This is a genomic window from Thalassospira indica, from assembly GCF_003403095.1.
GTDB lineage: Bacteria > Pseudomonadota > Alphaproteobacteria > Rhodospirillales > Thalassospiraceae > Thalassospira > Thalassospira indica.
In genome coordinates this window covers 1,494,026-1,551,696 of record NZ_CP031555.1, presented here as the reverse complement: position 1 = coordinate 1,551,696, position 57,671 = coordinate 1,494,026, and the positions used below count along the sequence as shown (strand labels likewise).

At 54.9% G+C, this 57,671-nt stretch carries 49 protein-coding genes (2 of these 49 running past the window's edge); 23 read left to right on the top strand and 26 right to left on the bottom strand.

Annotation, left to right across the window (positions count from 1 at the left end; all coding sequences use genetic code 11):
• Together DY252_RS07260 and DY252_RS07255 are read right to left on the bottom strand one after the other, a co-directional pair.
• On the bottom strand, positions 1-1,355 hold the 5' portion of the coding sequence (locus tag DY252_RS07260) for an ABC1 kinase family protein (RefSeq protein ID WP_064789315.1). The gene continues 25 nt to the left of window position 1, outside the view; the window shows 1,355 of its 1,380 coding nt (coding positions 1-1,355); it begins with the start codon at positions 1,353-1,355; the stop codon falls past the left edge of the window.
• Position 1,356: 1 nt separating this feature from the next.
• Positions 1,357-3,132 (bottom strand): M3 family oligoendopeptidase, encoded by a 1,776-nt coding sequence (locus DY252_RS07255; RefSeq protein ID WP_064789316.1) that lies wholly within the window; start codon positions 3,130-3,132, stop codon positions 1,357-1,359.
• A gap of 473 nt (positions 3,133-3,605) precedes the next feature.
• Between DY252_RS07255 and DY252_RS07250 the strand changes: the two genes are divergently transcribed.
• Entirely contained in the window at positions 3,606-5,453 is a 1,848-nt protein-coding gene (locus DY252_RS07250) for an AMP-dependent synthetase/ligase (RefSeq protein WP_064789317.1), read from the top strand.
• Between the two features lie 11 nt (positions 5,454-5,464).
• Entirely contained in the window at positions 5,465-5,887 is a 423-nt protein-coding gene (locus DY252_RS07245) for an ATP-binding protein (RefSeq protein ID WP_064789318.1), read from the top strand.
• Positions 5,888-5,896: 9 nt separating this feature from the next.
• On the opposite strand, the gene DY252_RS07240 is transcribed toward DY252_RS07245, so the two are convergent.
• Positions 5,897-6,697, bottom strand: a complete 801-nt coding sequence (locus tag DY252_RS07240; protein ID WP_231959739.1) for a DUF4197 domain-containing protein — start codon at positions 6,695-6,697, stop codon at positions 5,897-5,899.
• 125 nt (positions 6,698-6,822) lie between these two features.
• Entirely contained in the window at positions 6,823-9,414 is a 2,592-nt protein-coding gene (clpB, locus tag DY252_RS07235) for an ATP-dependent chaperone ClpB (RefSeq protein WP_064789320.1), read from the bottom strand.
• A 373-nt stretch (positions 9,415-9,787) separates the two neighbouring features.
• Here clpB and DY252_RS07230 point away from each other — a divergent pair, with 373 nt between their 5' ends.
• Positions 9,788-10,558: an MOSC domain-containing protein gene (locus DY252_RS07230; RefSeq protein ID WP_064789321.1), complete on the top strand. Its 771-nt coding sequence runs from the start codon at positions 9,788-9,790 to the stop codon at positions 10,556-10,558.
• A 9-nt stretch (positions 10,559-10,567) separates the two neighbouring features.
• Here DY252_RS07230 and DY252_RS07225 read toward each other — a convergent pair whose 3' ends face one another.
• From DY252_RS07225 to DY252_RS07175, 11 genes are all read right to left on the bottom strand, one after another.
• Positions 10,568-12,160 carry a type IV secretory system conjugative DNA transfer family protein gene (locus tag DY252_RS07225; protein WP_064789322.1) on the bottom strand — a complete coding sequence of 531 codons (1,593 nt, stop codon included), beginning with the start codon at positions 12,158-12,160 and terminating at the stop codon, positions 10,568-10,570.
• 283 nt (positions 12,161-12,443) lie between these two features.
• Positions 12,444-13,220, bottom strand: coding sequence for a DUF4167 domain-containing protein (locus tag DY252_RS07220; RefSeq protein ID WP_064789323.1), 777 nt, complete (start codon positions 13,218-13,220; stop codon positions 12,444-12,446).
• Between the two features lie 292 nt (positions 13,221-13,512).
• Positions 13,513-14,415, bottom strand: coding sequence for a peptide chain release factor N(5)-glutamine methyltransferase (gene prmC / locus DY252_RS07215; RefSeq protein WP_064789324.1), 903 nt, complete (start codon positions 14,413-14,415; stop codon positions 13,513-13,515).
• 2 nt (positions 14,416-14,417) lie between these two features.
• The gene (gene prfA / locus DY252_RS07210) at positions 14,418-15,500 is read right to left on the bottom strand and encodes a peptide chain release factor 1 (protein ID WP_064789325.1); all 1,083 of its coding nucleotides are present in this window, start codon (positions 15,498-15,500) and stop codon (positions 14,418-14,420) included.
• Entirely contained in the window at positions 15,497-16,849 is a 1,353-nt protein-coding gene (gene hemA, locus DY252_RS07205) for a glutamyl-tRNA reductase (RefSeq protein ID WP_245960875.1), read from the bottom strand. The genes prfA and hemA overlap by 4 nt, the downstream gene beginning before the upstream one ends.
• A gap of 8 nt (positions 16,850-16,857) precedes the next feature.
• Entirely contained in the window at positions 16,858-18,270 is a 1,413-nt protein-coding gene (gene hisS / locus DY252_RS07200) for a histidine--tRNA ligase (RefSeq protein WP_231959740.1), read from the bottom strand.
• A 128-nt stretch (positions 18,271-18,398) separates the two neighbouring features.
• Complete coding sequence (gene ispG / locus DY252_RS07195) at positions 18,399-19,523, bottom strand: flavodoxin-dependent (E)-4-hydroxy-3-methylbut-2-enyl-diphosphate synthase (protein WP_064789326.1); 1,125 nt, start codon at positions 19,521-19,523, stop codon at positions 18,399-18,401.
• Positions 19,524-19,703: 180 nt separating this feature from the next.
• A complete protein-coding gene (locus DY252_RS07190; protein WP_231959741.1) occupies positions 19,704-20,864 on the bottom strand; it encodes a helix-turn-helix domain-containing protein in 1,161 nt (386 codons plus the stop codon).
• A gap of 168 nt (positions 20,865-21,032) precedes the next feature.
• Entirely contained in the window at positions 21,033-23,315 is a 2,283-nt protein-coding gene (ptsP, locus tag DY252_RS07185) for a phosphoenolpyruvate--protein phosphotransferase (RefSeq protein ID WP_008891697.1), read from the bottom strand.
• A 5-nt stretch (positions 23,316-23,320) separates the two neighbouring features.
• The gene (locus tag DY252_RS07180) at positions 23,321-24,349 is read right to left on the bottom strand and encodes an NAD(P)H-dependent flavin oxidoreductase (RefSeq protein WP_064789327.1); all 1,029 of its coding nucleotides are present in this window, start codon (positions 24,347-24,349) and stop codon (positions 23,321-23,323) included.
• Between the two features lie 139 nt (positions 24,350-24,488).
• The gene (locus DY252_RS07175) at positions 24,489-25,709 is read right to left on the bottom strand and encodes an aspartate kinase (protein WP_064789328.1); all 1,221 of its coding nucleotides are present in this window, start codon (positions 25,707-25,709) and stop codon (positions 24,489-24,491) included.
• A gap of 423 nt (positions 25,710-26,132) precedes the next feature.
• Here DY252_RS07175 and ubiG point away from each other — a divergent pair, with 423 nt between their 5' ends.
• On the top strand, positions 26,133-26,891 hold the full coding sequence (ubiG, locus tag DY252_RS07170) for a bifunctional 2-polyprenyl-6-hydroxyphenol methylase/3-demethylubiquinol 3-O-methyltransferase UbiG (protein ID WP_064789329.1): 759 nt from the start codon (positions 26,133-26,135) through the stop codon (positions 26,889-26,891).
• Positions 26,892-26,906: 15 nt separating this feature from the next.
• Here the strand turns inward: ubiG and DY252_RS07165 are convergent, their stop codons facing one another.
• Complete coding sequence (locus DY252_RS07165; RefSeq protein ID WP_063088954.1) at positions 26,907-27,341, bottom strand: DUF1178 family protein; 435 nt, start codon at positions 27,339-27,341, stop codon at positions 26,907-26,909.
• Positions 27,342-27,466: 125 nt separating this feature from the next.
• Between DY252_RS07165 and DY252_RS07160 the strand changes: the two genes are divergently transcribed.
• Positions 27,467-27,997 (top strand): class I SAM-dependent methyltransferase, encoded by a 531-nt coding sequence (locus tag DY252_RS07160; RefSeq protein WP_064789330.1) that lies wholly within the window; start codon positions 27,467-27,469, stop codon positions 27,995-27,997.
• Positions 27,998-28,140: 143 nt separating this feature from the next.
• Entirely contained in the window at positions 28,141-30,054 is a 1,914-nt protein-coding gene (locus DY252_RS07155; RefSeq protein ID WP_064789331.1) for a PhoX family protein, read from the top strand.
• 81 nt (positions 30,055-30,135) lie between these two features.
• On the opposite strand, the gene DY252_RS07150 is transcribed toward DY252_RS07155, so the two are convergent.
• Entirely contained in the window at positions 30,136-30,678 is a 543-nt protein-coding gene (locus DY252_RS07150) for a YHS domain-containing (seleno)protein (RefSeq protein ID WP_064789332.1), read from the bottom strand.
• Between the two features lie 224 nt (positions 30,679-30,902).
• Between DY252_RS07150 and DY252_RS07145 the strand changes: the two genes are divergently transcribed.
• The gene (locus DY252_RS07145; RefSeq protein WP_064789333.1) at positions 30,903-31,286 is read left to right on the top strand and encodes a VOC family protein; all 384 of its coding nucleotides are present in this window, start codon (positions 30,903-30,905) and stop codon (positions 31,284-31,286) included.
• A 20-nt stretch (positions 31,287-31,306) separates the two neighbouring features.
• Here DY252_RS07145 and DY252_RS07140 read toward each other — a convergent pair whose 3' ends face one another.
• Positions 31,307-32,131, bottom strand: a complete 825-nt coding sequence (locus DY252_RS07140; RefSeq protein ID WP_064789334.1) for a carbon-nitrogen hydrolase family protein — start codon at positions 32,129-32,131, stop codon at positions 31,307-31,309.
• A gap of 217 nt (positions 32,132-32,348) precedes the next feature.
• Here DY252_RS07140 and DY252_RS07135 point away from each other — a divergent pair, with 217 nt between their 5' ends.
• Together DY252_RS07135 and DY252_RS07130 are read left to right on the top strand one after the other, a co-directional pair.
• Positions 32,349-33,008, top strand: a complete 660-nt coding sequence (locus tag DY252_RS07135) for a GntR family transcriptional regulator (RefSeq protein ID WP_064789335.1) — start codon at positions 32,349-32,351, stop codon at positions 33,006-33,008.
• Between the two features lie 152 nt (positions 33,009-33,160).
• Positions 33,161-34,498, top strand: coding sequence for an NAD(P)H-dependent oxidoreductase (locus DY252_RS07130; protein ID WP_064789336.1), 1,338 nt, complete (start codon positions 33,161-33,163; stop codon positions 34,496-34,498).
• Positions 34,499-34,583: 85 nt separating this feature from the next.
• Here the strand turns inward: DY252_RS07130 and grxC are convergent, their stop codons facing one another.
• The 3 genes from grxC to DY252_RS07115 all read right to left on the bottom strand — a co-directional run bounded on the left by grxC (position 34,584) and on the right by DY252_RS07115 (position 36,706).
• On the bottom strand, positions 34,584-34,841 hold the full coding sequence (gene grxC, locus DY252_RS07125) for a glutaredoxin 3 (RefSeq protein ID WP_064789337.1): 258 nt from the start codon (positions 34,839-34,841) through the stop codon (positions 34,584-34,586).
• A gap of 125 nt (positions 34,842-34,966) precedes the next feature.
• A complete protein-coding gene (locus DY252_RS07120) occupies positions 34,967-35,734 on the bottom strand; it encodes a ComF family protein (protein ID WP_064789338.1) in 768 nt (255 codons plus the stop codon).
• A 60-nt stretch (positions 35,735-35,794) separates the two neighbouring features.
• Positions 35,795-36,706 carry a LysR family transcriptional regulator gene (locus DY252_RS07115; RefSeq protein WP_064789339.1) on the bottom strand — a complete coding sequence of 304 codons (912 nt, stop codon included), beginning with the start codon at positions 36,704-36,706 and terminating at the stop codon, positions 35,795-35,797.
• A 131-nt stretch (positions 36,707-36,837) separates the two neighbouring features.
• Here DY252_RS07115 and DY252_RS07110 point away from each other — a divergent pair, with 131 nt between their 5' ends.
• The 3 genes from DY252_RS07110 (at position 36,838) to DY252_RS07100 (ending at position 40,678) form a co-directional block, all read left to right on the top strand.
• Positions 36,838-37,455, top strand: coding sequence for a glutathione S-transferase family protein (locus DY252_RS07110; RefSeq protein WP_064789340.1), 618 nt, complete (start codon positions 36,838-36,840; stop codon positions 37,453-37,455).
• Positions 37,456-37,575: 120 nt separating this feature from the next.
• Positions 37,576-39,681, top strand: a complete 2,106-nt coding sequence (locus DY252_RS07105; RefSeq protein WP_064789341.1) for a 2Fe-2S iron-sulfur cluster-binding protein — start codon at positions 37,576-37,578, stop codon at positions 39,679-39,681.
• 97 nt (positions 39,682-39,778) lie between these two features.
• Positions 39,779-40,678 (top strand): methyltransferase domain-containing protein, encoded by a 900-nt coding sequence (locus tag DY252_RS07100; RefSeq protein ID WP_064789342.1) that lies wholly within the window; start codon positions 39,779-39,781, stop codon positions 40,676-40,678.
• Between the two features lie 19 nt (positions 40,679-40,697).
• Here the strand turns inward: DY252_RS07100 and DY252_RS07095 are convergent, their stop codons facing one another.
• Positions 40,698-40,916, bottom strand: coding sequence for a DUF6500 family protein (locus DY252_RS07095; RefSeq protein WP_064789343.1), 219 nt, complete (start codon positions 40,914-40,916; stop codon positions 40,698-40,700).
• A gap of 115 nt (positions 40,917-41,031) precedes the next feature.
• Here DY252_RS07095 and sfsA point away from each other — a divergent pair, with 115 nt between their 5' ends.
• From sfsA to DY252_RS07075, 4 genes are all read left to right on the top strand, one after another.
• The gene (gene sfsA / locus DY252_RS07090; RefSeq protein ID WP_064789344.1) at positions 41,032-41,745 is read left to right on the top strand and encodes a DNA/RNA nuclease SfsA; all 714 of its coding nucleotides are present in this window, start codon (positions 41,032-41,034) and stop codon (positions 41,743-41,745) included.
• Between the two features lie 116 nt (positions 41,746-41,861).
• Positions 41,862-42,668 (top strand): type I methionyl aminopeptidase, encoded by an 807-nt coding sequence (gene map / locus DY252_RS07085; RefSeq protein ID WP_064789345.1) that lies wholly within the window; start codon positions 41,862-41,864, stop codon positions 42,666-42,668.
• Positions 42,669-42,694: 26 nt separating this feature from the next.
• Entirely contained in the window at positions 42,695-43,537 is an 843-nt protein-coding gene (gene radC, locus DY252_RS07080; protein WP_174713874.1) for a RadC family protein, read from the top strand.
• Between the two features lie 37 nt (positions 43,538-43,574).
• Positions 43,575-43,952: a VOC family protein gene (locus tag DY252_RS07075; RefSeq protein WP_064789346.1), complete on the top strand. Its 378-nt coding sequence runs from the start codon at positions 43,575-43,577 to the stop codon at positions 43,950-43,952.
• Positions 43,953-44,137: 185 nt separating this feature from the next.
• Here DY252_RS07075 and DY252_RS07070 read toward each other — a convergent pair whose 3' ends face one another.
• Entirely contained in the window at positions 44,138-45,016 is an 879-nt protein-coding gene (locus DY252_RS07070; RefSeq protein ID WP_231959742.1) for a MipA/OmpV family protein, read from the bottom strand.
• Positions 45,017-45,145: 129 nt separating this feature from the next.
• Positions 45,146-46,360 carry an AraC family transcriptional regulator gene (locus tag DY252_RS07065; protein ID WP_064789348.1) on the bottom strand — a complete coding sequence of 405 codons (1,215 nt, stop codon included), beginning with the start codon at positions 46,358-46,360 and terminating at the stop codon, positions 45,146-45,148.
• Between the two features lie 689 nt (positions 46,361-47,049).
• On the opposite strand from DY252_RS07065, the gene DY252_RS07060 reads away from it, so the two are divergent.
• The 5 genes from DY252_RS07060 to DY252_RS07040 all read left to right on the top strand — a co-directional run bounded on the left by DY252_RS07060 (position 47,050) and on the right by DY252_RS07040 (position 52,596).
• Positions 47,050-48,684, top strand: a complete 1,635-nt coding sequence (locus DY252_RS07060) for a peptide ABC transporter substrate-binding protein (protein ID WP_063088938.1) — start codon at positions 47,050-47,052, stop codon at positions 48,682-48,684.
• Positions 48,685-48,762: 78 nt separating this feature from the next.
• On the top strand, positions 48,763-49,686 hold the full coding sequence (gene oppB / locus DY252_RS07055) for an oligopeptide ABC transporter permease OppB (RefSeq protein WP_063088937.1): 924 nt from the start codon (positions 48,763-48,765) through the stop codon (positions 49,684-49,686).
• Between the two features lie 2 nt (positions 49,687-49,688).
• A complete protein-coding gene (gene oppC, locus DY252_RS07050) occupies positions 49,689-50,594 on the top strand; it encodes an oligopeptide ABC transporter permease OppC (RefSeq protein WP_129542694.1) in 906 nt (301 codons plus the stop codon).
• Positions 50,595-50,611: 17 nt separating this feature from the next.
• Positions 50,612-51,586 carry an ABC transporter ATP-binding protein gene (locus DY252_RS07045; protein ID WP_064779508.1) on the top strand — a complete coding sequence of 325 codons (975 nt, stop codon included), beginning with the start codon at positions 50,612-50,614 and terminating at the stop codon, positions 51,584-51,586.
• Entirely contained in the window at positions 51,583-52,596 is a 1,014-nt protein-coding gene (locus DY252_RS07040; RefSeq protein ID WP_269451525.1) for an ABC transporter ATP-binding protein, read from the top strand. Before DY252_RS07045 ends, DY252_RS07040 begins: the two co-directional genes overlap by 4 nt.
• A gap of 89 nt (positions 52,597-52,685) precedes the next feature.
• Here DY252_RS07040 and DY252_RS07035 read toward each other — a convergent pair whose 3' ends face one another.
• Positions 52,686-54,446, bottom strand: a complete 1,761-nt coding sequence (locus tag DY252_RS07035) for an HD family phosphohydrolase (RefSeq protein WP_064789349.1) — start codon at positions 54,444-54,446, stop codon at positions 52,686-52,688.
• Between the two features lie 291 nt (positions 54,447-54,737).
• On the opposite strand from DY252_RS07035, the gene purB reads away from it, so the two are divergent.
• A complete protein-coding gene (purB, locus tag DY252_RS07030) occupies positions 54,738-56,048 on the top strand; it encodes an adenylosuccinate lyase (protein ID WP_064789350.1) in 1,311 nt (436 codons plus the stop codon).
• Positions 56,049-56,213: 165 nt separating this feature from the next.
• A complete protein-coding gene (locus DY252_RS07025; protein ID WP_064789351.1) occupies positions 56,214-56,834 on the top strand; it encodes a YbhB/YbcL family Raf kinase inhibitor-like protein in 621 nt (206 codons plus the stop codon).
• Positions 56,835-56,851: 17 nt separating this feature from the next.
• Here DY252_RS07025 and DY252_RS07020 read toward each other — a convergent pair whose 3' ends face one another.
• Positions 56,852-57,671 carry the 3' portion of a LysR substrate-binding domain-containing protein gene (locus DY252_RS07020; RefSeq protein ID WP_064789352.1) on the bottom strand. 116 nt of this gene lie beyond the right edge of the window, so 820 of the gene's 936 nt are visible here — the last part of the coding sequence; its start codon lies beyond the right edge, outside the window — the gene reads right to left on this strand; it ends in the stop codon at positions 56,852-56,854.

Below are 57,671 nucleotides of genomic sequence, written 5' to 3'. Positions count from 1 at the left end.
ATCTGATCAAGGGCCTCTTTCTGACGGGCTTCGAGTTTTGCCACGTCAAAGTCCCCGACAAGATCGTTGAACAGACGATACCAGTTCACCTGCGCATCCAGACGCAGGAACACCGCACCCAGCCCGACAGCCGCACGGTCGACCAGAACAAACTCACGCGGCGGCTTGACACCGCCAACACGCCGAAGCTCCTGATGCACCTTGCCCGCGACCTCCGCGCCATAGGCAACCGAATTGGTTTCACCCATCTTGCGTTCCCGGTCATCCAAGATCGGGCCATACACAAAACTGGCCCAGATGTTGAGCACATCAATCAGTTCGCGTGACGGATTTTCAAAGCCCCAGCTTTCATAGGCCGAAACAGCCTTTTCCTCGTCCTCGTCGCGTAGCGCTTCATAAAGCGTGATCACCGCCTGAACGAAGTCGGGTTTGAAAATGCGGATACAGCCGAAATCCAGAAGATTGACCGACCGATCATCACGTAGCGTGTAATTGCCCAGATGCGGATCGCCATGGATCACGCCATAGCGATAAAACGGCACATACCACGCGCGGAACATATTAAGGGCGACCTGATTGCGCGCGTCCTGATCGGGGTCGCTTTCAAGGAAGTGTTTGAACTTCTGCCCCTTTTGCCAGGTCATGGTCAAAAGCCGGCTGGTGGTCAGATCATCAACCGGTTCAGGCACATGTACGCAATCCTCCTCGGCCAGCATGTGGCGATACAGGCGCATGTGTTTGGCTTCGCGCTCATAGTCGAGTTCTTCGCGCAAACGGGCCGTCAGTTCTTCCTGAATGTTCTGGGCATCAATCGCGCTGTCATAGCGCTTATAAATCGCAAAGGCCGCGCGCAGCTGCTTGAGATCGGCCTCAACTGTTGCCGACATATCGGGATATTGCAGCTTGCACGCTACATCACGCCCATCAGGCAGGGTTGCCTTATGCACCTGACCAAGTGACGCGGCGGCCACCGCATCGTGGCTGAATTCAGTGAATTTCGATTGCCATCCTGCACCCAATTCACTGCGCATGCGGCGTTTGACAAACAGCCAGCCCATGCTCGGCGCATCGGCCTGAAGCTCCGCCAGGGCCTGGGTATACTCCTTGGGCAGGGCATCGGGGATGGTTGAAAGGATCTGGGCGACCTTCATGAGCGGGCCCTTAAGCCCGCCCAGGGCAGAGGTCAGTTCGGCGGCGTATTTGGCGTGATCAACCTCGCCGCCGAACATTTTTCCCGTGGCAAGGCGCGCGGCCAGCTTGCTGGCCGAGGCACCCACCCGTGCATAACGACGAACCCGCCCGCCAAACCTGTTTTCCTCGTTCGCGGCGGTATAATCATCGTCGTCATCACTCATCTCAGGAAAGCTCCTCCAGCTCGTCGATCATGCGCTTTATCATGTTAAGGCCACGCTGCCAGAAGGCCGGGTCCGATGCATCAAGTCCGAACGGTGCCAGAAGTTCCTTGTGCCGTTTGGTGCCGCCAGCTTTCAGCATATCAAGATACTTCTGCTGGAAGCCGTCTTCAGCGCCCTGATAAACATCATACAGCGAGTTCACCAGGCAATCGCCAAAGGCATAGGCATAGACATAGAACGGCGAATGGATGAAGTGCGGAATATAAGACCAGTAGTACTTGTATTCGTCTTCATAGCGGATGGCGTCGCCCAGACTTTCATGCTGTACGGCCAACCAGATGTCGCAGATCTCATCAACGGTCAATTCACCTTCGCGGCGCTTGTCATGCACGCGTTTTTCGAACTCGAAGAACGCGATCTGACGCACGACGGTGTTGAGCATATCTTCAACCTTGCCGGCCAGCATGATGCGCTTCATCTTCGGATCGGTCTCCGCCCGCAACATCGACTGGAAGGTCAGCATTTCACCAAATACCGATGCGGTTTCCGCGAGTGTAAGCGGCGTATCAGACAGGAAATAGCCCTGCTCACCGGCCAGCACCTGATGCACGCCATGGCCCAGCTCATGGGCAAGCGTCATCACATCACGCGTCTTGCCGTGATAGTTCAAAAGCAAGTAAGGATGCGCCGACGGCACAGTCGGATGGGCAAAGGCGCCCGATGACTTGCCGGCACGCGGCGGCACATCGATCCAGGGATTATCGAAGAACTTCTGACCGACTTCTGCCAGTTCCGGCGAAAACTCGCCATACGCCTTAAGCACGGTCGAGCGCGCGGTATCCCAATCGATCTGACGATCATCATCATCGGGCAGCGGCGCGTTACGATCCCAGTAATCAAGCTGATCAACACCAAACCATTTCGCTTTCAGGCGATAATAGCGGTGCGACAGATCGGCATGGCTGTCTTTGACAGCGGTATTAAGCGCATCAACAACTTCATCCTCGACCTGGTTGGACAGGTTACGTGACGATACCGGGGTTGCAAAGTTGCGCAGACGATCATCAATTTCCTTGTCCTTGGCAAGGGTATTGGTGATGTGCGCCAGGAGCTTGATGTTCTTGCCCAGAACATCACCGATGGATTTGGCGGCCTTCTTGCGGTCCTCAACCTTGTTCGAGGACAGCATGTTGGCGGCATCTGACATGGTCAGGTCTTCGCCATCAATCGGGAAGCGGAGCTCCGCCATGGTCTGATCAAACAGGCGCACCCACGCCGCCGATCCAGCCACACGGCGCTCATGCAGGACCTGCTCGACCTCGTCAGAGAGCTGATGCGGGCGGAAGGCACGGTTTTCATCAAGCCACGGGCGATAGCGACGCAGCGCTTCGCTTTGTTCATACTTCGCATCAAGCGACGCGTCTTCGATGCGGTTGATTTCAAGACCAAAGAACAGCGACAGGCTGGAAATGCCGGTCATTTCTTCCTGAACGAACTGATAGAACTGACCAATGGCCGCGTCCGAGCTGTCACCGGCATATTTCAGCTGCGCAAACGATCCGATCTTGCCGCAGATTTCGCTGATCGCTTCGTATTCGGCAATGGCCGCTGCCAGTTCATCACCGGACAGGTCATTGAGTTTGCCCTGATAGCTTTGCTGGAATGCCTGAGAGCGGCTTTTGGCATCATCAAGATCGCGCCGGATATTCGGGTCTTTCAGATCGTTATAGAGATCGGTCAGATCCCAGGTCGGCAAATTCTTGTTGATCGCGTTCATTTGTCCTCCAGACAGTCTCGTTGGTCGCGTGCGTCCGATCCGCACAGCAAAGGGATGTACCTTTGCTTTTTTAATCGTCCTGATCCGATATATAGCCCGTCAAAGCCATATCACCAGACCCGTTTACAGATACGGTTTCAAATTGCTGGGTCGATCATATCGTTCCCTGTGCCATGGACAACAGCAAAGCCGCATCCAACCCCAAACAAACCGCATTTTACCGGGCTTTTGACCGGAACAAGGTATCCGGGACCGCGTTTGTGTGACATGGGCGACAATTCGGTCTTTAAAATGTCATTTTCAGGCTGCGCAATTGTGCAATCCCTGATAACAAATTCATCGTGGAACGTTCGTTTATTCCGATCTGCAGCACATCCGCGCGGGTATAAGGAAAAAGGAAATGACAGCGTTACCATCAGGGCAGCGCAAAGATTGCCCGTTTGCGGGAACCAAGAGTGAGGCAAGGAAACGTCATGACAAGTTTGCAGGATTATGCCAATTGGCAAAACTTGCCGACCATGTTTTTTGAAAAGGCCAAGAAACATGGCGACACGCCGTTTCTTTGGACCAAGGATTCAGAGGGCAAGGAATTTGTCCCGACCAGCTGGCAAGAAGCCGCCGATCAGGTCCGCGCCCTTGCGCGCGCCCTTTATGACATAGGGGTCCGCCCCGGCGACCGGGTTCTGCTGGTTTCGGAAAACCGCACCGAATGGGGCATTGCCGATCTTGCCATCATGTGCGTTGGCGCCATGACCGTCCCGGCCTACACCACCAATACCGAGCGCGATCATCTGCACGCGATCGAAGACAGTGGTGCAGCGATTGCCATTATCTCGACCAAGAAACTTGCCCAGCCCTTCCTGCATGCTGCCCTTGATAGCGGGCGCTGCCGCCATGCGATCATGATGGAAGAATGGGGACAAAGCTTTGTCGGTGACATCACCATTTCGCGCTGGGATGACCTGATTGCCAAGGGGCGCGGTCTGAGCCATGATGTCGATGACTGGATTTCCAAGATCAATCGTGATGACTTGGCTTGCCTGATATACACATCCGGCACGGGCGGCTCCCCCAAGGGCGTGATGCTCAGCCACGGGGCGATCATTTCAAACTGCATGGGTGCGTTTGACATCATCGAAACCCTTGGCATCGATAAGGAAATCTTCCTGTCCTTCCTGCCGCTGTCGCATTCCTATGAACATACTGCGGGCCTTTATTTCCCGATCAGTATCGATGCCCAGATCTATTACGCCGAGGGGCTTGATAAGCTGGCCGCCAACCTGGCGGAAGTCAAACCGACCATCATGACCGCTGTACCGCGCCTTTATGAGATGCTCTATCAGCGCATGAGCCGCATGGTCGAAAAGGAAGGCGGGCTGAAGCAAAAGCTGTTTGACCTGACACTGCGTTTGGGCCGCAAGAATTATGAAGGCGAACGGCTTGGCCTGATCGAAAAGCTTCAGAACCTTGCCTGTGAACTGTTGCTGCGCCGCAAGCTGCGCCAACGCTTCGGCGGGCGGATCAAGGCGATGGTCTCGGGTGGTGGTCCGCTGAATTACGAACTGGGTGTCCTGTTCGTTTCATGTGGCATTCGCATTCTCCAGGGTTACGGTCAGACCGAATTCGCCCCCGTGGTTTCATGTAACCGTGCAGAAAACAACAAACTGCGCACCGTTGGCCCACCGATGGTCGGCGCCAAGGTCAAAATCGCCGAGGATGGCGAGATCCTGCTTAGCGGCGAAAGCATGATGAAGGGCTACTGGAACCTGCCGGAAGTCACCGCAGCGACCATCATTGATGGCTGGCTGCATACCGGTGATATCGGCAAGTTCGATGAACAGGGCAGCCTGATGATCACGGATCGCAAGAAGGACATCATCGTCAATTCCGGTGGTGACAATATCTCGCCGCAGCGGATCGAAGGCCTGATGACGCTTGAAACCGAGATTTCCCAGGCGATGGTCTATGGCGACGACAAACCTTATCTGGTTGCCGTCCTGTGGCCGGAAGAAGACTTCATGCGCGAATTCGCCCGCGAGAACGGCATTTCGAACTCCATCGAGGAACTCGCCAAGAATGACGACTTCCGCAAAACCATCCGTACCGCGATTGACCATGTCAATCAGCGCCTGTCGACGATTGAAAAGGTGCGCAGCTTCATGTTTGCCGAGGCGCCCTTTACCATTGATAACGAAATGCTGACACCGTCGATGAAGATCCGCCGCCACAAGATCCGCGAAGCCTATGGCAAGCAGCTTGACGGCCTTTATCAGCGCAAGCGCGGCGGCAGCAAAAACGCCCAAGAAAAGCCCAAAGACTGACCATAAAGACGATGACGCGCCCCAAAGAAATCAAACAAACACTTACCCTGGTCCGGGGTCTTCCAGGATCGGGTAAATCAACACTCGCCAAAAACCTGTGCCAGGCCACCGGTGCGGTCCATCTCGAAGCGGACATGTTCATGGTCGACCATGAAGGGTTTTACGAGTTTGACGGCACCCGCCTGTCGCAAACCCACGCCCGCTGCGAGGCCGAATGCCACAACGCCCTGTCAGAGGGGTATGACGTTGTTGTCTCCAACACCTTCACCCGTTTCTGGGAAATGAAGGCCTATATCGACATGGCCGACAAGCATGACATTCTGCTGCAGATTGTCGAATGCCATGGCCGTTTTGGCAGCATCCATATGGTGCCCGACGAAACCCTTGCCGATATGCGCGATCGCTGGGAACCGTTGCCTGAAAAGTACCGCTAGGGCGCGTCCCTAGTTTACAGTTGAAAAGACCTTTTTGAGAGTATCGGTGGTCCACCGCGTCGGATCGCGTCGAATATCGGCTTCCTGCACGGCGATATAATGGAACAAACCATCCATCGCCTTGGCAGTTGCGTGATCGGTCAGCGATGCCTTTAGATCCGGCACAAACGGCAGTTGGTCATATTGACCAAGCATCTGATCATAGAGCGATAACGCCCCGGTGTCGGACAACGCATCGGTGATCATTGGCCGCAAACGTCCTTCGATATCAGTGCCCGATACGCGGCGCAGATACTGGGTCGCGGCATCATCCGGGCCCTGCAAAATGCCCTTGGCATCCGCGACCGTCATCTGGCGCACCGCATTAACCAGAATACCGCCGGCATCCTGCATGGTCTGTTCGGCCGCGCGGTTCATACGCAACTCGATTTCATCGGCGTAGCTGCCAAGCCCCGCCGCGCTTAACAATTTCTGCGCGGTCTGAACTTCGTCGGGCAGTGGAATATGTGCAACCGGATCGGCATTAAAACCATCAACCGCGCCTAGTTGGTCGGTGACCAGTTCAACACCCATATCAAGCGCCTGTTTCAATCCCTGCTCGACCGTATCGGATGAAAGTGCGGAAACGCCAGAACCGCTGCTTGACGTGCTTCCCGATCCCGATGAGTTCATCGCATCGCCAAGGGCTTCTTTGGCCTTGTCAAAGAACGACTGGGCATTTGCGGGAACGATTGCCCCCACAGCCATAACACCCATGACAAGTGCAACAGCACCGGTTTTGAAAAAGTAATCGGAATTGTGTTTGCGCATCTGCGACCCTGCGGTTTTTGATTGTTGTGTATAAGCAAACAAGACAATGGCCAAAAAACATGGCCCGAAAAAGACAAAACCCCGGTTAACCAACCGGGGTTTTGCATGTGAGGTATCAGGCGACCTTATTCAACAACCTCGACCTTTTTACCATTGAGCAAAAGGTCATTGGCCTCGGTCGAGACCGGAACGGTGTCACCATCCTTGATCCCACCTTCGAGGATCTGCATCGCCAGCGGGTTCTGCAGATAACGCTGGATCACGCGTTTGAGCGGACGGGCCCCGTAAACCGGGTCATAGCCTTTTTCAGCCAACCAATCCTTGGCGGCATCATCAAGTTTCAGGGTGATCTTCCGATCAACCAGCAACTTATCAAGGCGACCAAGCTGGATATCGACAATTTTGCTCATCTGATCGCGATGCAAACGATGGAACAGGATGGTTTCATCCAGACGGTTGAGGAATTCCGGACGGAACGATGCCCGAACGATTTCCATGACCTGGGCCCGGACTTCGCCGCTGTCATGACCTGGTTCCTGATTGGCAAGGATTTCCCCGCCCAGGTTCGAGGTCAGAATAATCAGCGTGTTGCGGAAATCCACAACCCGGCCCTGCCCATCGGTCAGGCGGCCTTCGTCAAGAACCTGCAGAAGGACGTTGAACACATCGGGATGTGCCTTTTCGACCTCGTCAAACAGGACAACCTGATAGGGACGACGACGTACCGCCTCGGTCAGTGAACCACCTTCCTCATAGCCAACATAGCCCGGGGGCGCACCGATCAGGCGGGCCACCGCATGCTTTTCCATGAATTCGGACATATCAATCCGCACCATGGCCTGTTCATCATCAAACAGGAACTGGGCAAGGGCCTTGGTCAGCTCGGTTTTACCGACACCCGTCGGTCCAAGGAACAGGAACGAACCGATCGGTCGGTTTGGATCCTGCAAGCCGGCACGCGCACGGCGCACCGCATTCGAGATTGATCGAACGGCATCATCCTGACCGACAACCCGTTTGCGCAGCGTGTCTTCCATTTCAAGAAGCTTTTCACGCTCACCCTCGAGCATCTTGTCGACCGGAATACCGGTCCAGCGCGAAACCACGGACGCGATGTGTTTTTCGGTAACCGCTTCTTCCTTGATGCCACGCGACGGATCGTTTTCCGCCTTTTCAAGCAGCGCCTGAAGGGCCGGGATTTCTTCGTATTGAAGCTGCCCGGCGCGATCAAGCTTGCCATCGCGCATCGCACGTTCAAGTTCACCACGCGCCTGGTCAAGCTGTTCCTTGATGTGGGTCGATGCTGCAAGTTCCTTCTTCTGGGCTTCCCACTTCGCGGTCAGCTCAGCCGATTTGCCTTCCAGCTCGGCCAGTTCCTTTTCCAGACGGCCAAGACGATCCTTGGATGCACTGTCCTGTTCTTTCTTGAGCGCTTCACGCTCGATCTTGAGCTGGATGATCCGGCGATCCAGTTCGTCGATTTCCTCTGGCTTGGAATCAAGCTCCATACGCAGACGCGACGATGCTTCGTCCATCAAATCGATCGCCTTGTCAGGCAGGAACCGATCCGTGATGTAACGGTTCGAAAGCGTTGCTGCTGCGACCAGTGCGGCATCGGCAATACGGACCCCGTGATGAAGCTCGTACTTGTCCTTGATCCCGCGCAGGATCGATACCGTATCGGAAACCGACGGCTCGCTGACAAATACCGGCTGGAAACGACGGGCGAGCGCCGCGTCCTTCTCGATATGTTTACGGTATTCATCCAAAGTCGTCGCACCCACACAGTGCAACTCGCCACGGGCCAAAGCCGGTTTCAAAAGGTTCGATGCATCCATCGATCCTTCGGCCTTGCCAGCCCCGACAAGCGTATGCAGTTCGTCGATGAACAGGACGACCTGACCGGCCTCTGATTCAATCTCGCTCAGGACCGCTTTCAGGCGTTCTTCAAATTCACCGCGGAATTTTGCACCGGCAATCAACGCACCAAGGTCAAGCGACAGAAGTTTCTTGTCCTTGAGCGTTTCGGGAACGTCACCCTTGACGATACGCAGTGCCAGACCTTCGGCAATTGCGGTTTTACCAACCCCGGGCTCACCAATCAGAACCGGGTTGTTCTTGGTCCGGCGTGACAGAACCTGCACCGCACGACGGATTTCCTCATCACGGCCAATGACCGGATCAAGTTTACCTTCGCGCGCCGCCTCGGTCAGGTCACGGGCATATTTCTTAAGCGCGTCATACTGGTTTTCGGCCCCCGCACTATCGGCCGTGCGACCCTTGCGGATGTCATTGATCGCACCGTTCAGCGCCTGTGCCGTAACACCGGCATCGGCCAGTACCTTGCCCGCGGTTGACTTCGGATCAAGTGCAATGGTCAGAAGCAGCCGTTCAGCCGTGACAAAGCTGTCACCGGCTTTTTTGGCGACTTCCTGTGCCTGATCAATCAGGCGGGCAAATTCAGATGAAAGATAAATCTGACCATTGCCGCCGGAAACCTTTGGCAATTTTGCCAGTTCCTGCGCGCACCGTTCCTGGGCAAGCTTGGGCTTACCGCCGGATGCCTTGATCAGATTGGCTGCCAGACCTTCTTCGTCATCAAGCAGCACCTTAAGCAGATGAATCGGGACAAATTGCTGATGGTTTTCACGCAACGCAAACGATTGCGCTGATTGCAGAAAACCTTTTGACCGATCCGTAAAGTTTTCAAATTCCATTCCTGTCACTCCTTGAGCCAACAGTATTCAAACGATGTGGACCTTCTTGGAAGCGTCCACGGCATTGGTGTCATTACCGAATTCTAAAATTATAGATTATTTCGACAGCGACAACATTGATATGTCTCAGTCTAGCGTGTTTGCAACCATATACCCCTACAAAAGTTGCAAGAATTATTTGTGCACCGCAGCACAACTTTCTGTCATTATTCTAGATATCATATGATGATACTGAACTAAGGACATTGCCAGCCAGTCCCTTCGGGGTTGCCCTTGGCAAAACAACGTTCTAACGTCGCTCGAATAGACAAACCAGACATGCCATTCGTCCCGTTTTTCCGGCATGCCAAAGCGCCATACAGGAATAGTGATCATGACGATCGAACTCAAAGCCATCAAAAGATACCCGGTCAAGGGAATGCGCGGCGTTGACCTTAAACAGGCAAAAATCAGCGCACACCACATGATTACCGATGATCGTCGCTTTGTGATTGCCACCCAATCATCTGTCGGACAAGAGGGTGTTCATGAATGGGCCCGCAAAAGCAACTTCCTGCAGTTGGTCAACACGCCAAAGCTTGCTGAAATCGGCACCGAATATGACGACGCCACCTGCACCCTGACCATCCTTCGAAATGGCCGCGCCATCTGCAAAGGAAGGCTGGACGATAGCATGGGCCGCACCGTGGTTGAGGATTTCCTCAAGGCGTTTCTAAAAAACGAGATCGCCGGCACGCCCAAGATCTATTCAGTCCCCGATACGAATTTCGGCGACATGAAGGAACCTTACATATCGCTGCTGAACCTGGCGTCGATCCGTGATTTCGGGTCGCGCATCGTCCAAAGCGAAATCGATCCGATGCGTTTTCGTGGTAACCTGTTGATTGACGGGCTGGAGCCGTGGAAAGAGCTTGAATGGAACGAAGACAAGATCATCAAGATCAATGATGTGTCGTTCCGCGTCGTCCATCCGATCACGCGCTGCAAGGCAACAAGCGTTAATCCCGACACGGCGATTTCCGATATCAACGTGCCACTGATGCTCCGCAAAGGGGTAAACCACCTTTATATGGGGATTTACATCGAAGCGCTTGAAGACGGCCTGATCACACCGGGTGACAAGCTGACCGTGACGGTCGCCTAAGGGCCGTTATCAGTTCCCGGAATTGAATGTCGGGGCGTGTACGGCGATGCCCTTGAACATCTCGTCGTGATACCAATCAGTGCGGTGTGCACGAATGGGCGGGCATCCCTTGCGGAACAAAATCTGTTCTTCCTTGGGGAAGCGCGCCACTTCGGCTGATCGCAGGATGGGCTGATTATCCTGGGACCGCAAATGCACCGGGCGGCTGGTATCCTTGCCACCGCCGGTGTCATCAAATTTCGACATTGCGGTCAGGCCCGAAACCCAATCCAGGTTAAACGCCCCTTCCTGGCTCAGAACCGAAATAGCATCCACCCGGCCGACGACATTTTCCCAGTTCAGGCAAACATCCATCAGGCCACTGACACCAGAGAACCCCGGCCAAACGATCATGCCCTCGCCGTATCCGCCGCCCAGAAGGCGCTCGAACAAGGGCATCCGGCCAACATTTTCGATCCCATCCAACAAGACCAGGAATTCCGGATCGCCCGACTTCCAGCCACGCTGATTAAGCAGGTTCATCATGCCTGTCAGCATCACACGGCTAAAGGATGGCTGAACTTCCGGGTTATCACCGCCAAGCTGACCAACGATAAAGATCGAAACCGGGCCACTGTTGATGTCTTCAAGTGTGAAGCTGCTTTTGCTGACCAGACGTGCGATTTGCGGATTGTCGAATTCTTCGGTGGCGGCACGGCAGGCCTCGATGATCTTCATCCGCTGATCTTCGGTCATATCAAGGATATTCAGCGCGACCTCGGATATGCGGCCATCCGCAGACTCAATCCCCATCAGTTCTTCAAGGGTTTTGTAAAACCGATGCGATGGCATGATCAGATTGCGGCGTACCTCGGCAAGGTTGCGGTCTTCCTTCGCACTGCGCTGGATCGTGTAAACGATAAAGCCCTGCAACAACGTCCGTGCAATACGGACTTCCTGTTCATCGAGTTCCTTGACAAATACCGGCGCCAAAAGCGTATCGGCGATAAAGCCGGTATCCGTGATCATTCCTTCCCCCTGCTGGCGGATGAAATCGAACGGATTGAACTGTTGGGTTTCGACACCGGTTTGTTTGTGTGGGTCAATGACAATCAGTCTTTGCCCAAGCTTGGTACGGCGATCATGAATGGCGCGAAAGATGCTGCCATGGCGCTCATAAACAAACAGATTGCCGGTATGCAAAAGCGCGTTTGGCTCTGCCGAGGCGCGATAGAATTCTTCGGGTTTGGTCGAAAAGGTAATCACCCGCTTAAGACCCTTGGCCCCGATCAGGCGCTTGTCATCCCCCCAACGCCCCAGAACGAAGGACGGATTGCTTTCAAGCAGCTTGCGACCATTAAGGTCTTCAAGAGTGGCCCACGCCCCCTCGCCACGACCAGCAGTCCCTTTTCCGCCCAGTTTCTTCTTTTGCGATTTGGACGATGATGATGGCTTCATTCGGTTCAGGATGATGACAACCAGCGGAATGAACATCGGGACGATGAAACAGACAGCCCCCAACAGGGCCAACTCGTAATCACCGTTAAACAGCCCAAGGGCGATAACCATACCGCCAAGAGCCCACAGCAAAACCATGACGACCCGAAATAAGCCAGTCCCCATCTGTCACTCCCCACGAATGCGCCTGCACCGTGAAAAGACGCCGGTTCTTTTATCCCGATCTTGCTTCCACGGTTTTATTGATGATTTGTCCCAGAACCCGCGCGAAAAATAATCGAAGGTTGCACGAGATATTCAATTATATGCTTATACAGTTTTACGTCCCTTAAAGCACTGAGTCTTTGGGGGAATGCACGGTTTTTGCAGATGATCCAAACGACAACACCCCTGCAAGCGGATGGCTTGCAGGGGTGTTTGTCATGTTGAAAGACCGCCTCGGGTCAGATCAGGCCGAAACCGGCTCGGATCCTTCGTCAGAGGTGGCACCTTCTTCGTCATCGCGACCAGCTGCGCGGCTACGACCGCGGCGGGCTGTCGGATGGCGACCACGGGTACGTGCGGTACCGCTTGCGGCACGGCGCGGTTTCTTCTCACCGTCTTCGCCCTGCTCTGCAGTGTCGGTTTTGTCGGCACTTGCCGGTGCATCATCACCAGATGCTTCTGCCGGTGCGCTTTCCTCTGCGCTGGCGTCATCATCTGATTTCCGCGGGCGACCACGGCCCGGACCACGTGCATCCGAACGGCGCGCACGCGGCGCGCGTTTCGGACGGCCACCATCTTCATCCGATGTTTCAGCAGAAGTGTTTTCTGCCTCTACCGGGGTGTTGTCATCGCCATTGTTTGACGCAGATTCTGCGTTTTCGTTGGCGTCACCCTGTTGATCATCGTTCTGATTTGACTGGCCATCACTGCGGTCGTCACGGCCACGATTGTTGCGCTGACGATTGTTGTCACCACCACGTTCCTCACGGCGCTGGTTTTCCCATTCCTGGGCAGCCTGAAGGATGCGGTGGTAATGTTCCGCGTGCTGATAGAAGTTTTCCGCAAGAACCGGATCGTCGGTGCAATCCTTCGCAAGGGAAATGTATTTTTCATAGACCTGTTGGGCGTTACCGCGTACGCGGCCGTCCGGTCCATTACTGTCAAAATTCTGAAATTTTGGATTTACTGGACGTTTATTTGACTGTTGCCGTCCGCGCGGACGTTTATTGTTATTTCTCATATCAACATGACTTTGGTGTTGAAGGACAATCCGGTAGCATCATCGGCTCCGGAACCACTCCGTCTGAAAAACATATTTCCCGCTAAACAGCGCCGATCACGGCATTATTTTTACAAACCTGCCGGGAACCTTGAAAGGAACGGAGATTGTCGACTGTTTACAGGGGAACACGGCGCTTTCATAAGCGCGTTGGGCACCCGGCCCGTTCGATTCAACCTATATGGCTTGATCGGTTATTCCAACTGTTTTTTTCACTCGCCTGCGCTTTTTTTACATCACAGGTGCGGAAATATCAGATTATGCAACGTCCGACGGAACAACGGGTTTTCTTTGCCGCGACGCAACGGACAATTCCGCCAAGGTCTTCACGATACTCCACTCCGACAAAACCGGCCTCCACCAGCATCTGACCGACATCGTTTTCCTGCCCGCGACCGATTTCAAAGATGACAAAACCACCGGGTTTTGCCAGATCAAACGCAACATTTGACAAAACGCGATAGGCCGCCAAGCCGTCCCCCTCATCTGTCAGGGCAAGGCGAGGATCAAATTTTTGCACCTCCGGCGACAGGGTCGTCATCTCGTCGGCGGTGATGTAGGGCGGGTTTGACATCACAAGATCAAACCCCTCGGCGCGGTCTTTGTCATCAAGGGCACTGTCCCAGTCCGAGACGCGGAATTCGACGCTGTCATCAAGCTCAAGCAGCTTGGCATTTTCACGCGCACAGGCCACCGCCCCCGCGCTTAGATCAAGTCCAATGCCGGTCGCGCCTGGCAGATCGCCAATCGCGGATAACAACAAACACCCCGTCCCGGTGCCGAAATCAACAATCCGCGGCGCATCGGCATCCTCAAGGAAATCAATTGCCCATTCGACAAGTGTTTCACTGTCCGGGCGGGGCTCAAGCGTTTCGGATGACAGCTTGAAAGTATGGCGCCAGAAATCACGTTCGCCCAAGATACGACCGACTGGTTCATGCCCGACGCGGCGCGCGATCATGCCCCGAAAAGTTTCCGCCTTGTCATCAGGCACAATGTCTTCGGGCCATGCACTGATCCGCCCCCCATCAACACCCGCAGCCCGTGCCAGAAGAATACGCGCATCCATCCGCGTGTTTTCAATACCGGCATCGGTTAAGGCCGCGGCGGCCTCAGCCATCAGGCTGCCAAGGGTCGATGGGGTGTCAGAAGGCATGATCAGCTTTCAATTTCGGCAAGCTTCTGGGCCTGCTCTTCGGCGATCAGGGCATCAATCATTTCATCGACCGCCGGGCCACCGGCAATAAAATCATCCAACCGATAAAGTGTAAGGTTGATGCGATGATCTGACACGCGCCCTTGCGGGAAGTTGTAGGTGCGAATGCGTTCAGAACGATCACCCGACCCGACCTGTGATTTCCGGTCGGCCGCACGTTCGCTGTCCTTACTTTCGCGTTCCTGATCATAAAGACGCGACATCAGCATCTTCATGGCTTTTTCTTTGTTCTTGTGTTGCGACTTTGCTTCCTGGCTGGCGGCAACCACGCCGGTCGGAATATGGGTAATGCGCACGGCACTATCGGTGGTGTTGACGTGCTGGCCACCCGCACCCTGCGAACGATAGGTATCAATACGCAGATCCTTGGGATCGATCTTGATATCAACTTCTTCGGCCTCTGGCAGCACGGCCACGGTCGCAGCCGAGGTATGAATACGCCCACCACCTTCGGTCACCGGCACGCGCTGCACGCGGTGCACGCCACTTTCAAATTTCAGACGTGCGAACACATCCGTCCCAGATACGTTGACGATGACTTCCTTGAAACCGCCAAGGTCGTTTTCGCTGGCGTCCATCTGCTCGAACTTCCAGCCGCGGCCTTCGGCGTAACGCTGATACATGCGATACAAATCGGCGGCAAACAGCGCGGCTTCTTCCCCGCCGGTGCCTGCGCGAATTTCAAGGATGGCGTTCTTGGTATCAGCTGTGTCTTTCGGGATCAGCATCAGTTTCATCTGACGCTCTGCCTCGGGCAGCTTATCCTGAATGTCGTATTTTTCCGCCTCGGCCATTTCGCGCATATCGCGATCGCTTTGCGGATCGGCCAGGATTTCCTCGACTTCTTCCAGATCGTTCAGAAGCTTTTTATAAGCTTCGATCGCCTCGACCACCGGGGCCAATTCTGCATGTTCGCGCGACAGCTTGGAAAAGCCGTCCCCATCAAGCTCTCCGCTTGAAAGAAGCGAATTGAGTTCGTCGAACCGGCGCGTAACGCCTTCGAGCTTCCCAAGGTCCAAACTCACTCTTTATTCTCCTGTTCAGGGTCGCCAGGCACGTCATCGCGGCCAAGCGGCTTGTCTTCAAGTTCAAACAGGCGCGACAACAGTTTCTGGGCCTTCACCCATTCCACGGTGCCCGCACCGTCTGTTGTCGTCGCCAAATCTTTCAATGCCTGTGTCGGCGTATGCAAAAGGCGATTGATCAAAAGCCTTGTCGCCTTTTCCGCATCCCCATGACTTTCGGCCAGCGCATCTGCGCGCACCGCTTCAAACCGTTTGCGCAGATCGGCGATTGCCGGCACGGCTGCGCGCTGCGCACGGTCACGCACAAAATTATCAATTTCCGCTTCGATCAACGCCCAGGCTTGATCGGCCTTTTCTTCACGTCCGCCGCGCCCTTCGGCAGCGATCTTTTCCAGATCCTCGATCCGGTAAAAGAAAACCTCGTCAATCTCGTCAACTTGCGGATCAATATCCCCCGGCACGGCCGTATCGATCATCAGAACCGGGCGGAACCGGCGGCGTTTGACCGCCGCCATCGCACGATCCTTGTCGATCATGTAACGCCGCGATCCACCTGCCGTCAGAACAAGGTCCGCCTCGGCCAGAAGCCGATCCAGATCATCGATTTCCGACCAGTGGCAATCCAGCCTGCGCGCCACCAGACGCGCACGGGCCGCCAAGCGATCCGTCACCAGAATGCGTCCGATACCCCGTTCCGCCAGCGATGCGGCGATCAGTTCCCCCATGTCGCCGGCCCCCGCCAAAAGCAAGGTACAGTCGCCAAGATCCCCATGCAGGTCACGCGCAACCGATTGGGCTGCGGCGGCAATTGATACAGCCCCCTGCCCGATCCCGGTCTGATTGCGGACCTTTTTGGCAATGGCATAGGCCGTCTGATAGACCAGCTCCAACTCGCGCCCGACCAGATCATGCTTGCGCGCGATCCGGTGCGCATCCTTGACCTGACCAAATACTTCGGGTTCGCCAATCACCAGACTGTCGAGTGACGCCGCGACGGCAAACATATGGCGAAGCGCATCCCGGCCAGACCGGATGTAAAGTTCTGTCGCAAGCTGATCACGATCCAGATCCGCCCAAAGCGACATCAGATCAATCAGGCGTTCGCGCCCGCGTTCGGCCTCAGACGCCAAAAGGTGAACTTCGGTGCGATTGCAGGTCGAAACGACAACCGCCTGGCCGAGACGGGCCTGCTCAATGGCGGCCAAAAACTGTGGCAGACGGGCTTCTTCGATGAAAAGACGGTCGCGGGTATCCTCGCTTGAGCGCCGATGATTGGTGCCGATCACCATCAGGCGATCCAGCGGCCAATCCCCGGCATCGTCCTGCGAAATCCCGTCTGTCACATCCATCTCATTTGTTAATTAGTCGCAATCAGCTTCTGCAAAAGTCCACTTTGCCAATCAGAATTGTTACTTTCTGGATATGATGACACGACATAATCAATGAGGTGTAATGCATTATCCCACTGAGACTGTGATTGACTATCCCTGAGTGATTTCTTCTGACCGACCGTTAGCGAGCTTAAGTCTCGAAACTTTTTCAAAATGCGCATTAAACGTTGCTCCTCAACGACGAAACTCTCGCTAAGATCAAGCAGCTTTAGCTGATACAACCCCTGTTCAACCTCTGTATCACCGACCACAATAGCCAAAATTGCATTTGCTTTATCTGCACGCTTCAAGCGTTTTGTCATATTACCCGAATAGCCCTGATGAACCGCAATCCCAGCTTCGCGCAGGCTCTGCGCAAGAGTCCGGCATTTTGCTTCGGCCGCGTCCCCCATCGGGATCAGCGCCACGGGGCGCGGACCAGCGGGGGCCTTGCCGACCATCAAGGCCAAACGTTCAACACCCGCGGCCCAGCCAACACCGGCGGTCTGCGGGCCGCCCATGGTCGAAATCAGGCCATCATAACGGCCACCGGCCATCACCGTGCCCTGCGCACCAAGGGTGTTGGTGGTGAACTCGAAACAGGTGTGGCAATAATAATCCAGACCACGCACCAGACGCGGGTTCAGTTCGTAATTGATGCCGATATCGCCAAGCCCCTCGGTCAGGCCCTTGAAGAATTCCTTGGAATGCTCATTAAGGTATTCGGCAAACAACGGCGCATTGGCCACCAGTTCACGATCCCCTTCGTCCTTGGAATCAAGGATACGCAACGGGTTCTTTTCAAGGCGCGACCGGCTGTCTTCCGACAGCTTGTCAAAATGGCCCTTGAAGTAATCAACCAGCACATCGCGATACGCCGCACGGCTTTCCGGGTCACCAAGGGTGTTAAGCTCAAGCGTGATGCTGTCCCAAAGGCCGAGGGCCTTTAGGATATGCGCGCCATAGCCGATCATTTCGATATCGCCCGCGACCTGTTCGATACCAAGCAGTTCTGCACCGATCTGGTGGAACTGGCGCTGACGGCCTTTTTGCGGGCGTTCATAACGGAACATCGGGCCATAATAGCTGACCTTGACCGGGGACATCTGCTGCATGCCATTGGAAATATAGGCACGCGCGATACCCGCCGTTCCTTCGGGACGCAGCGTGATCTGTTCGCCGCCGCGATCCTCAAAGGTGTACATTTCCTTGGTCACGACGTCGGACGTGTCACCAAGGGTGCGGGCGAACACCTCGGTAAATTCGAAGATCGGCGTGGTCATGCGATGATAGCCATACAACTCGCCGATTTCGCGTGCGGTATTCGCGATGTAATCCTGCAGACGGTTCTGTTCCGGCAGAAGGTCGTGCGTGCCACGGACGGGTTGAAGCGATGCCACTTTGGGTCTCCGATCTAACTTGAATTCCAGATATTTGCGCGAAACATCAATCGGCGCAAACACATGCGAACATGAAAATAGCTTTCCGCCGGTGTGGCGGAAAGCCAAAAGTAGTCAATACTGCCTTGCTATTCCGCCGCGGTTTTCTTGGCGGCTTCTTCGGCTTCGATTTTGGCGGCACGTTCTTCGACCAGTTCGACGATATGGTCGACCATCTTTTCCGTGCTGATATTGTGATCCGGGCGCCCGGAAATGTACATCTTGTGGTTCCCGCCACCGCCACCGGTAAGACCGATATCTGTTTCACGCGCTTCGCCCGGGCCATTGACGATACAGCCAATGATCGACAACGAAATCGGGGTCGAAATATGGGCAAGGCGCTTTTCAAGCTCTGCCACGGTCTCAACCACGTTAAAGCCCTGACGCGCGCAAGACGGGCAGGAAATGATTTGAACCCCACGGGTACGAAGACCCAGCGATTTCAGGATATCGAAACCAACATGGATTTCCTCAACCGGGTCGGCGGACAGCGATACACGCAAGGTATCACCGATCCCGGCCCAGAGCAGGTTGCCCATGCCAATCGATGATTTCACCGTGCCACCGCGCAGGCCACCGGCCTCGGTGATGCCAAGATGCAGCGGATAGTCGCATGCCTCGGCCAGGCCGTAATAGGCCGCAACCGCAAGGAACACATCCGATGCCTTAACCGAGATTTTGAATTCACAGAAATCCTGATCTTCAAGGATTTTGGCATGGTTCAACGCACTTTCGACCATCGCCTCGGGGCACGGTTCGCCGTACCGTTCCAGCAATTCCTTCTCAAGCGAGCCGGCATTGACACCGATACGCATTGAACAGCCATGATCCTTGGCCGCCTTCACCACTTCACGCACACGTTCGGTCGACCCGATATTGCCCGGATTGATGCGCAGGCATGCGGCGCCGGCCTCAGCGGCCTCGATCGCACGTTTGTAATGGAAATGGATGTCGGCCACGATCGGGACATGCACCTGTTTGATGATGTCTTTCAGGGCGGCGGTTGATTCCTGATCCGGGCAGGACACACGGACGATATCCGCACCCGCCTCTTCCAGACGATGGATCTGCGCAACGGTCGCGTTGACATCGGTGGTCAGGGTATTGGTCATCGACTGCACCGAGATCGGCGCATCCCCGCCAACTTCCACGTCACCGACACGGATTTTGCGGCTTTGACGGCGTTCAATATCGCGATATGGGCGGACGCTCATTTCCGGTTCCAAAATGTTTTAGATGTCTTGGGGGAGTATATAGCTTATCAAACGCGGTTTAGAAACCGTTGGCTAACAGATTTTCCGCCAGATTTCGCATAGCTGTCACGAAAAAGGCGACCCGTTCGGATCGCCTTTCGCATTTTGTCTGTTTTCATCGCCCGCAGGCGTTGGCCAAACCTATTGAACGGTTGGTTCTTCTGCCTGGGTCAGATCACCGACATCAAGCGAGAAGTCCGAAATCACCGCACCATATTCCCCGACCGGCTGGGCTTCGGAACCATCGATGCTATAGGTCAGGGCACCAGCATTGCCGACTTCAAGTTTCAAACCGTCACGATTCGGAACCATATAGGTATCACCGGCTGTCAGCATCCGGGTCAGCAGAACATTACCATCTGCCTCACGAATACGAACCCAGCTGGTTTCCACCGCCGAAATGGTCACACGGCTATCGACATTGACCGCGCCAAATACGCGTGCACCACCGGCCTCGTCAACTTCGGGTGCCGCGGGAACCGATGCAACTTCCGCTGCCGGTGCAGCCGGCGTTTGTGCGGCTGGTGCCTCTGCGACTTCGGCTTCAACCGGAGCCTGTTCTGTGGCGGTTACCACTTCGTTAGCAACGGGTGCAGCTTCCTGCGCCGGGGCTTCTGCAACTTCCTCGGAAACGACAGGTGCTTCTGCCGGTTCTTCGGTTGCTTCTGCGACTTCGGCTACGGGTTCAGATGCTGATTCTGCGACCGGGGCCTCAGAAACGGTGGTTTCTTCAATAGGTGCCCCCTGATCGGCAATGACCGGTGCAGGCGTTGTTATTTCTGCTTCGGCGGCCTGCGCATCTGCGGCGTTTTCAAGATTACGCGGCGTTGAATCCTGGCTTGCCGTTGTCGAGTAGCTTGCAAGTCGCTCTGGCAACGGATCAACCAGATCGGCAATGGTTTTGCCCTGGCTCGACAGGTAGTACCATCCGCCATAAGCACCAAGACCAAGCATAACCGCGATCAGCAATACCGCCCCACCGGGTACACGGCTTTCCTGCACGGGTTTCGGGAAGGACAGTTCACTGCGCACGGCCGGCGCATTGCTTTCTGCGCGGAAGCGACGTGCGATCTCTGCACCGTCCAGTCCAAGATGTTCGGCATATGCCTTCACGAAGCCAAGGCCATAAGGACCATTCGGCAATGCCGCATAGTCGCTGCTTTCAATGGCTTCGATGTAAATTTTGCGAATACGAAGCATGCGGCAAACGTCTTCGACTGTTTGCCCCAAACCAACGCGGGTCGCCTTCAAAAGGCTCCCGACCTCGGTATAACCACCGATCTGGTCTTTATGTTCGTCCATCACACTGTCATTTGCAGACGAATCCCCGGACAAAGGCCTGAAACGAAGGCGTTCTCGGGTTTCGTCATCCAAATGATCTTCCTTTCGCTTTTTGATCGCCAACTGCGCACCCCCACGTTACGATCTAGCAATAAAACTAGCAGATATCCCCACCAAAAGCGATTGTTTTTAAAGTTTTACACCGTGATCTATTGCGAAAGCCTTAAGACGCGAACGCAATGATCTGGTCGGATTATCCATTATCGTCAGAATATAACTCTCGACTTCAGACTTACACATGCTTCTGACCATTTCCTTGACCGGACCAACAGAGGCAGGCGCCATCGACAAGCGTTTAATTCCCAAACCGATAAGGGCCATCGCTTCAAGCGGACGTCCCGCCATTTCACCACAGATGGTCAGGCGAACGTCCTTTTGATCGCACAATGTCACCAACTGGCGCATGAATGCGAACACACTTGGCGACAGCGTGTCATACCGGCCCTCGATCCTCGGATTGCCGCGGTCAGCAGCAAACATGAACTGCAACAGATCATTCGTCCCAACCGAGAGGAAATCAACCCGTTGCAGCAAGGCCGGAGCCTGCCAGATCAGGGCGGGAACTTCAAGCATGGCGCCGACTTCGACCTTGCGCGGGATAAATCCGCGTACGGCTTCACGTTTGAGCTGCTCGTCAAGAACCGCCTTTGCCTGATCAAATTCAGCAACTTCGGCGATCATCGGGAACATGACATAAAGATCACGGTCATGCCCGGCCCGGATCAGCGCGCGCAACTGATGTACAAGCACCGCCGGACGGTCCAGTGTGATCCGGATCGATCGCCAGCCCATTGCCGGATTCTCTTCTGTCATATCCTCCCAATAGGGCAGCAATTTGTCACCGCCGACATCAAGAGTCCTGAAAACCACCGGTCGGCCTTCGGCCTGTTCGAAAATACGATCATAAAGCCGGGTCTGATCGGTAATGTCGGGCATGGCGGATCGCACCATGAACGGAATTTCCGTCCGATACAGGCCAATCCCGTCCGCACCGCTTTCAATCACATGCGGGACATCAATCAAAAGCCCGGCATTCACATTAAGTGAAATCTCCGCCCCGTCGGTCGTTTCGGCCGGCAGGTCACGCATCTGGGCGTAAAGCGCTTTTCGCTCTGCCCGGGCACGCAACGCGCCGTCAATCACCGCCCGAACATCTTCGCTTGGCCGAACAAAAAGCTGGCTGTTATCAGAATCGACAATCAGCGGATCACCGGCCTCGACCTTATCAAGCACACCCTTGACCCCGCCCAGAACCGGGATATCAAGTGCACGCGCAACGATTGCGACGTGCGAGGTGTGCGACCCTTCTTCAAGGGCAAGACCGCGCAGACGGGTGTGATCATAATCAAGAAGTTCGGCCGGGCCGATATTGCGCGCCACCAGAATGATATCATCGGGCAAATCGCCAAAGGCCGGGGATTGATACTGCCCCGAAAGATGCTGCAATAGCCGGTTGGCCAGATCTTCAAGATCGTGCAGGCGTTCGCGCAAATAGGGGTCGGTGACCTGCGCCATGCGCGCACGGGTATCATCATGCACCTTCTGAACCGCGGCCTCGGCCGTCAGGCCGGTATGCACCGCCTCGGTGATGCGGTTCAGCCAACCTGTATCCTGGGCAATCATCCGATAGGCTTCAAGGATATCCCCCGGATCATCGCCTTCATCCATGCCGTTGATGCCTGAAACGGCTTCCAGCATCTTATCAAGATGGTTCTGAAGACCATGCATGGCTTCACGCAGGCGGGTCAGTTCTTCTTCCGGATCATCAGAAACCATGCGGTCAATGACGATGCGCGGTTCGTGCAGAACGGCAATGCCCTTGCCAATCCCCGGTGCCAGACGCGCCCCGCCCAGACGCAGCGGCAACAACGCAATACCGTCGGCCGGGATCAGTTCTTCGCGGCTGACAAGTTCGCCACCGGCGACCATTTCGGCCAGCACCATGGCGACGTTTTCAAGGGCTTCCTGTTCGTCCTCGGAATAAAGGCGTTCGGTCCGGTTCTGCACGGCAAGAACACCGATGATGCGGCCACCGCGCAGGATTGGTACACCGATCATCGAATGATAGATTTCCTCGCCGGTTTCCGGACGATAGGCAAAGTTCGGATGGCCTTGCGCGTCCTTGAGGTTAAGCGGCCGCGCATGCGCCGCAACAAAACCGACAATCCCCTCGCCCACGCGAAGGCGGGTCAAGTGAACTGCTTCCTTGGACAGACCACAGGTCGCAAACAGTTCCAGCACTTCGCCCGCACGCATCACATAGACCGAGCACACCTCTGCCACCATATCAGCGGCAATGATGGTCACAATCTGTCCGAGGCGTTCTTCAGCGGTCCCCGGTCCAGCCATGACGTCGCGCACACGCTTTAGAAGGCGTCGCGGACCTGTGACTGCGGCGGACGGAATGCTCATTTGACTTAGCTGTCTCTCTTAACCAGGGATTGAACGGCCTGTTCGACCAACTCTTCGAGGATTTCGGAAACCGGTTGTTCTTTCTTTACCATACCAACCGACTGTCCTGCCATAACCGATCCGCTTTCGACGTCACCATCAATCACCGCACGGCGCAGGGCCCCGGCCCAGAAATGTTCAATTTCAAGCTGTGCAGCGCCTTGGTCAAGCTCGCCTGCGCGGAACTTTTCAATCACGGCACGTTGGGTATTGCGGAATTCTTCCGTGCCCTTGTTGGCAAGCGCACGTACCGGAATGACCGGGAAGCGATCATCAAGCTGCACGGTGGTCACCGCGTCACGCGCACTTGCGCGGATAAAGGCCTTTTTGAAATCAGGATGGGCAATGCATTCCTCGGCACACACAAGGCGCGTGCCGATCTGAACACCCGATGCCCCCTGCTCAAGCAAACCGGTAATCGCTTCACCGCGGCCAATACCCCCGGCACAGAAAACCGGAATGTCGGAAACTTCCGGCAGGATTTCCTGTGCCAGAACCGTCAGCGATACCGGGCCAACATGGCCACCCGCTTCGCTACCCTCGATCACCAGCGCATCAGCACCCGAGCGGATCAGCTTCTTGGCCAGAACCAGTGCCGGGGCAAAGCAGACAACCTTGGCAAATTCCTTGGCCTGCTTGATCGAGTTTGATGACGGCAGGCCGCCAGCAAGAACCACATGCCCAACACTGTGTTCACGGCACACTTCGATCAGCCCATTGAGCTGCGGGTGCATGGTGATCAGGTTGACGCCAAACGGCTTGCTGGTCATTTCCTTGGTGGCGGCAATTTCAGCCGACAACAGATCCGGGGTCATCGACCCGCAGGCAATCACACCAAAACCTCCCGCATTGGAGACCGCCGAAACAAGGTGACGCTCTGAAACCCAGGACATGGCGCCGGCCATAATGGCGTAGTCGGTGCCAAGGAATTCCTTGCCCGATGCCCACAGGTTTTCCAGGCGCGCCCGTGCGGCGTCAATTTTCGGATCACTCATATTCTCTGTACCCCAAAGCAGAAACGCAGGAGACCAGTGGTCTCCTGCCATTTCATTACAAAGGCTGAAACACACTGCTCCAGCTAGTATGTATTATTACAGGTAATTTAACAGCGGCTTAATCGCCAAACTGTTGAACTTATTCGGCATCCAGACCGTATGCCGTGTGCAAGGCACGAACGGCAAGCTCGGTATATTCCTCGGCGATCAGGACACTGACCTTGATTTCCGAGGTCGAAATGACCTGAATGTTGATGCCTTTTTCCGCAAGTGTTTCAAACATCTTGCGCGCAACACCAACATGGGAACGCATCCCCACGCCAATGATCGACACCTTGGTCACATCAGAGGTGCTGAGCAGTTCCTGATAGGCGATCTTGTCTTTGTTCTTTTCGATCACCTGAAGCGCACGCTGGAATTCACCACGCGGAACGGTAAAGGTCATGTCCGTGCTTTTGCCGTCTTCTGAGACGTTCTGCACGATCATGTCGACATTGATATTGGCATCAGCCAGCGGGCTGAAGATTGAAGCGGCAATACCCGGCTTGTCCGCAACTTTCACCAAGGTGATCTTGGCTTCATCACGACTATAGGCAATTCCGCTGACGACTTCCTGTTCCACGATCTCGTCCTCGTCTACAACAAGTGTTCCTTCTGCATCACTAAAGGTAGAACGGACCTGCACCCGGACGCGATGGTTCATTGCCATCTCGACTGAACGGGTTTGCAAAACCTTTGCACCAAGAGATGCGAGTTCCAGCATTTCTTCGTAGGTAATCTTTTCGATCTTGCGCGCCTTGGGCACGATGCGCGGATCGGTGGTGTAAACACCATCGACATCGGTATAGATGTCGCAACGATCTGCGTTAAGTGCCGCGGCAAGGGCGACCGCCGACGTATCCGAACCGCCACGCCCAAGGGTGGTGATACGGTTGTCGGGTGCTATCCCCTGGAAACCGGCCACGCAAACGACTTCGCCGCCATTCATGCGCTTATCAAGCTCGGTGGTCTCGATTTCCTTGATGCGGGCCTTGGCATGTGCGCCGTCGGTCTTGATCGGGATCTGCCAGCCAAGCCAGGAACGTGCAGGCACATCCATGCTTTGCAGCGCCATCGCCAGCAAACCGACAGTCACCTGTTCGCCCGACGATACGATCACGTCATATTCACGTGCATCATACATCGGCGAAACTTCCTGCGCCCAGCCAACCAGTTCGTTGGTCTTGCCCGACATGGCGGACACGACAACAGCAACCTGATTGCCGGCATCGACCTCGGATTTCACCCGGCGCGCGACATTCTTGATTTTCTCGACATCGGCGACCGAAGTGCCGCCAAATTTCATGACAATACGGGCCATGAAGTTTCCCCGCTATGCTCGCCGTCCATCGGCTGTCCGAACGTGACGGCATGTGATCCGGTCCCGGCCCGGGTAAGCATGCCGAATTTGCGGCGCTTCCCCTGATCCAAGCGGCGTAATCAATACTGCCATAATCCCCGCGAAACAAGCGTCAAGGATGCCGATAAATTGCGTGAGAGCAATTTTTTTGACCTGAAAATGTCCCAAACCGTCCGAATGCGGCAAATTGCGTCGCATATCATGCGAAAATTACCCAGTAACCCTGATGATATGCATCATCTGAACATGGCTGCCTTGCTTTGAATTTCTGCCAGATCGCCGCCATCGCACCGTCATTTGACAGGTGAGTATTGCCTTGCCGTGCGCGCACGCGTAAACAGGGCGTCATACAGCAACGTTGTTTTACGCCTTCGGAGCCACACCATGTCGGACGCATCCGCCCCTACCAGCCGCACTGCCAATGCCGATGAAATCGCACGTTTTTCTGCGATGTCCGAAAAGTGGTGGGATCCAAATGGTGTGATGAAGCCGCTGCACAAATTCAATCCGGTGCGCCTGCAAATCCTGCGCGATAATATCTGTGCGCATCTTGGCCGCGATCCGGAAACGATTGAGCCGCTTAAAGGCATCGAAATCATCGATATCGGATGTGGTGCTGGCCTGTTGTCCGAGCCGCTTGCGCGCATGGGGGCAAAGATGACCTCGATTGATGCGTCCGAAAGCAATATCGAAGTCGCCAAAATCCATGCCGCACAATCCGGTCTTGAAATCGACTATCGCTGCGCAACACCTGAAATGCTGGCCGATGAGGGCAAGCAGTTTGATATCGTTTTGAACATGGAAGTCATCGAACATGTCGATGACGCGCAATTCTTCATGCAGGCTTGCGCATCGGTGCTTAAACCGGGTGGCTTGATGTTTGTCGCCACACTGAACCGCACGATCAAGTCGCTGGCACTGGCCAAGATCGGCGCGGAATACGTTCTGCGCTGGCTGCCTGCGGGCACCCATGACTGGCGCAAATTTGTCAAACCATCGGAAATGTCGGGCTATCTGCGTGGTGCGGGTCTGGACCTTCAAGACATTACCGGGGTCACTTACAACCCGTTCAACGACACATGGTCGCCTGCCCCGCGTGATCTTGATGTGAATTATATGGTGATTGCCAAAAAGCCTGACTGATCTTCTTGGATCACGTCAGTTCTTTTTGGTTCCGTCATCCCAGGGCAACGCCATGACATCGATGCCTTCATCGACCAGTTCGGCGGTTTCCTTAAGCGACGCCTGGCCATAGATGCCGCGCTTTTCGGTTTCGCCGTAATGGATTTTGCGGGCTTCTTCGGCAAACTTGTTGCCGACATTTTCGCAATTGCTTTCGACCTGTTTGCGAATTTCGGCAATTGCGGCCTGGGTCGCTTCGGCGATTGCCTTTTGCTGTTGTTTTTCGGCAGCGACTTCTTTTTGCCGTGACGTGCGCAGACGCGGCGCCATCAGGGCCTTGCCAACATTTGACGTTCCACACACCGGGCAGGACAAATCCCCGCTGGCGGCCTGCGCGTCATATGTTGCGCCGTCCTTGAACCAACCTTCGAATTCGTGATCATGTTCGCATTTAAGCTGAAATAGAATCATGATGGTACGTGTATAAGCCAAACCAGTAGCAAAACGATAACACTATCAGATACAGATCATATGGCGCGCATCGGCCCGGATCGCCAGCCTGCGGGCGCCACACTCAATAACCAAGATTTACAAAAATGTCATCCCAATTGCCATCAAGCTGGGTCACACAGCACTGTCCCACGCCACACCCTGCCCGCAATCGCGCGCTTGATCTTGCCTGCGGCAAGGGACGACACAGCTTCTGGCTGGCGGATCAGGGCTGGCAGGTGACGGCAACTGATCTCGATCTTTCGCAAACCGATACCGATACGAACCCTGCAATCAACTGGGTCGAAGCCGACCTTGAATCCGGTCACTGGCCGTTGGGCGATCAACAGTTCGATCTGATCATTGTTGCCAATTACCTGCATCGGCCGCTGTTTGAATATCTGCGCAACGCCGTCCGACCGGGCGGCATCCTGATTTATGAAACCTTCATGGTCGGGAACGAGGCATATGGCCGTCCGCGATCACCGGATTTCCTTCTGCGCACCGATGAATTGACAGACACATTTGCCGACTGGACGATCATCGCCCAGCAACAAGGCCCGATCAGAGCGAAACCGGATGATGAAATTACAGCGATAAAACAATCTATTGTGGCGCAGAAGCCTGAACAAGGCTGATCCGCTGAACGGCATGCATGATTGAAACAAATCCGTAACATACTGTTTTTGCAAAAAGAAACACAACTTTCACAATTAAAATGTGTCGTTTCTGGCATCTTCCCTGCTGCTGTTTCAGGCATAGGCGTTAAGAGAGAAAAGCCATGAACGATAAATACGAAATCATCGAAGATAGTGACGATATCCCGTCCAACCCGACCAACAATCCGTGCATCGACGATCTGATCAATGCACGCTTTTCCCGCCGCGGCTTTTTCAAAGGCCTGATGGCGACGTCGGCTGTTGTGGGCGCAGGCATTGCGACCAAAGGCGTTGCCAAGGCGCAGTCGCCATCCACCCTGACCTTCAAGTCCATCCCGCAGAAAATCACCGAAACCCATGCTGTTGCTGATGGTTATGACGCAAGTGTGCTGATCCGTTGGGGCGACAAGGTTGTTGCCGACGCACCGGCATTCGTTCCGGGTCAGGTCGATGCCAACGCGCAGAACAAGCAGTTCGGTTATAACTGCGACTATGTCGGCTATATGCCGCTTCCGGTTGGTTCGCAGAATTCCGACCATGGTCTGCTGTGCGTCAGCCACGAATACACCAATGCCGAATTGATGTGGTCGGGCCTCAAGGACGCGATGGATGCATCCGAAGAACAGGCACTGCATGAAATCGCGGCCCACGGTCATTCAGTCATCGAAGTCAAGAAAACCGGTGGCAAATGGCAGGTTGTTGACGGGTCCGATTATGCGCGCCGCATCTCCCCGATCGACACCGAAATGCAGATTACCGGCCCGGCTGCTGGTCATGACCGTCTTAAGACCAACACCGATCCGACCGGCACCCGTGTTATCGGGACGCTGAACAACTGTGCGGGTGGCAAAACCCCGTGGGGTACGGTTCTGATCGCCGAAGAAAACTTCAACGGGTACTTTGGTGGCGACATCGCCAAAACCAGCGAAGAACGCAACTACAAGCGTCTGGGCATCAGCCAGGACAGCTGGTACTCGTGGGTTAAATATTTCGACCGCTTCAATGTTGAAAAAGACCCGAACGAGCCGAACAAATTTGGCTGGATGGTTGAAATCGACCCGTACGATCCGACCTCGATGCCGAAAAAGCGCACCGCCCTTGGCCGTTTCAAGCACGAAGGTGCCACCGTCATCATCAACAAGGACAACTCCGTTGTTGCCTATTCCGGTGATGATCAGCGCTTTGACTATCTCTACAAATTCATTGCGGCAAACAAATACAATCCGAATGATCGCGCCGCGAACATGGACCTTCTGGAAAACGGCACACTCTTTGTCGCCCAGTTCCACGAAGATGGCAGCCTTGACTGGATGCCGCTGATCTTTGGCGAAGGCCCGCTGACCGCTGAAAATGACTTCCACAGCCAGGCTGATGTTCTGATCGAAGCCCGTCGTGCGGCCGACCTTCTGGGCGCAACCCAGATGGACCGCCCGGAAGACGTCGAACCGAACCCGGTCAACGGTAAGGTCTATGTCATGCTGACCAACAACTCCAAGCGCAAGGAAGGCAACGCAGCAAACCCGCGTGCGGCCAACCCGCATGGTCACGTGCTGGAACTCACCCCTCCGGGTGGTCGCGGCAAGGATGCCGATCACACCGCTTCGCGCTTTACCTGGGACATCATGATTGCGGCTGGCAACCCGGCGGTTGCCGATGACAAGGCGGTTTACCATCCGGCAGCAGAATCCTGGGTTTCCTGCCCGGATAACATGGCAATCGACCATCGTGGTCGCCTGTGGATTTCCACCGACGGCGCACCGAAGTCCGACATTCCTGATGGCATGCATGCCACCGATGTTGATGGCCCGGGCCGTGCGCTGACCAAATTCTTCTTTGCTTGCCCGGTTGGTGCGGAAATGTGTGGTCCGGAATTCACCCCGGATGGAAAGGCGCTTTTCCTTGCCGTTCAACACCCGGCAGACGGTTCGTCCTATGACGCGCCAAGCACCCGCTGGCCGGACTTCCAGGCAGCAATGCCGCCGCGTCCGTCGGTTGTGGCCGTGACCAAAAATGACGGTGGTGAAATCGCGGGCTAATCCCCTGCTTCACTGTCCTGAAATGCAAAACGCACCGGCAAACTGGCCGGTGCGTTTTTGTTTGTCAGCGCGCCCCCAATATTACTTGATCGGTGCGGCCATATCATAGGTGCCGTCATTATCTGAAATCGCCATCCAGCTTTTGTCCGACGCGGACTTGCTTTCAAGGTCGGTCCAGTTGCCTTTGGCGGCACTGATATTGCCTGAAATATCCTCGTTCCAGAAACCAACCACGGCCGGCGTGATATTCAAATAAAGTTTCCCGTCGACAATCCGCCACAGGTTCGGGTTGGCTGGCACTTTGCCGCCCTTTACAACCCCATATGCGCAATGCCCATCAAATGCCGGGGCGTATTTCGCCGGATCAGCCAGAAACATCTCGCGGTTTTCCTCGGACGCAAATGCCCAGGTTGCACCATTATACTCAGCCGTAATGTCGGCCCGGCCCGGAACGGCATGGGGCTGCATCATGCCGACATCCTTTTGCGGCAAGTTGAAATAGGCCACCGCGTCATAGCCGCTGATCGCAAAGCCGGTTTCATCGACATATTGCTCGCCCGCAAAGGCGGCACCAGACAGGCCAAAAACAAATGCCGTACCGATCAAAAACTTTTTGAACATCATCCCTGTTCCTCCGTTTGAAAATCCCTGATGAACCGAGTTTGCCCGGGAAGGGCTTCAAAGCGAAATGACGTTGCGACACTGTTTCGTGAGATCGCGTGAGCCTGTGAAAAACCGCTCAGCGCTTCCTATATCAATCAAAGAGAATTACCCCTTGACCTCAACTATAGTTGAGGAATTACCAAGAAGGGAAATCGGAAAACAGACATCCCAAAAAACGATAAGCCATGACTGCTGCATTTCTCGAACACGTGAATTTTACGGTCGCCGATCCGGCGAAAACCGCCCAGAACCTGGATAACTGGTTTGGCTGGCACACCCGCTGGCATGGGGAGGCCATCCATGGCGGGCTGTCCTATCATGTTGGTAATGACACAAGTTATGTCGCGATCTATGCCCTTGGCACGCCGAAGGACGGCCAGGATAACTCCTATGCCACCATCGGCGGATTGAACCATATCGGGATTGTCGTCGATGACCTTGATGCGACCGAGGCAAAGATCAAGGCCGACGGTATCGAGACCTTCAACCATGCCGATTACGAACCCGGTCGCCGGTTCTATTTCCGTGATGAAAACAACATCGAATTCGAAGTGGTCAGTTACGCCTGACCACTTCGATCAAGACCCGGCTAACACGGCTTATATTCCCGATCATTGCCAAGTGATGGCACCATCCGGCGAATTTCATCAACGCGCGTCAGATCAATCTCGGCGGTGATGAAACCCGGATCGGTGCCACCATCGGCCAAAACCTGTCCCCACGGATCAATGATCAGGGAATGACCAAACGTCTGGCGGTCGCCTGGATGATCACCGCACTGGGCCGCCGCAATCACAAAGCAGCCGTTTTCAATCGCACGCGCCTTCAAAAGGGTATGCCAGTGCGCCTGTCCGGTGGTGCGGGTAAAGGCCGCCGGGATGCTCAGGATCTTTGCGCCCGCCTTGGCGTAATCGCGAAACAGATGCGGGAACCGCACGTCATAACAGATCGATATCCCGACCTTGCCAAACTCGGTTTCGGCCAGTCGGGCCGCATTGCCGGGACGGAATGTTTTGCTTTCGCGGTAACTTTCGCCATTGGCCAGATCGACGTCAAACATATGGATCTTGTCATAGGATGTGATGACCTTGCCATCCGGACCAATCACAAAACACCGGTTCGCAACGCGGTCCTCATCCGGCACTTTGACATGCAGCGATCCGACAATCAGGGTGGATTTCAGTTCTTCTGCCAGGTCGCAAAAGAAAACCAGACCGGGATGCTCATCCTCGGGAAAGGCAGCGGCACGGCCATTTTCGCCACCAAACGACATCATCGACACGTTTTCAGGAAAGGCGATCAATCTGGCCCCCGCCGCATGGGCATCACGGGCATAGGTTGCCGCCCGCGCAAGGTTATCAGACATCACATCGCGTGAATTGACTTGCACACAAGCCGCAATGAAACGGGTCATGACGCAATCTCCTTTTTATCTTTATCGTTATCCCGTTTCATGATGCGGTGGCGGAACCGCTCGGGCAATAGACAATTGACATAGCGCACGTTACGGCCTTGTCCGAACAGGCTGGTTTTTCTATGGCTTCGGTCGAAATGACACGCGGTCAGGATTCAGACTTTTCAAAGTTAAAATTAGTGTATACAGTATTCCGTACACCTAACGAGGATCGAAGATGGAACCTCTTTCCGGCCGAAAAAGTCTGACTGACGAAGTGCATGACCGCCTGGTTGATGCCTTGTGTTCCGGTGCTCTCCCTCCCGGGACACCTTTGCGTCAGGAAGCTATTGCCGAGGAACTCAATGTCTCGCGGCAACCAGTGTTGCAAGCTCTGGGGTTGCTGCGTCGTGACAGACTGGTCGAACCGATGGGACGGCGCGGATATCGCGTTGCGCCTGTCGACAGCGACCTTGTCCGTCACGTTTATGACCTGAGAGAAGCATTTGACGGGCTTGCAGCTCGTCTTGCTGCTGAGACCAAGGCACCGGATCGGGAATCGGCTTTGCGGGCTGCCATTATACAGGGACACCACGCTCTGGGCAGCGGCGACACCGCAAACCTTGTTGCAGCCGACGTCGCATTCCATCAAACGATCTACCGTTTGTCGGGTAACCCCCTGTTGCCCGAAGCATCAGCCGCAGTCTGGCTTCAGATCAGACGCGTGATGCATGCCTACCTGCAGATCGGGTACCCCCGTGATCCGATCTGGACGGAACATCAGGCCATCGCCGATGCAATCTGTGTCGGCGATGGTCCTCTTGCCGAAAAACTGGCGCGCGATCATGGCCGCAATGCACGTGATCGCCTGATTTCCCGAATGGAAAAGCCAAGCTGACCTTCCCCTCGCTGCCACCAACAGCCCGCCTTTTCCGAGCCCTTCGCACCACCAATCCCCATCGACTTCAAAAAATCTGCCAATGACCCGCCCGCGTCGCCAAAGGCAGAACCATATAAGAACGACAAGTTTCCTGTCTGGGAGGAACGCCAATGAACCTTGATACAAAACTGCGCAAACGGGCCGATGAAGGTAATCCCGTCCGGGTTGGCATTATCGGTGCTGGCAAGTTCGGATCGATGTTTTTAAGTCAGGCCGGCCATCATCCGGGTTATCACGTTCTGGGTATTGCCGATCTTAGCATTGATCGTACCAAGGCCGCCCTGCGCCGTGTCGGATGGTCTGATGACCAGTTCACCGCAAAGGACGCTGCATCGGCCTATCGCGACGGCACCACATGGCTGACCGAGGATGCAGATGCCCTGATTGCCGCCGACGGGCTTGAAGTCATCATTGATGCCACCGGAAGCCCTGCGGCCGGTATACGCTTTGCGCTCAAGGCCATCGAACATGGCCGTCATATCGTCATGGTCAATGTCGAGGCCGATGTACTTGCCGGGCCACTTCTTGCCAAACGGGCCGAGGCCGCAGGTCTTGTTTATTCCATGGCTTATGGCGATCAACCGGCGTTGATTTCGGAAATGGTCGATTGGGCTCGCGCGATTGGCCTGCCGGTAACGTGTGCTGGCAAGGGCACCAAATATCTTCCGATCTATCACCACGTCACGCCCGATGATGTCTGGCATCACTATGGCCTGACACCCGAACAGGCACAGGCGGGCGGCATGAACCCGCAAATTTTCAACAGCTTCCTGGATGGCACCAAATCCGCCATTGAAATGGCGGCCGTGTCCAATGCCTGTGATCTTGTGCCGCAGGATTGCGGATTGCAGTTTCCGGCCTGCGGAGTGGATGATTTGCCCCGCCTGCTTTGCCCGCGTGAAAGTGGCGGCATATTGGATCGCAAAGGCACGGTCGAAGTGGTTTCAAGCCTTGAACGCGACACCCGCCCGGTGTTTCGCGATCTGCGCTGGGGCGTTTATGTGACCTTTGAGGCCCCCAGCGATTATGTCGCGCGGTGCTTTAACGAATATGGCCTTCTGACCGATCCAAGCGGGCAATATTCGACCATGTACAAGCCCTATCACCTGATCGGGTTGGAACTTGGCATTTCGGTGGCCTCAGCCGCCCTGCGCGGCGAAGCCACCGGCACCTCACGCGCCTGGTCGGGCGATGCGGTTGCCACCGCCAAACGCGATCTTAAACCCGGTGAGATGCTTGATGGTGAAGGCGGATATACGGTTTACGGCAAACTGATGCCTGCCCTGACGTCAAAGTCACGCAATGCGCTTCCGATCGGGCTTGCGCACCATTTGAAAATCAAACGACCTGTTGCCATGGATCAAACCCTGACCTGGGACGATGTCGAATTTGATGCCAAGGACCCGGCAATTGCCTTCCGCAAGGAAATGGAAACCACCTTCGGCTAACATCACAATCATCAGACAAATAAAAACCCCGGCCAAACTGGCCGGGGTTTTGTATGACTATTGCCGTTAATCAGCCAATTGCCGATCAGGCAGACAGTGTGGCTTCGAGCTTGTCAGCAGCTTCCAGCGCCATCAGCTCGTCACAGCCGCCAATATGTTCGTCATTGATGAAAATCTGCGGCACGGTATGACGGCCATTGGCACGGTCCATCATTTCCTTTTTGCGACGCGGTTCCATCATCACATCGATCAGCTGGTATTTGGCACCCTTTTCCTCAAGCAGCTTACGCGCACGCTTGCAATACGGGCACCATTCGGTGGCATAGACTTCAACTTTTGCCATGAGGCAGTCATCCTTTCTTTGGCAACCGATCATCGCGAATGCCCCGGATTATCGGGTCCACTGCGTCTGATACGGTGCGGAATTTCAGTCAGATGACGGCTATATAACAGAAATCTTGCAGCGCGTCATCGCACGACACGTGCAACCGTGATCACAGATACGTGCATAACGCCTGATTGCTTTAACGCCCGAACACAGGCATTGGCCGTCGCCCCGGTGGTCAGAACATCGTCAACCAAAACAACCCGCGCGCCGGCAAGATTACGTTTCTGAGCGCGCGCTTCGTCGACAACAAATGCCCCGCCAACTTCGCGTTTGCGTGAAGACGGCCCAAGCCCGCCAAGGCTTCTTGTATTGCGCTGACGGGCCAAAACCAGTCCGTCCCAAGGCACGCCTGTCACGCGCGAAAGCTTTGCTGCCAACAGGCCCGACTGGTTATAGCGCCGTTTCAAAAGCCGTCTTCGATGCAGCGGCACCGGCACGATCAGATCGGCCTGATCCCAGATCCCCCTGCCCGCCTGATAGACCCAGCGCGCAAGAAGCGGCGTCAGGTCGCCGCGATCCGCATGCTTGAACCGCAACAGGTATTCACGGCTGTGATCATCATACACCAGCGCCGCCCGTGCCTGATCAAAGGCCGGTTTCTTCTGCAGACAATTACCACACAAAATCTGTCCGCTTTCATCAGGGTCACCGCCGATGTTAGCGCTATCATCAAGCTCGAACGGATAGCCGCAACAGACACATAGCGGGGCCGTGATAAACCTTAAACCCGCCCAACACGCGGCACAGACCGCATGGGTGGTATCGGTCACATCGTCACAGCCCCCGCAACGCGGTGGTAAAATGGCGTTAACGCCCATGGTTGCGACGGTGCGGACCCATTCGATCATCTGCGATGCTACCCACGATCACCTTGAAGAACCGGCAGCATAACACACGCAAGGATTGAATTAGCCAAAATCAAATAACGGATTTTTCCGTAAGGTGTCCGCTGCCAGATCAATAAACGCCCTGACCTTTGCCGGGGCATGGCGGCCCTCGGGATGGACCAGATGGATTGGCACCGGATCGGGATCATAATCGCCAAGCACGGCCACCAATCGCCCATCCGCAAGATAGGGGGCCGCCTGATAGGACAGCATGCGCACAATTCCCCAACCATCAAGGGCGGCATTTCGTGCGGCCTCAATCGAATTGGTTTGCCATCTGGCATCCGGGGAAAAGCCGATCTTGCGCCCACCATCCGGGGATCTGAATTGCCAATCAAGCCGCGCGGACGATCCGGTGGTGGCAATGAGGCGATGGGCACCAAGATCAGCGGGTGTTTGCGGCGTTCCAAATCTCGCAATGTAATCCGGAGATGCGCAAAGGATCTGGCTGACCTCTCCGACCCGCATGGCAGTTAACGATGAGTCGGCAAGATCACCAATGCGCACGGCAAGGTCGATGCCTTCCTCGACGATATTGACGATGCGATCAAACAGCAGCAGCCGTGCGTGCATGTCGGGATATTCATCCAGATATGCGCCAACAATCGGGGCGACATGCATCTGTCCGAACTGAACCGGGGCGGTGATGGTCAACATCCCGCTTGGTTTGGCATAGGCCCCACCGGCGGCGGCTTCGACTTCTTTAAGGTCGGCCAGCAACCTTTTGCAGTCTGCATAATACCGTGCACCGGGCTCTGTCACCGTGACCGACCGGGTTGTCCGCGTCAGAAGGCGTGCGCCTGTTACATCCTCCAGATACGCGACCGCGCGCGTGACCGCAGGTGGACTTTGACGCAATGCGCGGGCAGCAGCGGCGAAGCTGCGCTCCTCGACCACATGCACAAACACATTCATTGCTTCGAAACGGTCCACCTTACGCGCCTTAATTATTTCATTTATCGGAATACTAAATTTCCAAATAACGGAATTCCATCATTAAATAGAAACAATCACAATATCCTCTGTTTTCGCCCCATGCGAACCACTAACTCGGAGGATGTTTCATGAAATTGCATTATTTCGCGCTGTCGGGACACGCCCATCGCGCGCACCTTTTCCTTAGCCTGCTTGGCATTGATCACGAACTGGTTCATGTCGACATGGTCAATGGTGAACACAAGTCCCCGAAATTCCTTGAACTGAACCCGTTTGGGCAGGTTCCCGTGCTTGAAGATGGCGACCTTGTCATCGCGGATTCCATCGCAATCATGGTCTATGCCGCCAAAAAGATCGGTGCGACCAACTGGCTCCCCGAAGATGCAGCGGATCTGGCACAGGTTCAGCGCTGGCTTTCGGTTGCAGCGGGTGAAATTGCTTACGGCCCGTGTGCAGCACGTCTGTTGACGTTGTTTAGTGCCAAGTTTGATGCAAACGATGTCATTGCCCGTGCGCATGGCGTGCTAAAACTGATCGATGATCGCCTGTCAAACCGCGACTGGATTACGCTTGATCGTCCGACCGCCGCCGACATCGCACTTTACAGCTATATCGCCAACGCCCCCGAAGGCAATGTCGCGCTTGATCCCTACACGCATGTCCTTGCTTGGCTGAAACGTATTGAAGCACTGCCGGGCTTTGTGCCGTTTGAAACGTCTTCAGTCGGTCTTCGGGCGGCTTCGTGACGATATGGGTCGGTCATTGATCCCTGCGCGTTGCGCGCAAGAACTCCAAGCGCCGGCCCCGCCTGACCTGCATGTCCTGCCACTCCTCGATACCGTCTTTTCAACAGACAGGAGCACGAGATGAACACGGCCAACACCGCGATATCCACGCCAGTGATGCCCCCAAAAGATCGTGAGGCCTGGCACCAAGGTGAAATCGAGATGCAGGAACGCGTCGGTGTCCGCCAACAAATGGCGGATGTTGGCAAACGTGTCCTGCGTGATCACCTGATCGATCAACATCGCCAGTTTTATCCGCAACTGCCCTTTGCCGTGTTCGGAACTGTCGACGAGAACGATGATGTCTGGGCAACATTGCGCGCCAATCATCCCGGGTTCCTGTCGGCATCTGATCCGTATCACCTGTCCGTCAATTTGCCACGCGACGCCGATGATCCCGCCGATGCCGGGATGGGCGACGGCAAGCCGATTGGCATGATCGGCATCGAATTACACACGCGTCGCCGCAACCGATTAAATGGACGCATTACCGCACAGACCGATAAGAAATTTGACATTCAGGTCGGGCACAGCTTTGGCAACTGCCCGCAATATATCCGTCTGCGCGATTTCGAATTCGTCCGCGACCCGATGTCTGCGCCGACATCCAAACCCGAAATATCCCGCAAACTTGATGATCGGGCGCGAGCGCTGATTGCAAAGGCCGATACGTTTTTCGTTGCGACCTATGTTGATCGTGACGGCGGGCATCGCGAAGTTGATGCATCCCATCGTGGCGGCAAACCCGGTTTTGTCCATGTCAATGCCAATGGCACACTTACAATCCCCGACTTTGCCGGAAATCAGTTTTTCAATACGCTGGGCAATATCCTGTGCAATCCCGAGGCGGGGCTTGTCTTTACCGATTTTGCGACTGGTGATGTCCTGCAAATTACCGGTGATGCAGAAGTCATCACCGAAGGCCCGGAAATCAGTGCCTTCAAGGGTGCCGAACGGCTGTGGCGTGTTGTCCCGCACAAAACAGTCTGGCGGGCATCGGCATTGCCAATTCGATGGCGCCCACAGGAAGAAGGCATGTCCCCCAATAGCCTTCTGACCGGGGATTGGGAAAGTGCGGAGAAGAAGCTTGCCGCGATGAGCGCCGCACAACAATGGCGCTCGTTCAAAGTGGTGCGGATTACAGAAGAAAACCATCTGATCAAATCCTTCCAACTCGAACCGGCTGATCAGGGTGGCTTGGTGTCATTCAACCCCGGTCAGCATTTGCCAATCCGGGTGAACGTGGCGGGCCATGACAAACCGTTTATCCGAACCTATACACTTTCCAGTGCACCGTCAGATGCGCACTATCGGATCAGTGTCAAACGCGAAGGCGCAGTATCCGGCCATCTTCATGATAACCTGAAAGTTGGCGACACCCTTGAGGCACGCGCCCCTGCTGGTGATTTTTCCCTTCAGCCCAACATCAAACGGCCGATGGTTTTGATGGCAGGCGGGATTGGCATCACGCCCATGATGTCGATGATGCGCCATGCGGTTTACGAGGGATTGCGCACACGCAATTTCCGCCAGATCTGGCTGTTTTATGCAGCGCGGAGCATGTCTGACCGTGCCTTTGATGCGGAAATTGTCGAACTGGTCAAAGCCGCCCAGGGTAACATCCGTATCATCCGGGTTCTTGGTGATCCCGATGGCGCGACACCGCGCAAGGATTACGAGGCATCGGGTTATATCGACATGAACTTGTTGCGGGCCGTTTTGCCGTTTGATGATTTTGACTTTTACCTGTGCGGTCCACCGCCCTTCATGCAAGGCCTTTATGACGGATTGCGCGGGCTTAACATCGCCGACAAGCGCATTCCCGCAGAGGCATTTGGCCCCGCGTCATTAACCCGCAGTCGGGATAACGATGACGACGTTCCCGAATTGCCCCGCGCAAGCAGCAAGCCCACAAAGGTCGAGTTCGCCCAATCAAACCAGTCGGCCGTCTGGCAACCGGATGCAAACAAGACGTTGCTGGAACTGGCGGAGGACGCAGGCCTTGCGCCAGAGGCCAGTTGCCGGGGTGGGAATTGCGGCACATGCCGCACCAAAATCACCCAGGGCAGTGTGACCTATAACAACCGGCCCAGTGCAAAAGTCGGCGCAGACGAAGCGTTGATCTGTTGTGCTGTCCCTGCCGAACCGGAAGATGGCGAGCCAACGCCACTGGTTCTGTCGATATAGGCTGAATGGATTTCTGGTTCTTCGATTGCAAGGGCGGGATCAAAGCTCTATCTAGGTCGTAACTTTTACAACGATTTTAGCCGGAGCTTCCCGCCCCATGGCCGATCCGATCACCGTCTTTGATCGAGACACCCTGAAACTGCGCCGCGACCGCGCGGCGACCAAGGCGCAGGACTTCAACTTCCTGTTTGCTGAAACGGCCGAACGGCTGGCTGATCGCCTTGATGACACCACGCGCACATTCCCGCTGGCGGTTGATCTTGGCTGCCATAGCGGTGAATTGGGCCAAATCATTGGCACACGCGGCGGCATCGAAACGCTTTATCAGTCCGATATTTCGCGGGGCTATGCCAAGGCTGCACAGGCCAACAACGGCAAAGGCACGCTGGTCGCGGATGAGGAATTCCTGCCCTTTGCCGAAGGATCGCTTGATCTGATCCTGTCCAACCTGTCGCTTCACTGGGTCAATGATCTGCCCGGCATGCTGTTGCAGGCACGCCGCGCCCTTAAGCCCGACGGGTTGTTTCTGGCCTGCTTGCTGGGTGGCGAGACGCTTAAGGACTTGCGCGAAGCCCTGATGACGGCGGAGGCCGAGGAAGAGGGTGGCGTATCACCGCGTGTTTCCCCCTTTGTTGACGTGAAGGATGCCGGGGCGCTTTTGCAACGCAGTGGCTTTGCCCTGCCGGTGGTCGATGCTGATGACATCTATATCGACTATCCTGATGCGCTGAAACTGATGCGTGATCTTTCGGGGATGGGTGAAAGCAACCTGATTGCCAAACGATCCAAAAAGTTCACCAAACGCAGCACCCTTGCGCGTGCCGCGGCAATTTATCACGAACGCCATGCGCGTACTGATGGCCGCATCCATGCCAAGTTTCAGGTGATTTATCTGACCGCCTGGGCCCCCGATGAAAGTCAGCCCAAACCGCTGCGCCGTGGAACGGGTCAGGTCAGCCTTGTTGATTTTCTGGGTGATGACGCGAAAAAGCAGTAAGGCCGGATCAAAGTCGGTATCACTTCCCGGATGAAACCATCTCACGGATCTTGGTCGCCTTTTCAAAGTGATCAAGCTCGTGGGTTTTGATCCACCATGTCGCGGCTTCCATCAATGTGTCCGGATCATCATTGCGATTGGCAAAAAACGCGTAGAATGACAGACCGACATCCGGCCCCTTTTGCGCGATTTTCTTGTCACACACAGCAATAATTTTCTCGCGCAGGCTTTGACGCATGATCGCTCCGTTTTAGGGTCTGGGCTTCAAAGGGTTGATGTATGACCTGTTTGCCGCGAAATTGGCAGTCTGATACCGCCCATCACATGACAATTTCTGTCAGGAAAGATTTGACATGCAGCTCCCCCACCCCCTGATCCACGGCAAGCTGATCAAACGCTACAAACGGTTTCTCGCCGATGTCGAGCTTGATAATGGTGAGGTAATCACGGCCCATTGTGCCAATCCGGGCGGGATGATCGGGCTTAAAGAACCCGGGATTGATGTCTGGTTGTCGCAATCGGATAATCCGAAACGCAAACTGAAATACAGTTGGGAGCTTTGCCAGATTGGTGATGCATGGATCGGCATCAATACGGCCCACCCCAACGCGATTGTTGAAGAAGCGATCCTTGCCGGCAAGGTGCCGGAACTTGCGGGCTATGAAAACCTCAAGCGCGAAGTCAAATACGGCAAGAATTCGCGGATCGACATTTTGCTTTCCGATCCAGACAAGGGCCTTTGTTATGTCGAGGTGAAAAACGTTCACCTCAAACGGGATGATGACGTTCCGGGTTTGGCTGAGTTCCCCGATGCCGTGACTGCACGCGGGGCAAAGCATCTGGATGAAATGACCGACATGGTTGCCGAAGGTCACCGGGCGGTGATGTTCTATCTGATCCAGCGCACCGATTGTGATCGGTTTACACTCGCCACTGACATCGATCCGCATTATGGCGAACGGTTCAAGGCCGCACGAACAAACGGGGTCGAAGCCATTGCCTATGACTGTTCGATTGATACCCGTGCGGTAACGGTGCGGTCATCCTTGCCTATTCTCGGGTTATAGGATCAAGGCCCCAAGTCCCTGCATATCAGCCAATCCTTGCCAATCATGGCGTCTGGCTTTATGTCATTGGGCTATAAAACAGACATTGATACAGCCGAGTTTAAGGAGATTTTCGGGTGGCGAACGGAACAGTCAAAATTCACGGCCCCGAAGCATTTGAAGGCATGCGCGCCGCAGGCAAGCTGGCAGCAGAAGTGCTTGATATGATTACCCCGCATGTGGTTCCGGGTGTCACCACCGGTGAGTTGGATCGCCTGTGTGATGAATATATCCGCGATCACAATGCGATTTCGGCCTGCCTTGGCTATCGCGGTTTCCCGAAATCCACCTGCACGTCGATCAACCATGTGGTCTGCCACGGTATTCCCGGCGACAAGAAACTCGCCAATGGCGACATCATGAATATTGATGTCACCGTCATCCTTGATGGCTGGTATGGCGATACATCGCGCATGTATATTGCCGGCACGCCCAAGGTCATGGCGCAGCGTCTTGTCGATGTGACCTATGAGGCGCTCTGGCGTGGGATCAATGCCGTCAAACCGGGGGCAACCCTTGGCGATATCGGCCATGCCATCCAGTCCTATGCCGAGAGCGAGCGTTTTTCAGTCGTGCGTGATTTCTGCGGTCACGGGCTTGGTCAGGTGTTCCATGATGCGCCAAATATCCTTCATTACGGCAAGCCGGGCGAAGGTCTGGTGCTTGAGCCCGGCATGATTTTTACGATTGAGCCGATGATCAATCAGGGAACCTATGCGTGTAAAATTTTGCCCGATGGCTGGACAGCGGTGACGCGAGACCGCAAACTGTCTGCACAGTTTGAACATTCGCTCGGCGTGACGGATGACGGGTTTGAAATCTTTACCCGATCCCCGGCCGGTCTGGAAAAGCCGCCCTACGATCTTGGCAAGGCCGCCGAGTAACGGGCACGCAAAAAGGGGAAGCAGATTTGAGCGAAGAACGAGATCGCAAAGCTGCTTCCGATCCTGCCAGACAATCATCATTGGAAATAGATGATGGCACCCGGGTCTTTTTTGATCAGGCCCGGGCAGTGCATGTATCGGGCACGCTTGGCGCATCCGGCACCGACGCAGTGGATGCCGAAAAATCCAAATCCGCAAAACCCCATTATCACGGCCATCGCCAACGGCTGCGGGATCGCTTTATCAAGGGGGGCGCCACCGCCCTTGCCGATTACGAGTTGCTTGAACTGATGCTGTGCATGGCGATGCCGCGTGGGGATGTCAAACCACTGGCAAAATCGCTGATCGCGCAATTTGGCAGTTTCGCAAATGTTCTGGCTGCGCGCCCCGAAGACCTCAAAACCGCCAAGGGCCTTGGCGAAGCCGGTATTGCCGCGATTAAAATTGCCGAGGCAAGTGCCCTGCATCTGTCACGTGAACGGGCGATGGAATTACCGGTGATCGCCAGTTGGGAACAGCTGATTGATTATTGCCGGGCAAGGATCGGGCACCTTAAGAACGAGGAGCTGCACCTGCTGTTTCTCGATCGCAAGAACCGGCTGATTGCCGATGAATGCCATCAACGCGGCACGGTCGATCACACGCCGGTTTATCCGCGCGAAGTGATCAAGCGTGCGCTTGAACTGCATGCCTCCGCCCTTATTCTGGTGCATAACCATCCAAGCGGCGATGCCACCCCGTCAAAGGGTGACATCGACATGACCCGCAAGATTGTTGATGCCGCCAAGGCGATGGACATCACCGTGCATGATCACATCATCATCAGCCGTGCCGGATATAATTCCTTTAAGACGCTTGGCCTGATATAGCTGCCATCCCTGATCCATTTCCCACCACGAGATAGCCATGCCCCATATCGGTTTGTTCGCCCTTGTCGTGCGCGACTATGACGAAGCCATCGCATTTTACACCGAAAAAGTCGGCTTTGAGTTGATTGAAGATACCGACATGGGCTGCGGGAAACGGTGGGTGGTGGTCTCCCCGAAGGGGGCTCGTGAAACACGTGTTTTGCTGGCGAAGGCAGGCAATAACGACCAAGTCAGCGCGATTGGCAATCAAACCGGCGGTCGGGTTGGCTTTTTCCTGAACACAGATGACTTTGAGCTCGATCACAAACGCATGGTTGATGCAGGGGTTCATTTTCTTGAGGCTCCCCGCGATGAGCCCTATGGCACGGTCGCCGTGTTTGAGGACCTCTATGGCAACAAATGGGATTTGCTGTAACTGAAGGTATCAGGGTGAAACTGGCTGCTATCCCGATACCCGCCACCGATCGGGAATAAAATCGCGCAAAAAGGTAACGGACCGGCAGTTGGTTGCAATAGTGGGGGATGCCGGTCCGTCTCGTCGGCAAAGCCTGATTGCTTGCCGACAAGTTCGAGGTAAGATGACAGGGAGACGGTTCAGGGTCAGAAAGTGTAGACCAGCACCAGACCAGCACTGAGCACATAGTCCTCATCAATGATCGGACTGTCGGTATATTCGTCGAGCAGGAATTTAACGTCAGTGGTCCCAACGACGGCAAAACTTTCGGTCACCGGATAGGTCACACTGAAATCAAGATGCGGGATAAAGGTGGCGTCGGGGGAATAGAAGCCACGATCACTGCGCACTTCATTGCGACGTACGCCGACGTTGTAATCAACGAGGTCTTCGCTTTGCCAGGTCACACCACCGCCGACATTGAAGCTGAACTTTTCGTATTCGGTTGGCAGGTAATAAGCAACATCCACCTCATGCCCGCCATGAGCATTGTTGAGATCAGTCTGATAGCTTGCCTGAAGCTCGCCGTGCCAAACACGCAGCGATCCGCCGATACCGGCTTCGTATGCCATATCGCGTTTTTCAAGCCCGTTCAGATAGCTTGAGTCACCCGGATCAAAAGGCTCCATCCGAAGGCCACCAATGATCGAAACGCTGGCAAAGTCATTCATCCAGACTTTGGCATCAATGCCGTCAATACCGATACGAAGACGTTCGGCATCATAGGCCAATACCGGAAGCGCGTCTAAATCTGTACTATCGGCCCCGCGATAGGGATTGCTGCTGATCTGGCCGAAGGCACCGATCTGCCAATTGCCGCCAAGCCAGGGTTTAAGTGGGTCTTCGGTCTGCGGATTGACCTGTTCGCGGATGATTTCCCTTTGTCCAGGCGTTGCAGTCTGGGCGTGTGCGCTGCTGGCAAACATGATGATGATGGCTGCCGTACAGATGCCAAGTCCGCCCAGCACCATTGCATCCCCCAAACGACGAGAACAAAAATGCGATACCATAAAATGCGATACCATAATGTCTAAACATCCCAATTGTGTTGTTGATGTCGCGACATTGCCCGAGCGCGCCAAAGAAGGCGTCCGGTTTTATAGCCTTGTACTTACAATCCGCACCAAACAGGTACGAATGCGCATTCATACGCCTTAACTATCTGATTTTGCGAAATTGTTCTGACGATAGTTACTTGGTGTATGACCGGTGATTTTCTTGAATGCCTGATTGAAGGTCGATTTCGAATTGAAGCCGACCTCGGTTGCGATATCGAGGATCGTGCGGTTTGGTTCCTCGATCAGCAGACGAGAAGCCTCGTCAACCCGGACTTCATTAACGAAATCAAAGAAGCTTTTACCCAGATGCTGGTTCAAGACAAAGGAAAGCTGATTGGGCGTTGCCCCGACAGCAGAAGCCAGTTTGGGCATCGTAAGCAGTGGATCAAGCATCACTTCACGGTCTGCAACGATCCTTGCGAGGCGGGTGCGAATACGGTCGATACCGGGGTCATCAACAATTGCACGCAACATCGGGGTCTGTTGGGTGTCGGTCCCTTGGCCGGTTTCCTGACGTTCAGGCAGATGGTCCTCGGCGCCGTCTTCGGTTTCCGCTTGCACAAAGATCGCCGGGTTCTGCGCGATAACCTGACACATGCGGAAGAACACAACCACAAACCCCACCTTGACACCAAGCGACAGCCATTCCGCGCGAAAGACAAACATATCCAAAAGGTTGGTCAAGGTGAAGACGGTAAACAACACCGTCATCCCGACAAGAAGCTCGATAATCCAGCGACGCATTCGTTCACTGTCGGCCTGGAGTTGCCAGTTGGCTTGTCGCAAATAACGCCGCGCGAGCCGCCATATCCCCGCCATGTAACCGACAAATGACACGCAAAACAGGATGACAATCGCCAGGAGAACCAAATTGGCAAGCCCTTGCGATGAAAACGCAATCTGCAACCCGACATCACGCACATGATCCTGATTGGCGACCATACGCGTACTTTTCAGGTAAACCATAAGCCCGATCGCTGCGGTTACCGGAATTAATACCAGATAATGCCGGTATGGCCGGGACACCGGATTTCCCGAAACTTCCCGGAAATACAAATATATCGACGGTATAAAGGCAAAAAAGAATGGCGCAAAAACCGGCACAAGATACAGGTTCACAATCGGGCTGATGAACGGGTCGAACGTATCGTCAATAAAACTCATACCGACCGAAAACCCGAAGACCATGAGCCAGCGGTTGGCGCGAAAAGAACGCTTTCCTTCGTCCATCAACAAGACAATCAGGAAAATCGCCTGCGATACGCCAAGAACCGAAACGATCAGAAAAAGAATGTCGAATGTTTCAATCATTCCTGCGCCTTCAGTGGCGGTTTCTGTTGGTGGGATATGCGTGGCCGAGCAGAACGCAAGAGCCGCAACGAACTCTACGGAAATACGCGACTATCAACCACGCTGCAACCAAGACTTACTTGAAGGACCTCAGCAACATGGATGCAGGCACTTCGATCTGAACAGCCCGCTTTGCGCGATATCGCCTTGATCGCACTGCTCTTCACGCGCTTATTTTCACCCATATTCTTGATAGGCTCCACGCGTTCGTAAAATCGCGATCAGATCACCACCACGCCTGCAAAGAGGCACCTGTCCAATATCTGCTGTCTTCAAACCCGTCCTGTGACCACCATATGGGCCGGGTTTCTTGCGATTCGGTCGCATCTTGTGATGTGCGAGGCGGTCGAATGCGAACGGTGTCTGAGCAGATCACCACTTTTGCGCGATCATCCACCGAAACCATACCGTCCTGACTGTTTTCGGACGATTGGTGTTAAGAATGCCAAACACCGTAACAAATTCGACATAAATCCCCATATGCACAACAATTAACGATTGAAAACGTTTTCCCGCGCAAGCATTAATCTATCTTCCCCGTTGTGTAGAATCTGCCTTGCAGTAAGCGCATACCCGGATCAGTATTTTCACGTACGTACTTTCTGGGAGGTGCGTAACGAAAAATCAAAATGATAAGGGAGACATTTTAGATGTCAGACAACGCGATGACTGCAAAAGGTCTCGTGAACGGGTTGCTAAAATCCTCACGTGCTTTTGTGTTGGGTACCGCCTTGATTGCCGGTTCGATGACGATGTTGTCGACCAGCCAGGCGCAGGCCGAAAAGATCCTGCGCATTGGTAACGACGGCGAACCGCAGTCAATGGATCCGCATTTCATCTCTACCATCCAGACCAGCCGTATCTCCGATGATATGTCGCTGGGTCTTCTGACATATGGCCCGGATGGCCAACCGGTTCCCGGTGCAGCCGAAAGCTGGACCGTTTCCGAAGACGGGATGACTTACACCTTCAAAATCCGCGACCATAACTGGTCAGATGGCACCCCGGTTACGGCACAGGACTTTATCGCCGGCTGGGAACGCCTTCTTGATCCGGCACTGGGTGCGGAATACGCATCCCTGCTCTACATCATCGAAGGCGCTGAGGAAGTTAACACTGGCAAGGATGGCGCGAAACTCGCTGCCAAGGCCATTGATGACCATACCCTCGAAGTCAAACTGACCGCACCTGCCCCCTATTTCCTGGCACAGCTGACGCACCAGACCGCTTTCGCCATTCCACGTCATGTCGTTGAAAAATACGGCAAGGATTGGGTAAAGCCGGAAAATATCGTTGTGAACGGTGCCTACAAACTTGTCGAATGGGTGCCAAACGTTCACACCAAACTGGTCAAGAACGAAGAATTCTATGACGCCGCAAACGTTCCGATCGACGAGGTGATCTATTACACCTACGAAGATCGCACGGCGATGCAGAACCGTTTCCGCGCAGAAGAACTGGACGTTGCGCGCGACATCGCATCCGAACAGATTTCCTGGCTGCGTGACAATTTGGCCGACAGCCTGCGCATCGCGCCCTATGCCGGGATTTATTACTACGCCGTGCGTAGCGACAAAGAGAAATTCCAGGATCCGAATGTCCGCAAGGCACTGTCGCTTGCGATCAACCGCGAAGCAATCACCGACGCGGTTCTGAAAACCGGCGAACTTCCGGCTTATTCCTTTGTCCCGCCGGGAACCGGTAACTATACCGAGCCTGCATATGTCTCTTGGAAAGACCTTTCTTATGGTGACAAGGTCGCCGAAGCCAAGAAACTGATGGAAGCAGCCGGTTATACCGCTGAAAACCCTCTTAAATTCACGCTGCGTTACAACACATCTGAAAACCACAAGCGTATCGCGATTGCGGTTCAGAACATGTGGAAACAGATCGGCGTCGATGCAGAGCTGTTTAACACCGAAGGTAAAATCCACTATGCCGACCTGAAGGTTGGTGACTTTGAAGTCGCCCGTGCCGGCTGGATTGCCGATTACAACGATGCCCAGAACTTCCTGTTCCTCGGTGAAGAGCGCACCGGTCCGCTGAACTATGCAGCGTTTGATAACCCGCGCTACAACGAATTGATGCTGGCTGCCGAGAATGAAGGCGACCTGAAAAAGCGTGCAGAACTGATGCATAGCGCAGAAGCCATCATGATGGAGGCACAGCCCTACATCCCGATTTACTACTATGTCTCGAAACAGCTCGTCTCACCAAAGATCAAGGGCTGGATCGATAATGCCCCGGATCGTCACCTGACCCGCTGGCTCGACATCGCCGAGTAAATCCTGCCTTCGTGTCGCAGGCTGTGTGGTGTTCCTCCCGCCCGCAGCCTGTGACCACCCCGACGGGGATGAGAGAAAATGTTATCTTACGCCATTCGGCGCCTGCTGATCGCGATCCCGACATTGTTCATCGTGATCACAGTCGCCTTCTTCATGATGCGTATCGCACCGGGCGGCCCGTTCGATCAGGAACGCGCATTGCCGCCGGAAATCGAAAAGAACATCAAGGCTGCCTATGACCTTGATAAGCCGCTGGTCGAACAATACGCGATCTATATCGGCAAGCTTTTCCAGGGCGATTTCGGACCATCGATTAAAATCCGCGACTTTTCGGTTGCCGAACTGATCATGGCAGGTGCCCCTGCCTCGATGCAGCTGGGCCTGAGCGCGATTGCCATTGCGCTTGTGTTTGGCGTCGCGTTTGGCACCTATGCCGCCATTCGACAAAACAGCGCGGTTGATTTCGTTGTCATGGGTGTTGCGATGATCGGCATCGCCATTCCGAACTTTGTCATGGCGCCGTTATTGTCGCTGGTATTTGGGCTTTATCTGTCGATCCTGCCGACCGCCGGCTGGGGGGATGGGGAACTTGAATACAAAATCCTTCCGATCATCGCACTTGCCCTGCCCCAGATTGCCTATATCGCACGTCTGACCCGCGGGTCGATGGTCGAAGTTCTGCATTCGAATTACATCCGAACCGCACGCGCCAAGGGCCTTCGCGAGACGCTTGTCGTCAATCGCCACGCCATCAAGGGCGCGCTGTTACCGGTTGTTTCCTATCTTGGTCCGGCAACGGCGGCCGTCATGACCGGCTCGGTCGTGATCGAAAGCATCTTTGGCGTGCCCGGTATCGGCACCTATTTCATCAAGGCAGCGTTGAACCGCGACTACCCGCTCGTGATGGGGGTGGTGATTGTCTATGCGGTGATGATCATTCTGCTGAATTTCCTGGTCGATATGATTTACGGCCTTCTTGATCCCAAACTGAAGTCACGCTGATAATGAACAAATCTGAAAAAACAGCTCTGCTGCAATCAGCCGGCGCAGCCGAAGAAATCGAAGGTCGCAGCCTGTGGCGCGATGCCCGTATCCGGTTGTTCCGCAATAAGGCGGCTGTCGGCTCCATGATCATTCTGGGCATTATTACCTTACTCGCAATCTTTGCCCCGCTTCTGAGCCCGTATGCCTATGACCAGATCGACTGGGGCTATATCCAGGAAGGTCCGAACTGGGAAAACGGCCATATCTTTGGCACCGATGGCAATGGCCGCGATCTGTTTATCCGGGTGCTTTATGGCGCGCGTGTATCGCTTGCGGTCGGGCTTCTGGCAACCACGGTCTCGCTGATCATCGGCGTTACGTACGGCGCGGTTGCCGGATATTTCGGCGGCAAGATTGACAGCATCATGATGCGGTTTGTCGATGTGCTTTATTCCCTGCCCTTCATGTTCTTTGTCATCATGTTGATGGTTGTGTTTGGCCGAAACATCTTCCTGATCTTTGTCGCCCTTGGCGCGGTTGAATGGTTGACCATGGCACGTATTGTCCGCGGTCAGACATTGTCGCTACGTCGGCGCGAATTTATCGAAGCTGCCCATGCAACGGGTGTTTCGAACTTCAAGATCATTTTCCGCCACGTCATTCCCAACGTGCTGGGCCCGGTCATTGTCTATATGACGCTGACCATCCCGCAGGTGATCCTGACCGAAAGCTTCCTGTCCTTCCTTGGACTGGGTGTGCAGGAGCCGCTGACAAGTTGGGGCGTTCTGATTTCCGAAGGGGCCAAGGTAATCGAGGCATCGACATGGATGCTGATCTATCCGGCTGTGTTCCTGGCACTCACCCTGTTCTGTTTTAACTTCATCGGTGACGGTCTGCGCGATGCGCTTGATCCGAAAGACAGGTAAGGCGGAAAGGAAAAACCATGACCACAAATCATATTCTGACTGTCGAAAACCTGACCACGCGCTTCCAGACCCCGGATGGCGAGGTCGAGGCCGTCAATAACGTCAACTTCCACATCGATCCGGGCGAGACGCTTGGTGTTGTCGGGGAGTCCGGATCTGGCAAGACACAGATTTTCCTGTCGCTGATGGGATTGCTTGCCAAAAACGGCGCATCCACCGGGTCGGTCCGATACAAGGACAAGGAAATCCTCAATCTGCAGCCCCGCGAATTGAACAAAATTCGCGGTGTGTCGATGTCGATGATCTTTCAGGATCCGATGACATCACTGAACCCGTTTCTGAAAATCTCCCGGCAGATGACAGAAGTTCTGGTCGAACATCGTGGCATGTCGGAAAGCGATGCCTTGGCGCGCGCAATCACCATGCTTGATCGTGTCGGAATTCCCGGCGCGGCCCAGCGCGTTCACATGTATCCGCATGAGTTTTCAGGGGGCATGCGCCAGCGTGTCATGATCGCCATGGCACTATTATGTGACCCGGAAGTTCTGATTGCCGATGAACCGACCACCGCCCTTGATGTGACGGTGCAGGCTCAGATCCTTGATCTGTTGCGCGATCTGCAAACGGATTTCAACACAGCCACCGTCATGATCACCCATGATCTGGGCGTGGTGGCGGGCCTTTGTGACCGGGTGATGGTGATGTATGGCGGGCGTGTTGTCGAAACCGGATCGGTTCGCGACATCTATTACGACAGTCATCATCCCTATACCGAAGGCCTTTTGAAATCGATGCCACGGATTGATCGCGCTGATGAAGAAAGCCTGTTTGCCATTCCCGGCCAGCCGCCCAACTTGCAAAACCTTCCAAAAGGCTGCGCCTATCAGGAACGATGCGAATATGTGTTTGATCGCTGCTGTGCGGAACGCCCGCTTTTGAGGGAATTTGGCAATGGCCGTGCCAGCGCCTGTTTCCGGGAGGATGACAAATGAGCGTGATGAACAAATCCGCTAAAAAAGACGCGTCACCAATCCTGTCGGTCCGCGATCTCAAGGTTCATTTCCCGATCCCGTCCAAGGGCCTGTTTGCCCCTGACCGGCAGCTCAAGGCCGTGGATGGCGTCAATTTCGATCTTTATCCCGGCGAGACACTTGGTGTTGTCGGGGAGTCCGGCTGTGGCAAATCCACGCTTGGCCGTGCGATCCTGCAATTGATCCCGCCAACCGATGGTCAGGTTGCCTGGCTTGGCAAGAACATTGTCGGCGCACCACATCGTGACATGCAGCCTTTGCGCCGGGACCTGCAGATCATTTTTCAGGACCCGTTGGCCAGCCTGAACCCGCGCATGACCATTGGCGAAATCATTGCCGAACCGCTGGTGACCCATAAACCGGAACTCGGCAAGGAAGAAATCAAGGCACGGGTCAAACGCATGATGGCGCGCGTTGGCCTGTTGCCGCAAATGATCAACCGATATCCGCATGAGTTTTCCGGTGGTCAGTGCCAGCGCATCGGCATTGCGCGCACAATGATCCTGGAGCCCAAACTGATTGTCTGTGACGAGCCGGTCTCGGCCCTTGATGTTTCCGTTCAGGCCCAGATCGTCAATCTGTTGCAGGAATTGCAGCGGGAATTTGACCTGTCGCTGATTTTCATCAGCCATGATCTGTCGATCGTGCGCCACATCTGTCACCGCATCATGGTGCTGTATCTGGGTAATGTCGCCGAACTCGCAGACCGTGACAGCATCTATGCCGCACCACGACACCCCTATACCAAGGCCCTGATTTCCGCCGTTCCGATCCCCGATCCCGAGATCGAACGCAACAAGGAACGCATTGTTCTGACCGGTGACTTGCCAAGCCCGCTGTCACCGCCATCAGGATGCGTGTTCCGGACCCGCTGCCCGTTTGCCAAGGATGAATGTGCGCAGGAGCCACCGGTCCTGGAACGCGTTTCAGACAGTCAAGAAGTCGCCTGTCACTTCCATGACAGCATCTAGTTCAACAAGAGCCTCCTAAGAAACTGCACCAAAACTTTTAAGACCGCCCTTGTGGCGGTCTTTTTTTCTATCCGTGTGCGGAAAGCTGTCTAGTCAGGATTGGAGATGATGAACTGTGCGATATCGACGTCGTCGCGCTGATCTTCGCGCAAATACTTGCGTCCGTATTCCTGATAGGTGCCGCTTGTCAGGAAAAGCTCGAACAGGTCGCTATCGATCTGCCCCTTGTCGCGCATATCGGCCAGGATCGAGATACATTCAGACAGTGTCTTCGGCCGTTTATAGGGGCGATCCACAGCTGTTAGCGCCTCGAACACATCGGCGATCACCATGACCTTTTCGAGGATACCCATATCATCGCCCGTCAGACCACGCGGATAGCCTGAACCGTCCATTTTTTCATGATGGTTGCCAGCAATATCGGGAATGCGTTGAAGTTCCTTGGGATATGGCAATTGGGCCAACATATCCTGGGTAATGACGACATGATCGTTGATCACCTGACGTTCTTCGGATGTCAGGGTGCCGTGCGGGATCGAGAGGTTATAAAGCTCGCCCCGGTTAAAACCGTTATAGATGTCGGTTTCACGATCCATCAGAAGCTTTTCAGTGCCGGTTGCGCGCAGTTCGGCCAGTTTCGCATCATCAAGGCGCTGTTGTTCCGACCAGGACAAGCCGATGGTGCGATCAAAATACCGCGTCCATTCCTGCTCTGCGATGTCATGCAGGGCAAAGATGGTGTCGGTATCAAGTTCGGTATCGCCAATATTGGCGTCCGCCACCATGGCAAACTGGGTCTCAAGTTCGGTCACCCGGCGGGCAAAATCGGCTTCGCACTGAAGTACGTCTTCGCCATCAAGCTTGCGTTTAAGCATCTCGATCTCGGCATCACGACGCAGGACTTCAAAGCGCGTTCGGACTTCGTGAATACGGTTATGGATGGTTTCAAGCTTGGTGGCTTTTTCCATGACATGATCGGGGGTGACGATCTTGCCGCAATCATGAAGCCAGGCGGATAGGTCAAGCTCGTACCATTCCATATCTGTCAGATAGAAATTGGAAAATGTGCCATCCCGGTCATCCACGGCCGCCTGGGCCAGCATGCGGGCTATGATCGGAACCCGCGAACAGTGGCCTGCTGTGTGCGGTGATTTGGCATCAATCGCCTGCCCCAGCACACGCACGAAGCTCTCCATCAGGTCGCGCTGTGCCACCAGCAATCGGCTGTTTTCAATGGCAACCGCCGCCTGACTTGCCAGCGCATTGATGATCGGCTCTATCGCCGGATCAAAGGAAATCACATTGCCCGCATCGTCCCGCGCGTTGATCAGCTGCAAAACGCCGATCACAACGCCGCTGGTGTTTTTAAGCGGCACGGTCAGGAAGGATTTGGAACGATACCCTGTTTTGGCATCAAATGCCCGGGTGCCGGTAAAATCAAATCCCTCGGCACTATAGGCGTCATCAATATTGATCGCCTTGCCGGTCAGCGCGACATAGGTCGCGATATTGGCGTAGTTCGGGCGGCCTTCGTCGTCATAAAGTGGCAAGGGCGGGAATGGTTTCTCGGTTTCGCGGCCCGAGACAAAGAACGTCTCAAGCGTATCATTGACCATGATACGAAAATGAAGCTCGCTTTCGTCCTGATTGACGACATAAAGCGATCCACCATCGGCGTTGGTAAAGTTTCGCGCGGCCATCAGGATTTTCTGGTTAAGCTCTTCGCGCCCCTGCTGTGCCGACAGGGCGATACCCAGTTCAACCAGTTCCGCCAGATAGTTTGCCTCTGTATTGCGGACCTGTGTCACATCTTTCTGATGATTTTTGGCCCCGTCGCGTTCACGCGCCATAAAAATTCTGCCCACTTCGCATTCGGATTAACCGCGTCGTCGAAGATACATCCTGCCTGCTTACACGATATATTCTCAATAAGTTGCTATTTTTCTAACAGCGCACAAGTTTCCGAGCGGTAAAATCACCTCACAATCCTGCCATACCCGTCTGCAGGGTTGCCAATTTGCCCGGAATGGACTATCCGACCCCGTGAAAGCGTGCCGGCGCCGTGATCGTGCAATCAACTACGCATTCCGATCATCGAGATCTATTTCCGGCACCCAACCATCTTGCCCGGAGGCGACCGCATGATCCCCCGTTATTCCCGTCCGCAGATGACATCCATCTGGGAACCGGCGAACAAGTTCCGTATCTGGTTCGAAATCGAAGCCCACGCTGCTGACAAACTGGCCGAACTGGGTGTTATCCCGGCTGATTCTGCCAAGCTTGTCTGGGAAAAAGGCGACAAGCCTTATACCCAGGACCGCATTGACCGCATTGATGCCGTCGAAGCCGAAGTCAAACACGATGTGATCGCGTTTCTGACCGAACTGGCCGAACAGGTCGGCGAAGAAGCCCGTTTCGTGCATCAGGGCATGACGAGCTCGGACGTGCTTGATACCTGCTTTAACGTGCAGCTTGCCCAGGCAACCGACATCCTGCTTGAAGATATGGACAAGCTTCTGGCTGCGCTTAAAAAGCGCGCCTATGAAACCAAAGATGTCCCCTGCATGGGCCGTTCGCACGGCATCCACGCAGAGCCGGTGACCTTTGGTCTTAAGCTTGCGACTTTCTATGCGGAATTCAAACGTAACCGTGATCGCCTTGTTGCCGCACGTGATGAAATTTCGACCTGCGCAATTTCCGGCGCGGTTGGCACATTCGCCAACATCGACCCGAGTGTTGAAGAACATGTTGCCGCCAAGCTTGGCCTGAAACCGGAACCGGTTTCGACCCAGGTGATCCCGCGCGACCGTCATGCCGCGTATTTCGCAGCCCTTGGTGTCATCGCATCGTCGATCGAACATCTGGCAACCGAAATCCGTCACCTGCAGCGCACCGAAGTTCGCGAAGTGGAAGAATTCTTCTCCAAGGGGCAGAAAGGCTCCTCGGCGATGCCGCACAAGCGTAACCCGGTTCTGACCGAAAACCTGACCGGACTTGCCCGTCTGGTGCGTTCGATGGCCATCCCGGCTATGGAAAACGTTGCCCTGTGGCACGAACGCGACATTTCGCACAGCTCGGTCGAACGTAACATTGGCCCGGATGCGACCGTCACGCTTGATTTCGCCCTGATGCGTCTGACCAACGTTGTTGAAAACCTGGTTGTCTATCCGGAACGCATGGACGAGATCCTGAACCAGATGGGTGGTCTGGTCTTCTCGCAGCGCGTTCTGCTTACCCTGACCCAGTATGGTGTTTCGCGCGAAGATTCGTATCGCATCGTTCAGCGTAACGCGATGAAGGTCTGGAACCGCGAAGGCGATCTTCTGTCGCTTCTGAAAACCGACGAAGACGTTACCAACCGCATTCCGATGGACAAGCTCGAAGCGCTGTTTGACCTTGGCTACCACACCAAGCATGTCGACACGATCTTTGCCCGTGTCTTTGCGGACTAAGCAAAACACCAAAGCCTGCTTCAAAGCCCCGGTCGTCTGGCCGGGGCTTTTTCGTTGGGGGGGGGTGCGCTTAGACCGGCCTTTGGCATTGCGCATCATTGATGCTGAGCTATATCGAACACAGCCAACACATCAAAAAATGTCAATTACAGGAAAGGCATAGCAATGAAACTGAGCATCAAAGGATGGGAAGACGGCGCGCCGATCCCGGCCAAGTTCGCGTTCGGTAAAATTCCGGCAGAGGGCAGGTTTGAAACATCGGACAATATCAGTCCCGCCATTTCCTGGAGCGACATTCCCGAAGGCACCAAATCCTTCGCACTGATCTGTCATGACCCGGATGTCCCGTCATCGGGTGAGGACGTCAATATCGAAGGCAAGGAAGTCCCGGCAAGCCTGCCGCGTGTTGATTTCTACCACTGGGTTCTGGTCAATATCCCGGCCAGCATTACAAAGCTTGAAGAAGGTGTCGCGTCCAATGGTGTGACGCCAAAGGGCAAGATGCCCGGCGCCAAGCCATATGGTACGGCAGGGCTGAACAACTATACCGACTGGTTTGCCGGCGATACTGATATGGGCGGTGATTACGGCGACTATGACGGTCCCTGCCCGCCATGGAATGATTCGATCATTCACCACTATCATTTCACGGTCTATGCGCTTGATACCGACAAGATCGACCTGCCAGAGCCGTTTACCGGCCCGGATGCCCTTGCCGCCATTGAGGGCCATGTCCTTGGCAAGTCAAGCTACATGGGCACCTACACCATGAACCGCGATCTGTAATCCGCGCCGTACCGCTTTTACAACCCCGGTCGAAACCTTTCGGCCGGGGTTTGTTGTTTGATGCCAAGGTCGCTGGCCTCTGCTAGCAGCCAGTCGCGGAATTCCTTGACCGGTGCACGCAGATCACAGTTCTTCGGCCAAACCAGATAATAGCCTGACGGCACTTTGACGACCTGATCCGGAAACAGGTGGATCAGTTTGCCTTCGGAAATGTCTTCCTCGGCCAGAAGCGGGTTTGCAAGAACGACACCCTGCCCATGAATGGCCGCCTCAATCGCCATGGATGTCTGATCGATTTCCACGCGTTTTATGGCGCGAATATCAGGCGCCGTCAGGGTTGAAAACCGGCCCAGCCATTCTTCCCACCACGGATGCAGGATATCATTCAACACCGTCGCCCGCGCAAGGTCATCGGGGCGATCCAGTCCCAACCTGTCGCGGTAGGACGGCGCGCAAAAGGCCGCCGCCTGCCCCTGATACAGCAATATGGTTTCAAGGCTTTCATCGACGCCATCGAAATAGCGCACGGCCAGATCGACCGGATCGTGATCAAAATCCAAAAGGACCGACGATGATCCGACATGAAGCGACATTTCAGGATGGGCGATCAAAAACCGCGACATCCGCTTGGAAAACCATTTTGCCGCGAAGCTTGGCGGCATCACGAACCGCACCGCATGATTTGACTGATCGCGTAATTGATGGCTGGCATCGCGGATCTGCTGCAAGGCCGGGGCAATGCGCGCAGCATAAGCCAGACCATCCGCCGTTGGCGTGATCTGCCGGACTGTGCGCGTAAACAACTCCACCCCAAGCCAGTCTTCAAGCTTGCGAATT

Bases quoted from the DNA above. Each gene is read 5' to 3' on its own strand.
- DY252_RS07100 (WP_064789342.1), top strand. From the start codon at position 39,779: ATGGCCGATCCGATCACCGTCTTTGATCGAGACACCCTGAAACTGCGC.
- ispG (WP_064789326.1), bottom strand. From the start codon at position 19,523: ATGAGCGTCCGCCCATATCGCGATATTGAACGCCGTCAAAGCCGCAAA.
- DY252_RS07160 (WP_064789330.1), top strand. From the start codon at position 27,467: ATGTCATCCCAATTGCCATCAAGCTGGGTCACACAGCACTGTCCCACG.
- DY252_RS07045 (WP_064779508.1), top strand. From the start codon at position 50,612: ATGACCACAAATCATATTCTGACTGTCGAAAACCTGACCACGCGCTTC.
- DY252_RS07220 (WP_064789323.1), bottom strand. From the start codon at position 13,220: ATGAGAAATAACAATAAACGTCCGCGCGGACGGCAACAGTCAAATAAA.
- DY252_RS07135 (WP_064789335.1), top strand. From the start codon at position 32,349: ATGGAACCTCTTTCCGGCCGAAAAAGTCTGACTGACGAAGTGCATGAC.
- DY252_RS07175 (WP_064789328.1), bottom strand. From the start codon at position 25,709: ATGGCCCGTATTGTCATGAAATTTGGCGGCACTTCGGTCGCCGATGTC.
- DY252_RS07225 (WP_064789322.1), bottom strand. From the start codon at position 12,160: ATGGGGACTGGCTTATTTCGGGTCGTCATGGTTTTGCTGTGGGCTCTT.
- oppC (WP_129542694.1), top strand. From the start codon at position 49,689: ATGAACAAATCTGAAAAAACAGCTCTGCTGCAATCAGCCGGCGCAGCC.
- DY252_RS07065 (WP_064789348.1), bottom strand. From the start codon at position 46,360: ATGATTGAAACATTCGACATTCTTTTTCTGATCGTTTCGGTTCTTGGC.
- DY252_RS07095 (WP_064789343.1), bottom strand. From the start codon at position 40,916: ATGCGTCAAAGCCTGCGCGAGAAAATTATTGCTGTGTGTGACAAGAAA.
- DY252_RS07245 (WP_064789318.1), top strand. From the start codon at position 5,465: ATGACGCGCCCCAAAGAAATCAAACAAACACTTACCCTGGTCCGGGGT.
- DY252_RS07155 (WP_064789331.1), top strand. From the start codon at position 28,141: ATGAACGATAAATACGAAATCATCGAAGATAGTGACGATATCCCGTCC.
- ubiG (WP_064789329.1), top strand. From the start codon at position 26,133: ATGTCGGACGCATCCGCCCCTACCAGCCGCACTGCCAATGCCGATGAA.
- DY252_RS07165 (WP_063088954.1), bottom strand. From the start codon at position 27,341: ATGATTCTATTTCAGCTTAAATGCGAACATGATCACGAATTCGAAGGT.
- DY252_RS07255 (WP_064789316.1), bottom strand. From the start codon at position 3,132: ATGAACGCGATCAACAAGAATTTGCCGACCTGGGATCTGACCGATCTC.
- DY252_RS07240 (WP_231959739.1), bottom strand. From the start codon at position 6,697: ATGCGCAAACACAATTCCGATTACTTTTTCAAAACCGGTGCTGTTGCA.
- DY252_RS07145 (WP_064789333.1), top strand. From the start codon at position 30,903: ATGACTGCTGCATTTCTCGAACACGTGAATTTTACGGTCGCCGATCCG.
- DY252_RS07025 (WP_064789351.1), top strand. From the start codon at position 56,214: ATGAAACTGAGCATCAAAGGATGGGAAGACGGCGCGCCGATCCCGGCC.
- DY252_RS07070 (WP_231959742.1), bottom strand. From the start codon at position 45,016: ATGGTATCGCATTTTATGGTATCGCATTTTTGTTCTCGTCGTTTGGGG.
- prmC (WP_064789324.1), bottom strand. From the start codon at position 14,415: ATGCCTTCTGACACCCCATCGACCCTTGGCAGCCTGATGGCTGAGGCC.
- DY252_RS07230 (WP_064789321.1), top strand. From the start codon at position 9,788: ATGACGATCGAACTCAAAGCCATCAAAAGATACCCGGTCAAGGGAATG.
- DY252_RS07190 (WP_231959741.1), bottom strand. From the start codon at position 20,864: ATGGACGAACATAAAGACCAGATCGGTGGTTATACCGAGGTCGGGAGC.
- DY252_RS07035 (WP_064789349.1), bottom strand. From the start codon at position 54,446: ATGGCGCGTGAACGCGACGGGGCCAAAAATCATCAGAAAGATGTGACA.
- DY252_RS07105 (WP_064789341.1), top strand. From the start codon at position 37,576: ATGAACACGGCCAACACCGCGATATCCACGCCAGTGATGCCCCCAAAA.
- DY252_RS07075 (WP_064789346.1), top strand. From the start codon at position 43,575: ATGCCCCATATCGGTTTGTTCGCCCTTGTCGTGCGCGACTATGACGAA.
- ptsP (WP_008891697.1), bottom strand. From the start codon at position 23,315: ATGAGCATTCCGTCCGCCGCAGTCACAGGTCCGCGACGCCTTCTAAAG.
- sfsA (WP_064789344.1), top strand. From the start codon at position 41,032: ATGCAGCTCCCCCACCCCCTGATCCACGGCAAGCTGATCAAACGCTAC.
- clpB (WP_064789320.1), bottom strand. From the start codon at position 9,414: ATGGAATTTGAAAACTTTACGGATCGGTCAAAAGGTTTTCTGCAATCA.
- hemA (WP_245960875.1), bottom strand. From the start codon at position 16,849: ATGGATGTGACAGACGGGATTTCGCAGGACGATGCCGGGGATTGGCCG.
- DY252_RS07040 (WP_269451525.1), top strand. From the start codon at position 51,583: ATGAGCGTGATGAACAAATCCGCTAAAAAAGACGCGTCACCAATCCTG.
- DY252_RS07110 (WP_064789340.1), top strand. From the start codon at position 36,838: ATGAAATTGCATTATTTCGCGCTGTCGGGACACGCCCATCGCGCGCAC.
- DY252_RS07120 (WP_064789338.1), bottom strand. From the start codon at position 35,734: ATGATCGAATGGGTCCGCACCGTCGCAACCATGGGCGTTAACGCCATT.
- DY252_RS07150 (WP_064789332.1), bottom strand. From the start codon at position 30,678: ATGATGTTCAAAAAGTTTTTGATCGGTACGGCATTTGTTTTTGGCCTG.
- DY252_RS07250 (WP_064789317.1), top strand. From the start codon at position 3,606: ATGACAAGTTTGCAGGATTATGCCAATTGGCAAAACTTGCCGACCATG.
- purB (WP_064789350.1), top strand. From the start codon at position 54,738: ATGATCCCCCGTTATTCCCGTCCGCAGATGACATCCATCTGGGAACCG.
- DY252_RS07140 (WP_064789334.1), bottom strand. From the start codon at position 32,131: ATGACCCGTTTCATTGCGGCTTGTGTGCAAGTCAATTCACGCGATGTG.
- DY252_RS07130 (WP_064789336.1), top strand. From the start codon at position 33,161: ATGAACCTTGATACAAAACTGCGCAAACGGGCCGATGAAGGTAATCCC.
- DY252_RS07180 (WP_064789327.1), bottom strand. From the start codon at position 24,349: ATGAGTGATCCGAAAATTGACGCCGCACGGGCGCGCCTGGAAAACCTG.
- DY252_RS07060 (WP_063088938.1), top strand. From the start codon at position 47,050: ATGTCAGACAACGCGATGACTGCAAAAGGTCTCGTGAACGGGTTGCTA.
- grxC (WP_064789337.1), bottom strand. From the start codon at position 34,841: ATGGCAAAAGTTGAAGTCTATGCCACCGAATGGTGCCCGTATTGCAAG.
- oppB (WP_063088937.1), top strand. From the start codon at position 48,763: ATGTTATCTTACGCCATTCGGCGCCTGCTGATCGCGATCCCGACATTG.